The 57,671-nt window shown below is 40.7% G+C and carries 50 protein-coding genes, 1 tRNA gene and 1 pseudogene (1 of these 52 running past the window's edge); 44 read left to right on the forward strand and 8 right to left on the reverse strand.

The genetic code is table 11. The features are described from left to right. The 3 genes and pseudogenes from H7U01_RS08100 to H7U01_RS08110 all read left to right on the forward strand — a co-directional run bounded on the left by H7U01_RS08100 (nt 1) and on the right by H7U01_RS08110 (nt 1,512). Nucleotides 1–73: transfer RNA gene (locus tag H7U01_RS08100), tRNA-Asn, on the forward strand. 110 nt (nt 74–183) lie between these two features. After that, nucleotides 184–462: pseudogene (gene tnpA, locus H7U01_RS08105) on the forward strand (IS200/IS605 family transposase); the annotation flags it as partial. Nucleotides 463–1,014: 552 nt separating this feature from the next. After that, nucleotides 1,015–1,512 carry a sigma factor gene (locus H7U01_RS08110; RefSeq protein WP_021143466.1) on the forward strand — a complete coding sequence of 166 codons (498 nt, stop codon included), beginning with the start codon at nt 1,015–1,017 and terminating at the stop codon, nt 1,510–1,512. A gap of 112 nt (nt 1,513–1,624) precedes the next feature. Here the strand turns inward: H7U01_RS08110 and H7U01_RS08115 are convergent, their stop codons facing one another. Continuing rightward, the gene (locus H7U01_RS08115; protein ID WP_037598879.1) at nt 1,625–2,467 is read right to left on the reverse strand and encodes a mechanosensitive ion channel family protein; all 843 of its coding nucleotides are present in this window, start codon (nt 2,465–2,467) and stop codon (nt 1,625–1,627) included. Nucleotides 2,468–2,609: 142 nt separating this feature from the next. Between H7U01_RS08115 and tig the strand changes: the two genes are divergently transcribed. From tig to H7U01_RS08155, 8 genes are all read left to right on the forward strand, one after another. Continuing rightward, nucleotides 2,610–3,893 carry a trigger factor gene (gene tig / locus H7U01_RS08120; protein ID WP_037598880.1) on the forward strand — a complete coding sequence of 428 codons (1,284 nt, stop codon included), beginning with the start codon at nt 2,610–2,612 and terminating at the stop codon, nt 3,891–3,893. A 157-nt stretch (nt 3,894–4,050) separates the two neighbouring features. Continuing rightward, complete coding sequence (gene rpoE / locus H7U01_RS08125) at nt 4,051–4,626, forward strand: DNA-directed RNA polymerase subunit delta (protein WP_002885605.1); 576 nt, start codon at nt 4,051–4,053, stop codon at nt 4,624–4,626. Nucleotides 4,627–4,878: 252 nt separating this feature from the next. Continuing rightward, nucleotides 4,879–6,483 carry a CTP synthase gene (locus H7U01_RS08130; RefSeq protein WP_002889723.1) on the forward strand — a complete coding sequence of 535 codons (1,605 nt, stop codon included), beginning with the start codon at nt 4,879–4,881 and terminating at the stop codon, nt 6,481–6,483. 94 nt (nt 6,484–6,577) lie between these two features. After that, nucleotides 6,578–7,048: a DUF3013 family protein gene (locus tag H7U01_RS08135; RefSeq protein ID WP_037598883.1), complete on the forward strand. Its 471-nt coding sequence runs from the start codon at nt 6,578–6,580 to the stop codon at nt 7,046–7,048. A 15-nt stretch (nt 7,049–7,063) separates the two neighbouring features. After that, nucleotides 7,064–7,510, forward strand: coding sequence for an NUDIX hydrolase (locus tag H7U01_RS08140; RefSeq protein ID WP_037604207.1), 447 nt, complete (start codon nt 7,064–7,066; stop codon nt 7,508–7,510). Beyond that, the gene (prmA, locus tag H7U01_RS08145) at nt 7,511–8,464 is read left to right on the forward strand and encodes a 50S ribosomal protein L11 methyltransferase (protein WP_037598885.1); all 954 of its coding nucleotides are present in this window, start codon (nt 7,511–7,513) and stop codon (nt 8,462–8,464) included. Then, a complete protein-coding gene (locus tag H7U01_RS08150) occupies nt 8,465–9,208 on the forward strand; it encodes a 16S rRNA (uracil(1498)-N(3))-methyltransferase (protein ID WP_037598886.1) in 744 nt (247 codons plus the stop codon). Between the two features lie 165 nt (nt 9,209–9,373). Then, entirely contained in the window at nt 9,374–11,914 is a 2,541-nt protein-coding gene (locus H7U01_RS08155) for a bifunctional 2',3'-cyclic-nucleotide 2'-phosphodiesterase/3'-nucleotidase (protein ID WP_201041425.1), read from the forward strand. Between the two features lie 41 nt (nt 11,915–11,955). Here the strand turns inward: H7U01_RS08155 and nrdI are convergent, their stop codons facing one another. After that, nucleotides 11,956–12,414, reverse strand: coding sequence for a class Ib ribonucleoside-diphosphate reductase assembly flavoprotein NrdI (gene nrdI, locus H7U01_RS08160; RefSeq protein ID WP_073949410.1), 459 nt, complete (start codon nt 12,412–12,414; stop codon nt 11,956–11,958). 167 nt (nt 12,415–12,581) lie between these two features. On the opposite strand from nrdI, the gene H7U01_RS08165 reads away from it, so the two are divergent. The 4 genes from H7U01_RS08165 (at nt 12,582) to ilvA (ending at nt 20,760) form a co-directional block, all read left to right on the forward strand. Then, nucleotides 12,582–14,801 (forward strand): RelA/SpoT family protein, encoded by a 2,220-nt coding sequence (locus tag H7U01_RS08165; protein WP_045769199.1) that lies wholly within the window; start codon nt 12,582–12,584, stop codon nt 14,799–14,801. A 12-nt stretch (nt 14,802–14,813) separates the two neighbouring features. Then, nucleotides 14,814–15,257 (forward strand): D-aminoacyl-tRNA deacylase, encoded by a 444-nt coding sequence (gene dtd, locus H7U01_RS08170; RefSeq protein ID WP_073949396.1) that lies wholly within the window; start codon nt 14,814–14,816, stop codon nt 15,255–15,257. Between the two features lie 380 nt (nt 15,258–15,637). Beyond that, on the forward strand, nt 15,638–19,399 hold the full coding sequence (locus H7U01_RS08175) for a glycoside hydrolase family 66 protein (RefSeq protein WP_201041426.1): 3,762 nt from the start codon (nt 15,638–15,640) through the stop codon (nt 19,397–19,399). Between the two features lie 110 nt (nt 19,400–19,509). After that, nucleotides 19,510–20,760: a threonine ammonia-lyase IlvA gene (gene ilvA, locus H7U01_RS08180; RefSeq protein WP_201041427.1), complete on the forward strand. Its 1,251-nt coding sequence runs from the start codon at nt 19,510–19,512 to the stop codon at nt 20,758–20,760. Between the two features lie 125 nt (nt 20,761–20,885). On the opposite strand, the gene def is transcribed toward ilvA, so the two are convergent. Continuing rightward, nucleotides 20,886–21,500, reverse strand: a complete 615-nt coding sequence (gene def, locus H7U01_RS08185) for a peptide deformylase (RefSeq protein WP_002889744.1) — start codon at nt 21,498–21,500, stop codon at nt 20,886–20,888. 93 nt (nt 21,501–21,593) lie between these two features. After that, nucleotides 21,594–22,232 (reverse strand): Crp/Fnr family transcriptional regulator, encoded by a 639-nt coding sequence (locus H7U01_RS08190; RefSeq protein WP_002883647.1) that lies wholly within the window; start codon nt 22,230–22,232, stop codon nt 21,594–21,596. Between the two features lie 107 nt (nt 22,233–22,339). Here H7U01_RS08190 and H7U01_RS08195 point away from each other — a divergent pair, with 107 nt between their 5' ends. Further along, nucleotides 22,340–23,506 (forward strand): MFS transporter, encoded by a 1,167-nt coding sequence (locus tag H7U01_RS08195; RefSeq protein ID WP_064525450.1) that lies wholly within the window; start codon nt 22,340–22,342, stop codon nt 23,504–23,506. A gap of 149 nt (nt 23,507–23,655) precedes the next feature. Then, the gene (gene rpsO / locus H7U01_RS08200) at nt 23,656–23,925 is read left to right on the forward strand and encodes a 30S ribosomal protein S15 (RefSeq protein WP_002883618.1); all 270 of its coding nucleotides are present in this window, start codon (nt 23,656–23,658) and stop codon (nt 23,923–23,925) included. A 214-nt stretch (nt 23,926–24,139) separates the two neighbouring features. Here the strand turns inward: rpsO and H7U01_RS08205 are convergent, their stop codons facing one another. Continuing rightward, nucleotides 24,140–24,730, reverse strand: a complete 591-nt coding sequence (locus H7U01_RS08205) for a VanZ family protein (protein ID WP_049529346.1) — start codon at nt 24,728–24,730, stop codon at nt 24,140–24,142. Nucleotides 24,731–25,028: 298 nt separating this feature from the next. On the opposite strand from H7U01_RS08205, the gene H7U01_RS08210 reads away from it, so the two are divergent. Further along, nucleotides 25,029–27,596 (forward strand): SEC10/PgrA surface exclusion domain-containing protein, encoded by a 2,568-nt coding sequence (locus H7U01_RS08210; protein WP_002883576.1) that lies wholly within the window; start codon nt 25,029–25,031, stop codon nt 27,594–27,596. 89 nt (nt 27,597–27,685) lie between these two features. On the opposite strand, the gene H7U01_RS08215 is transcribed toward H7U01_RS08210, so the two are convergent. Continuing rightward, complete coding sequence (locus H7U01_RS08215; protein WP_002883694.1) at nt 27,686–28,426, reverse strand: amino acid ABC transporter ATP-binding protein; 741 nt, start codon at nt 28,424–28,426, stop codon at nt 27,686–27,688. Beyond that, nucleotides 28,426–29,973: an ABC transporter substrate-binding protein/permease gene (locus tag H7U01_RS08220; protein WP_002883657.1), complete on the reverse strand. Its 1,548-nt coding sequence runs from the start codon at nt 29,971–29,973 to the stop codon at nt 28,426–28,428. Before H7U01_RS08220 ends, H7U01_RS08215 begins: the two co-directional genes overlap by 1 nt. A gap of 205 nt (nt 29,974–30,178) precedes the next feature. On the opposite strand from H7U01_RS08220, the gene H7U01_RS08225 reads away from it, so the two are divergent. Next, a complete protein-coding gene (locus H7U01_RS08225) occupies nt 30,179–31,033 on the forward strand; it encodes an undecaprenyl-diphosphate phosphatase (protein ID WP_002883622.1) in 855 nt (284 codons plus the stop codon). 61 nt (nt 31,034–31,094) lie between these two features. Here the strand turns inward: H7U01_RS08225 and H7U01_RS08230 are convergent, their stop codons facing one another. Next, the gene (locus tag H7U01_RS08230; protein ID WP_201041428.1) at nt 31,095–31,466 is read right to left on the reverse strand and encodes a DUF3021 family protein; all 372 of its coding nucleotides are present in this window, start codon (nt 31,464–31,466) and stop codon (nt 31,095–31,097) included. A 206-nt stretch (nt 31,467–31,672) separates the two neighbouring features. Between H7U01_RS08230 and mecA the strand changes: the two genes are divergently transcribed. From mecA to H7U01_RS08355, 25 genes are all read left to right on the forward strand, one after another. Further along, a complete protein-coding gene (mecA, locus tag H7U01_RS08235) occupies nt 31,673–32,422 on the forward strand; it encodes an adaptor protein MecA (protein WP_014633817.1) in 750 nt (249 codons plus the stop codon). A 3-nt stretch (nt 32,423–32,425) separates the two neighbouring features. After that, nucleotides 32,426–33,583 carry a glycosyltransferase family 4 protein gene (locus H7U01_RS08240; RefSeq protein ID WP_014633818.1) on the forward strand — a complete coding sequence of 386 codons (1,158 nt, stop codon included), beginning with the start codon at nt 32,426–32,428 and terminating at the stop codon, nt 33,581–33,583. Nucleotides 33,584–33,745: 162 nt separating this feature from the next. Continuing rightward, the gene (gene sufC, locus H7U01_RS08245) at nt 33,746–34,516 is read left to right on the forward strand and encodes a Fe-S cluster assembly ATPase SufC (protein ID WP_002883600.1); all 771 of its coding nucleotides are present in this window, start codon (nt 33,746–33,748) and stop codon (nt 34,514–34,516) included. Between the two features lie 36 nt (nt 34,517–34,552). After that, complete coding sequence (gene sufD / locus H7U01_RS08250) at nt 34,553–35,815, forward strand: Fe-S cluster assembly protein SufD (RefSeq protein WP_060972350.1); 1,263 nt, start codon at nt 34,553–34,555, stop codon at nt 35,813–35,815. A 53-nt stretch (nt 35,816–35,868) separates the two neighbouring features. Beyond that, complete coding sequence (locus H7U01_RS08255) at nt 35,869–37,101, forward strand: cysteine desulfurase (RefSeq protein ID WP_201041429.1); 1,233 nt, start codon at nt 35,869–35,871, stop codon at nt 37,099–37,101. Next, nucleotides 37,088–37,519, forward strand: a complete 432-nt coding sequence (gene sufU / locus H7U01_RS08260; RefSeq protein WP_002883658.1) for a Fe-S cluster assembly sulfur transfer protein SufU — start codon at nt 37,088–37,090, stop codon at nt 37,517–37,519. The genes H7U01_RS08255 and sufU overlap by 14 nt, the downstream gene beginning before the upstream one ends. Nucleotides 37,520–37,594: 75 nt before the next feature. Then, nucleotides 37,595–39,013 carry a Fe-S cluster assembly protein SufB gene (gene sufB, locus H7U01_RS08265; RefSeq protein ID WP_002883666.1) on the forward strand — a complete coding sequence of 473 codons (1,419 nt, stop codon included), beginning with the start codon at nt 37,595–37,597 and terminating at the stop codon, nt 39,011–39,013. Nucleotides 39,014–39,186: 173 nt separating this feature from the next. After that, nucleotides 39,187–39,546: a hypothetical protein gene (locus H7U01_RS08270; protein WP_002883594.1), complete on the forward strand. Its 360-nt coding sequence runs from the start codon at nt 39,187–39,189 to the stop codon at nt 39,544–39,546. Between the two features lie 79 nt (nt 39,547–39,625). Then, complete coding sequence (hslO, locus tag H7U01_RS08275; RefSeq protein WP_070576224.1) at nt 39,626–40,492, forward strand: Hsp33 family molecular chaperone HslO; 867 nt, start codon at nt 39,626–39,628, stop codon at nt 40,490–40,492. Further along, on the forward strand, nt 40,485–41,462 hold the full coding sequence (gene dusB, locus H7U01_RS08280) for a tRNA dihydrouridine synthase DusB (protein WP_201041430.1): 978 nt from the start codon (nt 40,485–40,487) through the stop codon (nt 41,460–41,462). Before hslO ends, dusB begins: the two co-directional genes overlap by 8 nt. A 163-nt stretch (nt 41,463–41,625) precedes the next feature. Next, nucleotides 41,626–42,069, forward strand: coding sequence for a zinc-dependent MarR family transcriptional regulator (locus H7U01_RS08285; RefSeq protein ID WP_201041431.1), 444 nt, complete (start codon nt 41,626–41,628; stop codon nt 42,067–42,069). Between the two features lies 1 nt (nt 42,070). Further along, the gene (locus H7U01_RS08290; protein WP_037597367.1) at nt 42,071–42,778 is read left to right on the forward strand and encodes a metal ABC transporter ATP-binding protein; all 708 of its coding nucleotides are present in this window, start codon (nt 42,071–42,073) and stop codon (nt 42,776–42,778) included. Further along, on the forward strand, nt 42,771–43,583 hold the full coding sequence (locus H7U01_RS08295) for a metal ABC transporter permease (protein ID WP_045001971.1): 813 nt from the start codon (nt 42,771–42,773) through the stop codon (nt 43,581–43,583). The genes H7U01_RS08290 and H7U01_RS08295 overlap by 8 nt, the downstream gene beginning before the upstream one ends. Before the next feature lie 164 nt (nt 43,584–43,747). Beyond that, nucleotides 43,748–44,686 (forward strand): AEC family transporter, encoded by a 939-nt coding sequence (locus tag H7U01_RS08300; protein ID WP_201041432.1) that lies wholly within the window; start codon nt 43,748–43,750, stop codon nt 44,684–44,686. A gap of 154 nt (nt 44,687–44,840) precedes the next feature. Continuing rightward, complete coding sequence (locus tag H7U01_RS08305) at nt 44,841–47,027, forward strand: PTS transporter subunit IIBC (RefSeq protein ID WP_073949382.1); 2,187 nt, start codon at nt 44,841–44,843, stop codon at nt 47,025–47,027. 97 nt (nt 47,028–47,124) lie between these two features. After that, nucleotides 47,125–47,940 carry an endonuclease/exonuclease/phosphatase family protein gene (locus tag H7U01_RS08310; RefSeq protein ID WP_021143492.1) on the forward strand — a complete coding sequence of 272 codons (816 nt, stop codon included), beginning with the start codon at nt 47,125–47,127 and terminating at the stop codon, nt 47,938–47,940. A 102-nt stretch (nt 47,941–48,042) separates the two neighbouring features. Beyond that, nucleotides 48,043–49,392: a glucose-6-phosphate isomerase gene (locus tag H7U01_RS08315; protein ID WP_201041433.1), complete on the forward strand. Its 1,350-nt coding sequence runs from the start codon at nt 48,043–48,045 to the stop codon at nt 49,390–49,392. A 192-nt stretch (nt 49,393–49,584) separates the two neighbouring features. Then, the gene (locus H7U01_RS08320; RefSeq protein WP_201041434.1) at nt 49,585–50,457 is read left to right on the forward strand and encodes a helix-turn-helix domain-containing protein; all 873 of its coding nucleotides are present in this window, start codon (nt 49,585–49,587) and stop codon (nt 50,455–50,457) included. Nucleotides 50,458–50,610: 153 nt separating this feature from the next. Beyond that, nucleotides 50,611–52,188 carry an ATP-binding cassette domain-containing protein gene (locus tag H7U01_RS08325; protein WP_201041435.1) on the forward strand — a complete coding sequence of 526 codons (1,578 nt, stop codon included), beginning with the start codon at nt 50,611–50,613 and terminating at the stop codon, nt 52,186–52,188. A gap of 155 nt (nt 52,189–52,343) precedes the next feature. After that, nucleotides 52,344–53,060: a YebC/PmpR family DNA-binding transcriptional regulator gene (locus H7U01_RS08330; protein ID WP_002883635.1), complete on the forward strand. Its 717-nt coding sequence runs from the start codon at nt 52,344–52,346 to the stop codon at nt 53,058–53,060. A gap of 125 nt (nt 53,061–53,185) precedes the next feature. After that, on the forward strand, nt 53,186–53,524 hold the full coding sequence (locus H7U01_RS08335; RefSeq protein WP_002883701.1) for a preprotein translocase subunit YajC: 339 nt from the start codon (nt 53,186–53,188) through the stop codon (nt 53,522–53,524). A 128-nt stretch (nt 53,525–53,652) separates the two neighbouring features. Continuing rightward, the gene (locus H7U01_RS08340; protein ID WP_002886457.1) at nt 53,653–54,402 is read left to right on the forward strand and encodes an isoprenyl transferase; all 750 of its coding nucleotides are present in this window, start codon (nt 53,653–53,655) and stop codon (nt 54,400–54,402) included. Nucleotides 54,403–54,414: 12 nt separating this feature from the next. Further along, nucleotides 54,415–55,209 (forward strand): phosphatidate cytidylyltransferase, encoded by a 795-nt coding sequence (locus H7U01_RS08345; protein WP_037598929.1) that lies wholly within the window; start codon nt 54,415–54,417, stop codon nt 55,207–55,209. 16 nt (nt 55,210–55,225) lie between these two features. Next, entirely contained in the window at nt 55,226–56,488 is a 1,263-nt protein-coding gene (locus tag H7U01_RS08350; protein WP_014633828.1) for a M50 family metallopeptidase, read from the forward strand. Between the two features lie 70 nt (nt 56,489–56,558). Next, a protein-coding gene (locus H7U01_RS08355) for a proline--tRNA ligase (protein ID WP_141760060.1) crosses the window boundary here: on the forward strand, nt 56,559–57,671 show its 5' portion. It continues 750 nt past the right edge of the window; 1,113 of the gene's 1,863 nt are visible here — the first part of the coding sequence; its start codon is at nt 56,559–56,561; the stop codon falls past the right edge of the window.

A 57,671-nucleotide genomic window follows, 5' to 3' on the forward strand; every position in this document is an offset into this window, starting at 1 on the left:
CCGCCATAGCTCAGTTGGTAGTAGCGCATGACTGTTAATCATGATGTCGTAGGTTCGAGTCCTACTGGCGGAGTATAATTCTTATTGCTAGACCTAGGTCTAGTTTTTTTGTTTTACGAAAACCACTAGCTGTGCTAGTGGTTCCGAAAAGCTTTTAGCGATGTATCAAAAAAGTCCCCCTAATTGGTGAGTATACCACCGAAACTAAGTATTTCCTCATTTATGGGATATTTAAAGGGTAAAAGTAGCTTAATGATATTTGATCGACACGCTAATTTAAAGTATAAATCTGGAAATCGCAAATTTTGGTTTCGAGGGTTTTATGTTGATACGGTTGGGCGAAATCAGAAGTGACTTGAAGAATATATTCGTAATCAATTACAAGAAGACGTGATAGCAGATCGGCTCAGTCTTTTTGAGGAATATGATCTGTTTACAGGTGAGAAGAATAAAAGAAAGTAGTCTTAAAGAGACCCACTAGTCGGGTCAGCTAGCAAAGGTAGTGCTGAAGGGAAACCATTCGGTAGGCCTTTAGGCCTCGGCCGGTAGCAGAGGCTTTTAGCCGAAGAGCAAGCCACCGGTTCTCAAGGGTGGTTTTGACTAATCTGTTTATCAATTATAGTGAGTGGCGAAAAGCTAATATCTAGAGTGGATATAGTGGTATAGGGTAATCTAGTTTTGTTTAAATCTGGATATGAGTGACAGTTTCAAAAACAAGGGAAACCTTAATATTTTACTCTTTATTTCCGATTAATTCTGTGGTATTCTTAATAAGTCTTATAAGTTCTTCCTAATGATGGTTTGGTCGCTTTTCATTATAGTTCTTATGGGACTTTTTGTGTATACTCAAAAAGCTCTATAATCTCTACAGTGGTTTTTACCCACTACAGAAATTATAGAGTCTATCATTTTTATAGTGACATATATGTCTCTATTTTATTTCTTATGTATCTCTTATAATAGATTTCGTAATTATTTTAATTACAAATATTTTATCTATTTATAGGAGGTTTAATGGAACAAGAAGTTTTTGTTCACGCATATGAAGTTGTAAGGCCGATTGTACTTAAGGCTAGTAGACAATATTTCATCCAACTTTGGGACCAAGCTGATATGGAGCAAGAAGCTATGATGACGCTTTATCAGCTTTTAGAAAAGTTTCCTGAATTAAAGTCTGATGATGATAAGTTACGGCGATATTTTAAAACGAAATTTAGGAATAGACTTAATGATGAGGTTAGAAGGCAGGAGTCTGTAAAACGACAAGCTAATCGACAATGTTATATCGAAATTTCAGATATTGCTTTTTGTCTCCCGAATAAAGAGTTAGATGCGGTAGATAGGCTTGTTTATGATGAGCAGCTTAATGCTTTCCGTAATCAGTTGTCTTCGGAAGATGCTACTAAGTTAGACCGTCTGCTAGCTGGAGAATGTTTTAGAGGTCGAAAAAAGATGATCAGGGAGTTAAAATTTTGGATGGTAGATTTTGATCCTTATAATGAAGATGATTAATTTTGAATATAGATTCTAGTCTAGTATTATTGAGTAAAAGTCATAAAAAACACTTCGAAAGTAGATTTCTGTTATCTATCTTTTGAAGTGTTTTTAATGTAGTGTAAAGAATTTATTTTACTGCTATAGGGTTCCCAATGAATCTTGGAAGTTCAATATTTTCTTTGGTTAGGGCTTCTTGGTAAAGTTTTAAGAAATCAGCATAGATATGAATTTGTTGTCCATTTTTCGTAAAAATATCAATACGAAATACTAGTTGTCCAGAAGGAGTTGTGCTTAATCCAATGATATTTGGAGCTCCACAGATTTGAGGATAGTTTTCAATGTTTTCTCGATTTACTTCTTGTATGATGCTTGTCACTTTATTGATATCGGTTGACGGATAGACTGGGATATCAATTTGAGCTCTCATGTCCCCTCGAGATTTGTTGGATACAATTGTGATATTTCTGTTAGGTATAAAATGGAGGGTTCCATCAAATCCTCGAATTTGAGTAGTTCGAATACCTACGGTTGAAACAAGGCCTGTAACGGCTCCTACTTCAACTGCGTCACCGACTTCAAATTGGTTTTCTAACAATATGAAAAAACCATTAACGACATCAGATAGGAAGCCCTGAGCTCCTAGACCAAGAGCAACTCCAGCAAGTCCTGCCCCAGCAAGGAGGCTAGATACTGGGACCCCAAGGATACTAAGAAGACAGTAAATAAGGAAGAAGTATAGCACGTAGTTCATGCAATTGTGTAGTAATCGTTCAATGGTTTTTTGTCGAGCAGGTGTTTGAATTGTCCAAGCTAGAGAGCGTCCCACTGTATGTTTAAAAAGGAAGTTGATAATCTTCTTACTAAGAAGAAAGATGATGAGGAGAATAAGGAGTTTAATCCCTTTCGTAATGAGTACCATTAGGGTCTCTTCAAAATTAAATTGTTGGATGTATCTTTGTAAAATATTCATAGTTCTAGTTTATCAAAATTTTGATAAAGTAGCAGTTTCTAACGATTTTCTTGTGATTAAATTGGATAAAAAAACTTTTAAAAGGCTTTGAAATATGGTAAACTAAACTGTATCTATAAAAAATTTTAAGGAGAATGACTACATGTCTGTATCATTTGAAAACACAGCCACTAACCGTGGTGTGGTGACATTCACTATCGGTCAAGATAAAATTCAACCAGCTTTGGATCAAGCATTTAACAAGGTTAAAAAGAATTTGAACGCTCCAGGCTTCCGTAAAGGACACATGCCTCGTGCCGTATTTAACCAAAAATTTGGTGAAGAAGCTCTTTACGACGATGCTTTGAATGCAATTCTTCCAGCAGCTTATGAAGCAGCGATTGCTGAACTTGGTCTTGATGTTGTTGCACAACCAAAAATTGATGTAAAATCAATTGAAAAAGGTCAAGATTGGACACTTACTGCAGAAGTTGTTACAAAACCTGAAGTAAAACTTGGTGCATATAAAGATCTTGAAGTTTCAGTTGAAGCTTCTAAAGAAGTTACTGATGAAGAAGTTGATGCTAAGCTTGAAAGCGAACGCAAAAACTTGTCTGAATTGGTTGTTAAAGAAGGTGCAGCTGAAAATGGCGACACTGTTGTTATCGACTTTGTTGGTTCAGTAGACGGTGTTGAATTTGATGGTGGTAAAGGTGAAAACCACTCTCTTGAACTTGGTTCAGGTCAATTTATCCCAGGTTTCGAAGACCAATTGGTTGGAGCAAAAGCTGGTGATGAAGTAGAAGTTAAAGTAACTTTCCCAGAAGACTATCAAGCTGCTGACCTTGCAGGTAAAGCTGCTGTATTTGTTACTAAAGTTAACGAAGTTAAAGCTAAAGAAGTTCCAGCTCTTGATGATGAGTTGGCTAAAGATCTTGACGATGAAGTTGAAACTCTTGATGAGTTGAAAGCTAAATACCGTAAAGAACTTGAAGCAGCTAAAGAAATCGCATTTGATGACGCTGTTGAAGGTGCTGCACTTGATTTGGCTGTTGAAAACGCTGAAATCGTTGAATTGCCAGCAGAAATGGTTGAAGACGAAGTTCACCGTGCTATGAACGAATTCATGGGCAACATGCAACGTCAAGGTATCTCTCCTGAAATGTACTTCCAAATCACTGGTACAACTCAAGAAGATCTTCACAAACAATATGAAGCTGACGCTGACAAACGTGTGAAAACTAACCTTGTTATCGAAGCTGTTGCTGCTGCTGAAGGATTCGATGCTACAGAAGAAGAAATCCAAAAAGAAATTAATGATCTTGCAGCTGAGTACAACATGGAAGTATCACAAGTTTCTGCACTTCTTTCACCTGAAATGCTTAAACACGATATCACTATGAAGAAAGCTGTTGAAGTTATTACAAGCACAGCAAAAGTTAAATAATATGACTAAAATCAAGTTTCTGTTGAGACTTGATTTTTTCTTCTATAAATACTTTGACTATTGACTCTTTTTAGCGTAAAATAAAAGGTAGCGAAAAATTGATTGCTGAGCTATTTCTGATAGAAACTAGCTTGAGTAAGAATGAAGGAGAACCACTTTGGAACTAGACGTATTTGCTGGACAAGAAAAAAGTGAATTATCAATGATTGAAGTGGCCCGTGCTATCTTAGAAACACGTGGTCGTGATAATGAAATGTATTTCAATGATTTGGTCAATGAAATTCAAAATTACTTAGAAAAATCGGATGCTGATATCCGCAATGCTTTGCCATTCTTTTATTCAGATTTGAATACGGATGGAAGTTTCATTCCACTAGGTGATAACAAATGGGGCTTGCGTTCATGGTATGCAATTGATGAAATCGATGAAGAGGTCATCACATTGGAAGATACTGATGAAAATGCACCAAAACGTAAGAACAAGAAAGTTAATGCCTTCATGGATGGTGATGAAGATGCCATCGATTATAATGACGATGATCCAGAAGACGAGAACTTTACACCTGATTCTGATAGTCTTGAATATGACGACGATAGCGAAGATGATGAGAAAGCCGAAGTGGAATCTTATGACTCTGAGTTGAATGAAATTATTCCAGATGATGATTTGGATGATGTTGAGTTGTCAGAAGAAGATGATGACGATGACTATGAGGATGAGTCAAACGACTAAGTTTTCATTGACAAATGGTCTTGGATAGTTTAGACTATTTATCGGGCACCTCTTTTGAAGAGGTCATGATTAAGGCTCCCAGAGTAAAACTCTTGGGGGTCATTTTTGTTTTTAGTCATTTACTGGACTTGTCTAAGGTGAGGTACTTTGTACGGCACCCATCAGGTACTAGGAAAGGACTATCGTGATTATCTGAGTGGGTAACCAATCTGCTATCTGTAGTTGTTTTGAATTATATTATAAGGAGTTAACATGACAAAATATATTTTCGTCACTGGTGGTGTGGTATCTTCAATTGGTAAAGGGATTGTAGCTGCAAGTCTTGGGCGTTTGCTTAAGAACCGTGGTCTTAAGGTTACGATTCAAAAATTTGATCCTTACATCAATATTGACCCAGGAACAATGAGTCCTTACCAACACGGTGAAGTTTATGTCACTGATGATGGTACTGAAACTGACCTTGACCTTGGTCACTACGAACGTTTTATTGATATCAATCTTAATAAATACTCTAACGTGACTACTGGTAAGATTTATAGCGAAGTTTTGCGTAAGGAACGTAAAGGAGAGTATCTTGGTGCGACTGTTCAGGTGATTCCGCATATCACAGATGCTTTGAAAGACAAGATTAAGCGCGCAGCGACAACAACTGATTCAGATGTCATTATCACTGAAGTTGGTGGTACGGTTGGTGATATTGAAAGTCTTCCATTCCTTGAAGCTCTTCGTCAAATGAAGGCTGATGTGGGCTCTGACAACGTTATGTATATCCACACAACGCTTCTTCCTTATTTGAAGGCTGCTGGTGAAATGAAGACAAAGCCAACGCAACACTCTGTTAAGGAATTGCGTGGTTTGGGTATCCAACCAAATATGTTGGTTATTCGTACAGAACAACCTGCTGGTCAAGGAATCAAGAATAAATTAGCTCAGTTCTGTGATGTTGCACCTGAGGCTGTTATCGAATCACTCGACGTGGAACATATCTATCAAGTGCCACTTAATATGCAGGCTCAAGGTATGGATCAAATCGTTTGTGATCATTTGAAACTGGATGCTCCAGCTGCAGATATGACAGAGTGGTCTGCTATGGTTGATAAGGTGCTTAACCTTAAGAAAACAACTAAAATTGCTCTTGTTGGTAAGTATGTGGAGCTTCACGATGCTTACTTGTCAGTAGTTGAGGCACTAAAACACTCAGGTTTGGCAAATGATACTGCCATTGATATTGACTGGGTCAATGCTAATGATTTGACTGCTGAAAATGTTGCTTCTCGTTTGGCTGATGCTGATGGTATTATTGTTCCTGGTGGTTTCGGTCAACGTGGTACTGAAGGTAAGATTCAAGCTATTCGTTATGCACGTGAGAATGATGTGCCAATGTTGGGTGTCTGTCTCGGTATGCAATTGACATGTATTGAGTTTGCTCGCCACATTCTTCACTTGGATGGCGCTAATTCAGCTGAGCTTGATCCAAACACAAAATATCCAATTATCGATATTATGCGTGATCAAATTGACATTGAAGACATGGGTGGTACTCTTCGTCTTGGTCTTTACCCATGTAAGTTGAAACCAGGTTCTAAGGCAGCTGCAGCTTATGGCAACCAAGAAGTTGTTCAACGTCGTCACCGTCACCGTTATGAATTTAATACTAAGTTCCGTGAACAGTTTGAGGCTGAGGGCTTTGTATTCTCAGGTGTGTCACCAGATAATCGTTTGATGGAAGTTGTAGAACTCCCAGACAAGAAATTCTTTGTGGCAGCGCAATACCACCCAGAATATCATAGCCGTCCAAACCATGCGGAAGAACTTTACAGTGCCTTTGTGACAGCAGCAGTTGAAAATGCTAAATAATTATCTAAGACAGAGTGGGATAGCCTACTCTGTTTTTTATTAGTTCCTTTTATGCTAAAATAAAGGGAATAATAAGAAAGAACGAGGAAAACAAATGGCTAAATTTGGCTTTTTGTCAGTATTAGAAGAAGAACTGGATAAGCACTTGGACTATGATTTTGCTATGGACTGGGATAAAAAGAATCATGCTGTGGAAGTAACGTTTATCCTGGAAGCGCAAAACAGTAGCAATGTCGAGACTATTGATGATAAGGGTGAAGTGTCTGATGAAGATGTCATTTTTGAGGATTACGTGCTCTTTTACAATCCAGCAAAATCACGTTTTGATGAAGAGGACTACCTAGTGACAATTCCATATGAACCTAAGAAAGGTCTATCTCGTGAGTTTTTGTCCTATTTTGCGGAGACCTTGAATGAGGTGGCAACAGAAGGATTGAGTGACTTGATGGATTTTCTATCTGATGATGGACCTGAGGAATTCGGTTTGGTTTGGGACAAAGAAGCTTTCGAAAAAGGGAAAGCTCAACTTGAAGAGAAGGAATTTTTTGCTTATCCAAGGTATTAAAGGGAGCGAAAAGGGATGGATGCTTATTTAAAAGATCAGTTCGATTTTACAGGTGTTAAGGCTGCCTTACTCGTAGAGCAAAGTATTTTGGTCATTCTCAGAGATAATAAACCAGATATTCCTTGGCCAAATACATGGGAGTTGCCAGGTGGTGGAAGAGAAGGTCAAGAAACGCCTCTTGAATGTCTTCAACGTGAGGTCTGGGAGGAGCTGGGCTTGACTTTGAAAGAGGAATCGATTATTTGGTCGAAAATCTATCCTAGTATGTTGGATAAAGATAGGTCAGCTGTCTTTGTGGTTGGCCAAATTAGCCAAGAGCAGTATCGTGAGATTCGTTTTGGTGACGAGGGACAGGAATTTAAACTAATGCCTGTAGAGGATTTTATAAAAGCAGAAGGTGTCATTGCCCAGTTGCAGGAACGCTTTAAAGACTATTTAGTAGGAAAGGAAACAGAGAAATAAATGGACAAATGGCAAGAATTAACGATTGAAGTTAATCGTGAGGTCGAAGAAGCGGCTTCTAATATTTTAATTGAGTCTGGGAGCCAGGGTGTGGCTATTGATGATAGTGCAGATTATTTGGAAAATGCGGACCGTTTTGGGGAACTTTATCCTGAGGTTGAGCAGGTTGAAACGGTTAAAATTACGGCTTATTATCCAGAGTCAGCAGATATCGAGGCCATTACTAAGCAGGTCAATGAGCGTTTGGCTGAGTTGACAGATTTTGGTCTTGAAACTGGAGATATTCACTTAGCTACTCAAGAATTGGTTGAAGAAGATTGGGCTGAGAATTGGAAAAAATACTATGAACCAGCTCGCATTACCCATGACCTGACTATCGTACCGTCATGGACGGATTATGAGGCATCAGAGGGGGAAAAGATCATTAAGTTGGATCCTGGTATGGCCTTTGGGACAGGAACACATCCAACAACTAAGATGAGCCTCTTTGCCTTGGAGCAGGTGCTTCGTGGTGGTGAGACGGTGATTGATGTGGGGACTGGTTCAGGAGTCCTCTCGATTGCTAGCTCTCTGCTTGGTGCCAAGGAAATCTACGCTTATGACCTTGACGATGTAGCGGTTCGAGTGGCACAGGAAAACATTGATATGAATCCTGGTATGGAAAATATTCATGTTGCTGCGGGAGATCTTTTGAAGGGCGTGACGCAAGAAGCTGATGTTATCGTGGCTAATATTCTGGCGGATATTCTCATCCACCTGACAGAAGATGCCGACCGTTTGGTTAAGGATGAAGGTTATTTGATTATGTCAGGGATTATCTCTGAAAAATGGGATATGGTGCGTGAATCGGCTGAGAAAGCTGGTTTCTTCCTAGAAACTCACATGGTTCAGGGAGAGTGGAATGCCTGTGTCTTCAAGAAGACAGATGATATTTCAGGTGTGATTGGAGGCTAAATGCAACAGTATTTTATAAAGGGGCAGGTTGAAAATCCAGTAATTATCAAAGACAAGGATACTGTGAAGCATATGTTTAACGTTATGCGTTTAACAGAGGATGATCAGGTTGTCTTGGTTTTTGAAGATGGTATCAAGCGTCTTGCGCGTGTGACTGACCGTGAGAATCACGTCTTTGAAGTGATTGAAGATTTAACTGATAATGTCGAGATGCCTGTATCTGTAAGCATTGCCTCAGGTTTTCCCAAGGGAGATAAACTGGAGTTGGTGACACAAAAGGCAACAGAGCTTGGAGCTCAGGCTATTTGGGCCTTCCCTGCCGACTGGTCTGTGGTTAAGTGGGATGGTAAGAAGCTAGCCAAGAAGGAAGATAAGCTTGCCAAAATTGCTCTAGGAGCTGCAGAACAATCCAAGCGTAATCGTGTGCCAGAAGTCAGATTGTTCGAGAAAAAAGGGGAATTTCTATCAGAATTAGATAATTTTGATAAGATTTTTATCGCCTATGAGGAAACAGCCAAAGCAGGTGAGTTGGCTACTCTAGCTCGTGAGTTGGCTCAGGTAGAGAATGGTCAGAAAATTCTCTTTATCTTTGGACCAGAAGGTGGTATTTCTCCGTCTGAGATTGATGCATTTGAAGAAGCTGGTGGCGTTAAAATTGGCCTTGGACCGCGCATTATGCGGACGGAAACCGCTCCTCTCTACGCTTTGAGTAGTGTCAGTTATGCCTTGGAATTGAATAAGTAAGAGAAAGTTGGCCTTGTTCCAACTTTTTTTGTATTTGACACTTTTAAGCTAAGATTGCATCGAGCCATTAGTTTTGTATGACAAATCGAGCATTTCTAAAAAAGTTGATAATCTTATTTAGATTTAATATAATTGTACTATCTTTATAAAAGGGGAAGATTTTTAATGAAAACGAATCGTTATGTGACTCAATCTGCCGTGGTTTTGGGCCTTTTTGCTCTTTTGACTGTGCCACAAGTCCTAGGTCAAGCTGATGAGGCAACGGCACCAGTACCAACTACTTCTACAGAAACTGTGACAGATAGTGGAGCTGCTACCGTATCAGTACAAGGAACTGCGGGAACAGCTGTTCAAGGAGGAACAGAGACTGTATCTCCTACATCAACAACAGTAGCGACAAATGCATCTGCAGAGTCATCAGCTAATACCTCGACGGCCCAATCAAGTCAAGAAGCCAGTGCTGTTTTGACGAATGCCAATCAGGTGACACCAGCGGTGCCAGTACAGGCTGAAACTGTTACAGAGCCTGCTCATGAGGGGCAGACCGTTGATATGCAGATTTTGTCAACAACAGACCTTCATACCAACTTGGTTAACTATGATTATTATCAAGATAAGCCGTCTCAAACAGTTGGTTTGTCTAAAACTGCTGTCCTTATCAAAAAAGCCCGTGAAACTAATCCCAATACGGTCTTAGTGGACAGTGGGGATACGATTCAGGGAACTCCTTTTGGGACTTATAAGGCTTTGATTGACCCTGTTGCCCAAGGTGAGACTCACCCTATGTACAAAGCCTTTGAGATGCTGGGCTACGATGCCGAAACACTTGGAAACCACGAGTTTAACTATGGTCTAGAATTTTTGGATCGTATGGTTAAGGCTGCTAAGATTAACATTATCAATGCCAATGTGCGTAATGCTCAGACAGGTGACTACTATTACAACCCTTATAAGATTGTTAACAAGACCTTTACTGATACAGATGGCAAACAGGTAACGCTAAAAATCGGTATTACAGGTGTCCTTCCAACACAGATTTTGGTTTGGGATAAGGCCAATCTTGAAGGTAAGGTAACTGTTGACGATCCAATGGAGGCTGTTAAGGCTATCGTTCCTAAGATGAAGGCTGCAGGAGCTGACTTTATCCTTGTTGCTGCTCACTCTGGTATTGGTGACAATGAATACACTAAGAATGAGGAAAATGAAGGTTACCAAATTGCTGGTATCGAAGGTGTTGATGCTGTTGCGACAGGGCATTCTCATGCGGATTTCCCAAATGGGGATGGTACAAGTTTTTATGCGAAATACCCTGGTGTAGATGATGTCAATGGTCTCATCAATGGGAAACCTGTGGTTATGGCTGGTAAATTCGGAGATCATCTAGGCATCATGGATGTCAAATTGACTTACACGGATGGTAAATGGAAAGTTGTTAACAGTAAGGCCAAGCTTGAAAAGATTGATACTAAGTCAGATGTTGCGGACAAGGATTTAATTAATATGGCTGCTCATGACCATAATGGAACAATCAACTATGTTCGTAAGGAAGTTGGTGAGACTACTGCACCAATCACTAGCTACTTTGCTCAGGTTCAGGACGATCCATCTATTCAAATCGTTAATAATGCACAACTATGGTATGCTAAAAAACAAGTAGCTGGAACAGCAGATGCGAATCTTCCACTCCTCTCAGCTGCAGCACCTTTCAAGGCGGGGACTCGTGGGGATGCGACCTACTATACCGATATTCCAGCAGGACCATTAGCCATTAAGAATGTCGCGGACCTCTACCTCTACGACAATGTTACTGCCCTACTCAAGGTGACTGGTGCACAAATAAAAGAATGGTTGGAAATGTCTGCAGGACAGTTCAATCAAATTGATCCTAATAGCAAAGAGCCACAACAACTCATTAATAGTAGCTATCGCTCATACAATTACGATGTGATTGATGGGTTGACTTATAAGTTTGATTTGACACAACCTAACAAATACGATCGTGAAGGTAAGTTGGCTAACCCAGATGCTAGTCGTGTTCGTGACTTGACTTATCAAGGTAAACCCATTGATTTGAATCAGACTTTCCTTGTCGTGACTAACAACTATCGTGCGACTGGTAACTTCCCTGGTGTTAAGGATGCTGCAGAAAAACGTCTCCTCAATCTTGAGAATCGTCAGGCAATCATTGATTATATCGTTAGTGAGAAAACGATTAACCCAACTGCTGATGGAAATTGGAGTTTCGTTCCTAATATTACGAATGCAGATATCCGTTTTGCCTCATCTGACAATGCACGTGCCCACCTTGCTGGTCAGGATGCCATTAGTTATGTAGGACCATCAACACAAGCAGGATTTGCAGAGTACCGCTTTGTTGTTAAGGAAAAGGCAAATCAAGTTGAGGATACGACTAAGAAAGAATCTGAGAAGTCACCAAAAGGTGTTGAGATGGCAGACCAAACTAAGCATGTGAAACCAAATGCTACTGCAGTTGCTAGCATGGCTAAACCTGCTTCAGCTATCCAATTGTCAAACGCTCAAGTCGTTATCTTACCTCAAGCTCAAGTGCAAGAAACTCAACCTTCAAGCTCAGCCAAGAGCTTGCCAAACACTGGTTCAGACGAATCTATGTCAGCAACTTTAACTGGTATGGTTCTTATGACCTTGGCTGGATTCTTTGGAATCAAAAAATACGAAAAAAATTAAGCGAAGGAAAAAGCCCCTATTAGGGCTTTTTTGCTGTAGTTTTAGAGTTGGTTAAAGTTCTTTTGTGCTTCTAGAATAATAGGTGCCAGACGCTCGATATCAGACTGTGTACCGCGTAGCTCGAAGTCTCCCAACATTGGGAAGCCAAAACGTTGACTGTACTGTTTGGCGGTTAGGCAGTACTGGTTATTGAAGTTACGGTTACCAGAACCGATGATACCAAAGCAACGTTTGTGATTGTCATGGGCTGCGATAAAGTCTCCCAGTGGATTGGTTAGGATTTCAACATCTCCATTGTCAACGCCATTTCCTCCTTCAAGGTAGGTTGGCAAGAGTGCGACAAAGGGTTCATCTACTTGGAAGGTTTCATGATTAAGCTCTTTAATATTGATTTGGCGACATTCAATCCCGTGGTTGAGGGATAGATAGTCAGACATACGTTTGACAAAGCTTTGGGTATTACCGCTTAGACTAATATAAACGAGGGTAAGTTGAGACATAAGCATCCTCTTTCTATCTATATCTTGTGTTTGTTCAATCATTCTAACACAAGATATTGTGCTTTTCAAGTTAGCTCCTTGCGCTTAAGAATTGCCTATCTAGCTCTTTTTCTTTACTTGTAAAAGTGATAAAATAAAGGTTATTAAAAGAAGCGAAGGAAGAAATCATGGCTAAAGATAAAAATGTAACAGGAGAAGAAATTTTAGACATTTGCTCGGCCTACATGTCAGCAGATGATTTGAAATTAGTTGAAAAAGCCTGGCATTATGCGACAGATGCTCATAGTGGGCAATTTCGTCAGTCAGGAGAACCTTATATTATTCACCCTATTCAAGTGGCAGGTATCTTGGCAGATCTCCATCTTGATGCAGTGACAGTAGCCTGTGGTTTCTTACACGATGTCGTTGAAGACACCGAAAAAACGCTTGATGATTTGGAAGCGGATTTTGGCACAGATGTACGAAATATCGTGGACGGTGTTACTAAACTTGGTAAGGTTGAGTACAAGTCCCATGAGGAGCAGTTGGCTGAAAATCACCGTAAGATGCTTATGGCCATGTCTAAGGATATCCGTGTCATCTTGGTTAAATTGGCCGACCGTTTGCACAATATGCGTACCCTTAAGCATCTTCGTAAGGATAAGCAAGAGCGCATTTCTCGCGAAACTATGGAAATCTATGCTCCTTTGGCCCACCGTTTAGGTATTAGCCGTATCAAATGGGAACTGGAAGATATGGCCTTCCGTTACCTTAATGAGGTGGAATTCTACAAGATTTCTCACATGATGAAGGAAAAACGTCGTGAGCGTGAGGAACTTGTGGACGAGATTGTCGATAAAATTAAGACCTATACAGCTGAACAAGGACTTGTTGGTGATGTGTATGGTCGTCCAAAGCATATCTACTCTATTTACCGTAAGATGCGCGACAAGAAAAAGCGCTTTGATCAAATTTATGATTTGATTGCCATCCGTTGTGTCATGGAGACGCATAGTGATGTTTACGCCATGTTGGGATACATCCATGAACTCTGGCGTCCGATGCCTGGCCGTTTTAAAGACTATATTGCCAATCCTAAATCCAATGGTTACCAGTCTATCCATACAACGGTTTATGGGCCAAAAGGACCTATTGAAATCCAAATCCGTACCAAGGAAATGCACCAAGTTGCCGAATACGGGGTTGCAGCTCACTGGGCTTACAAGAAAGGTATCAAGGGCAAGGTAGATTCGAAAGAGTCTGCTTTAGGAATGAACTGGATTAAAGATCTTGTTGAACTTCAAGACGCCTCAAATGGTGATGCTATGGGGTTTGTTGACTCTGTTAAAGAGGATATCTTCTCAGAGCGTATTTATGTTTTTACGCCAAATGGTGCTGTTCAGGAATTGCCTAAAGATTCAGGACCTATTGACTTTGCCTATGCCATCCATACTCAAGTCGGTGAGAAGGCCACAGGTGCTAAGGTTAATGGTCGTATGGTGCCCTTGACTGCCAAACTTAAGACAGGGGATGTGGTTGAGATTGTCACCAATGCCAATTCCTTTGGCCCTAGCCGTGACTGGATTAAGATGGTTAAGACCACCAAGGCCAGAAATAAAATTCGTCAATTCTTTAAAAATCAGGACAAGGAAGCCTCTATCACCAAGGGTCGTGAGCTTTTGATTGCCTACTTCCAAGAGCATGGCTATGTTGCCAATAAGTACCTAGACAAGAAACATATTGAGGAAATTCTCCCTCGTATGAGTGTGCGTAGTGAAGAAGCTCTCTATGCCGCTGTTGGTTTTGGTGAAATTAGTGCTGCTGCTGTTTTCAACCGTTTGACAGAAAAAGAACGCCGTGAGGAAGAGCGTGCGAAGGCAAAAGCTGAAGCTGAAGAGCTAATGAACGGTGGCGAAGTTAAGACTGAGAAGAAAGAAGTTCTCAAGGTTAAGAGTGAAAATGGTGTCATCATTCAAGGTGCCTCAGGTCTTCTCATGCGTATCGCTAAGTGTTGTAACCCAGTTCCTGGAGACGAGATTGAAGGATACATCACCAAGGGTCGTGGAATCGCCATTCACCGTTCAGATTGTAATAATATCAAGAGTCAAGAAGGTTATGAGCAACGTTTAATCGAAGTGGAGTGGGATGAACGTAATGCCAATAAATCTTATTTGGCAGAGATTGACATCTATGGCCTTAACCGTTCTGGTCTGTTGAATGATGTTCTTCAAATCTTGTCAAATACGACCAAGAGCATTGCTACGGTCAATGCACAACCGACTAAGGACATGAAGTTTGCCAATATTCACGTTAGCTTTGAAATTGCAAACCTTATTGAATTGACTGGTCTTGTGGATAAGATTAAAATTATCCCTGACGTTTACAGTGTTAAACGTACGAATGGGTAAGGAGTTACTGCGATGAAGATTGTAATTCAGCGCGTGCAAAGTGCTTCTGTGGTTATTGAGGATTCTACGGTTGGTGCTATTAAACAGGGGCTCTTACTCTTGGTCGGAGTTGGTCCAGAGGATACCAAAGAGGACCTAGAGTATGCAGTTCGTAAGATTGTCAATATGCGTATTTTTTCAGATGAAGAGGGCAAGATGAATTTTTCTGTTAAGGATATTGATGGCCAGATTTTGTCGATTTCTCAGTTTACGCTTTTTGCAGATACGAAAAAAGGGAATAGACCAGCATTTACGGGAGCTGCAAAGCCTGACATGGCTAGCCAGTTCTATGACGATTTCAATCAATCCTTGTCAACACATGTTCCTGTAGAAAGAGGACGCTTTGGTGCAGATATGCAGGTTAGTCTGGTTAATGACGGCCCTGTGACCATTATTTTAGATACTAAAAATCGATAAACAAACCATTTCTCGCCTTGTATGAGAGGTGGTTTTTTACTCTCATCGTATGGGCAATTTAGGTGATCGATTTTCATTATTTGGGATTTATTTTTGTTATTTTAAGTAGGCTTAACCAAGTGAATATTTAATGAAATTAGAAAATGTTTTTCTCAAATTTCTGAAAAAATCTGACCATTCATGATGAAAAAATTACCGTTTACGAGGATTGCCGGAAATTCCCTTGTCTTACAAAAAAGATTAAGTTAACATTAGTTTCATAAGAAACACCAAGCGATTTTTATGAAACTAAAAAATAACTCGAGTTTACAGCATGCAAATACAAATAGTGATAATTTGAAACGCCGAGGTGATTTAAACTTTTTTAGAGGGATAGAGAGATGTCAAAGAAAGTAGCGTCAACTAAATTATTATCAGGTTTGTTTGTAGCTGGCGGTGTCCTAGGGATGAATCAGGTCGCCAAGGCAGATAGCATGGTCAGTTCAGAAGCAACAAAACCAGTCATTACAACTGAAGCAGATAACTTGGTGGTGGTACCAACGGAGGCAGTTGCTCCAGTTGCGACAACAGAAGTAGGTCCATCAACTGCCGCTGTTGCGACAGATACTGCAACAACAGCAACAGCTTCTACAATATTTTCACAAGCTGTGTCAGCAGAGAGTGCTAGCTCAGAAATGCTTGTAGTCAGTGAAGCACTAGCTCCTGAGTCAGCTGCTGTGGAAACCATCACATCATCATCTGATAATGCTACTGAAGTAGGACGCCATTCAACTGCTCAAGTGACACCAGTTACAGAAGTGACAGAGCAAAACTTAAATGGTGATGCTTACTTGACAGATCCAGAAACAACAAAAGCTGCTTATAGCAAGACAGATGGTGATATTAACTATTCTGTTGTTGTGTCTAATCCAACAGCAGAAACTAAGACGATGACTGTCAACTTGACACTTCAACATGCTTCAGAGATCATCGGTCAAGATAACGTTGACCTTACGCTAGCGGCAGGAACATCAGCTAAGGTTTCAAACTTGACAGTAGCGTCAGAGTGGTTGACAAACAATACAGGTTACTTGGTGACAATCAGTGTCAACGATAAATCAGGTAGTACTTTGTCAAGCAAGCGTGCTGGCCTGTCTGTTGAAGATGATTGGACAGTCTTCCCGCGTTACGGTATCGTAGCAGGTTCGCCAACGGATCAAAACAGTATTCTTGTTAAAAATCTTGAAGCCTACCGTAAAGAGCTTGAGCTCATGAAGTCTATGAATATCAACTCATATTTCTTCTATGATGCTTATAGTGAAGCTACAGATCCTTACCCAGAGGGTGTTGATAGCTTTGTTCAAAAATGGAATACCTGGAGTCATACTCAGGTTGACACTAAGGCTGTTAAAGAATTGGTGGACCAAGTTCATAAGTCAGGTGCTGTTGCCATGCTTTATAACATGATTTCAGCAGATTCAAATCCAAAGAATCCAGCCCTTCCACTTGTTGCTTTGGCTTATAACTTCTACGATAGCTTTGGTAAGAAGGGTGAGCCGATGACTTACACTATCGGTGATAACCCAACTCAAGTTTACTATGATCCAGCTAATCTAGATTGGCAAAAATACATTGCGGGTGTCATGAAATCAGCTATGGATCGTATGGGCTTCGATGGTTGGCAAGGTGATACAATTGGTGACAACCGTGTGACTGATTATGAGCACCGTAACAGCTCAGACGAGGCTGACTCATACATGATGTCTGATTCATATGCGTCATTTATTAATGCTATGAAAGACCTCATTGGTGAAAAGTACTACATCACAATCAATGATGTCAATGGTGGTAATGATGATAAATTAGCCAAGGCACGTCAAGATGTTGTTTATAATGAGCTCTGGACAAACGGTGGTTCAGTTATTCCAGGACGTATGCAGGTTGCCTATGGTGATTTGAAAGCACGTATCGATATGGTACGCAATAAAACTGGTAAATCACTTATCGTTGGTGCCTACATGGAAGAACCAGGTATTGATTATACTGTTCCTGGTGGAAAAGCAACTAACGGTGCTGGTAAAGATGCTCTTGCAGGTAAGTCATTGCAAGCTGACGCGACTCTTCTCGTAGATGCGACAGTAGCTGCAGCCGGTGGCTATCACATGTCCATTGCAGCCCTTGCCAATGCTAATGCAGCCCTAAACGTCCTTCAAAGTGCTTATTACCCAACTCAATACCTCAGTGTGGCTAAGGACACTATTCGTAAGCTTTACAATTACCAACAGTTTATCACTGCTTATGAAAATCTTCTTCGTGGTGAGGGGGTGACTAACAGCACTCAAGCTGTATCTACCAAGAATGCTTCTGGTGAAATCCTTTCTAAGGATGCTCTAGGTGTGACAGGAGATCAAGTTTGGACATTTGCTAAATCAGGAAAAGGTTTCTCAACTGTTCAAATGATTAACATGATGGGCATCAATGCGGGCTGGCATAATGAAGAGGGTTATGCGGATAATAAAACACCGGACGCTCAAGAAAATCTCACAGTTCGTCTTAGTCTAGCAGGTAAAACAGCCCAAGAAGCAGCTAAAATTGCTGATCAAGTCTATGTGACGTCGCCAGATGATTGGGCAACTTCAAGCATGAAGAAGGCACAAGCAAGCCTTGAAACAGATGAAAATGGTCAACCAGTACTTGTCATTTCAGTTCCTAAACTAACGCTTTGGAACATGCTCTATATCAAGGAAGACACAACAGCAACACCGGTAGAACCAGTTATCTTGAAACCAGTTACTAACCAAGCTGGTAAGAAAGCAGACAATACCGTAACATCTGAAGCAAGCTCAGAAACAGCTAAATCCGAAAATACAACAGTAAACAAAGGTACAGAGGCTCCAACTGATACGAAACCATCTGTTGAAGCTCCTAAACTAGATGAAATAACTAAACCAGCACCAACAGTTGACGAGATAGTAAACTCAGCAGCTGTTCCAGTGGCAATAGCTGTATCAGAGACCGCACATGATAAGAAAGATGACAACTCAGTATCTAATACGGATCAAGGTGCAGTAGCGTCAGATTCAATCACTACACCAGCTTCAGAGGCCACAAGCACAGCTGACTCAACAGCCTCATCAGAAGTATCAGAAAGTGCAACAGTATCATCGGAAGCATCAGAAACTGAAAATAGTTCAGTAGCATCAATTTCAGAGTCAGCAATTTCAACGACGACAGCAATTTCAGAATCACATGCAGTAGTTGAACCAGTGGCTTCTTTGACAGAATCAGAGAGTCAGGCAAGCACTAGCCTTGTTTCAGAAACTACAAGCACAATTGTCTCAGTTGCTCCGTCAGAAGTATCAGAAAGCACAACAGTATCATCGAAGGTCTCAGAAACTGATATTATCTCAGAAGCATCAACTTCAGAGACTTCAGCATCTGAATCAGAGAATTCAATCAGCACAGTCGTTTCAGAATCAGAAGTAGTTGAAGAACCAGCTGTTTCATTGACAGAATCAGAAAGTCAAGTGAGCACTTCAGAAGTGACTTCGGCGATTTCAGAAACAGTAAGCACATCAGAGGAAGTCATCCTTGATGGACTATCAGAAAACATCAATAGTTGGAATAGACTCTCTGTAGCTCCTCGCGTCTCAGAAACCTTACCAAGTACTTCTGAAACGATTACAGAAGCAGCATCACTCTTTAGCAACTATGCAAGATATTCAGAAACAGCAAGCTCAGAATCTCACTCTATGGTAGCAGCTTCTTCAGAAGTTTCTATTGAAAAATTAGCAGTATCTATCTTGAAAGATACTGAGGGTGGCTTGTACGATGCAACAACAATCAGAAATATTGTTGAGATGATTGATAGCATTACAACAAATGTCAGCTATACTCGCAGTAGCCGTCAAGACCTTGTCAATACAGCTTCGTCAGATAATACTTACAATGGTAGTCAAGATCTTAACCTTGCAAGTAAGACAACGACGCAAGCAGGTGAAAAAGGAACAACTGAAGATCTTAAGGCTACAATTGCTAAAACAGCAAAATCTCACAAGTGGGGAGAACATGCTGTAGCTATCCTTACAGCTATTGTCCTTGCAGGTGCGGCAACCCTTGCAGCTCTTCGTAACTTCTTGATGTCAAAAAAAGTTGATAAATAATAAGTAGAACTCTTTGTGTAAACAAGGAGTTTTCTTTATACTGGCTGCTATTTTTTCTGAAAATTGTGATACAATAGAAATAGTTTGAATATTGTGTCAAAGGAGAGCCAATGATTACTGCAAATGATATCGTAAAGGCTAATGAAGTCTTAAAAAACGTGGTGGAACGCACACCACTAGATTTTGATCGCTACTTATCTGAAAAATACGGGGCGACCATTTATATAAAAAAAGAAAATATGCAAAAGGTACGCTCTTTCAAATTGCGAGGAGCCTACTATGCTATTCATCAATTGAGTGATGAGGATAAGGCGCGTGGTGTGGTTTGTGCATCAGCCGGCAACCATGCTCAAGGGGTTGCCTACACTTGTAACGAGATGAAGATTCCGGCAACCATCTTTATGCCAGTAACGACGCCTCTCCAAAAAATTGGTCAAGTCCGTTTCTTTGGTGGCAAGTTTGTAACAATCAAATTGGTGGGAGATACCTTTGATGCTTCTGCTCAAGCAGCACAGGAATATACCAAGTCTGAAGGCATGACTTTCATTGATCCATTCGACGATTATAATGTCCAAGCGGGTCAAGGAACAGTTGCTTATGAAATTTATGAGCAGGCTCAAGAGGAGGGTGTTTCCTTCGATAGTATCTTGGTTCCAGTAGGTGGCGGAGGCCTTATCTCTGGTGTGGCTACTTATATCAAGGATGTGGCACCATCTATGGAAGTTATTGGTGTTGAGGCTAGTGGTGCTCGTAGTATGCGTGCTGCCTTTGACCGTGGTTATCCTATAAAACTCGAAGAAATTGATAAGTTTGCGGATGGGATTGCTGTTCAAAAGGTAGGTGTCAAGACCTATGAAGTTGCACGTAAATATGTTGACCGTCTCTTGGGAGTTGATGAAGGCTTGATTTCAGAAACCCTAATTGATATGTACTCTAAGGTTGGTACCATTGCAGAACCCGCAGGTGCAGCATCAGTAGCAGCTTTGGAAGTGATTAAAGATGAGATTAAAGGAAAAACCATCGTCTGCATCATTTCAGGTGGTAACAATGATATCAACCGTATGCCAGAGATGGAAGAACGTGCGCTTATCTACGATGGCATCAAGCATTACTTTGTGGTTAACTTCCCACAACGTCCTGGTGCCCTTCGTGAATTTGTAAATGATATCTTGGGACCAAATGATGATATCACTCGTTTTGAGTACATCAAACGTGCTAATAAAGGAAAAGGTCCAGTTCTCATTGGTATCGCTCTTAGTGACAAGAACGATTATGATGGACTTCTCGATCGTCTTTCAGCCTTTGACCCAAGTTATATCAACCTTCACGGTAACGAAACACTTTACAATATGCTTGTCTGAGGACAGGTTTACATAATGAAAAAAGAACTGACAAAGTCGGTTCTTTTCTACTTTAACCCAGCTATACGGAGGCACTAAGGCCTTATCTTCAACTTAAAACCTCAGTATTACTACTGAGGCTTTCTTTATTCGATAATCAAGAGTCCATCTTTAATGGCGAATGGATTGTCTTTATTGATGCGGTCGTAGAACATGATACCGTTAGTATGGTCGATTTCATGTTGAACAACAATTGAGTTGTACCCACGGAGCTTAACACGTTGCTTTTCGCCCTCTTTGTTGTAGTATTCAACAGTTACTCGAGCATGACGAACCACATAACCAGGAACGTCGCGGTCGACTGAGAGGCATCCTTCTCCATCACCCAAAGCAGCATCCTGAACAGAATGGGCAACTACTTTAGGGTTGTACATGATTTCTTGAAGGCTATATGCTTCTTTTGGTGGATTACCTTCAGCGTCTTCAGGGTTTGGAACGAGAACCGCGATAATGCGTTTTGAAATATCCAATTGTGGGGCTGCAAGACCGACTCCCCCACGAAGCCCCATTTTTTCAGCAATAACAGGATCTTGTGAATTACGAAGAAACTGCATCATTTTTTCACCTAGGATAACGTCTTCGTCTGATAGTGGGAAGGTTACATCTTCAGCGACAGCACGCAAGGTTGGGTTTCCTTCGCGAATGATATCATTCATATCAATCATATGGCTGGCGCGGATAATTTTGGTTTGAGCGTCCATTTGTTTACCTCTATTTTCTTTGATTTACTTGTTTATAACTATAGCACAAAAGGGTTGAAAATTAAACCATCAAGGATTAAAGTGAGGCTTTTTCTAATCGATAAAAGCCAGTTTTTCCAAGGTTTGTCTCTCTAAAATACGATAGGTTTTAAAGGCCTCTTTTTCGATAATTCCCTGGTCGATAAATTGTTTGATGACTCGCTGTACATGACGATAGCTAGTTCCAAAACGGGAAGCTAAAATAGATGGCGATAATTGAAAGATATTCTCTTCTTCACTATTCAAAATATGGGTGGCCAGACGCTCTTTGACAGAGTAGCTCGCATTCGTTGAAGCAGTGATACCTTGCTTATGCAGTGCCATAGCCAGGTTACGTCCAATTTGGTAGAGAAAAACAGGGTCTTTGAGGAGTTCTTCTTTATTATTTAATGGGAGCTGAACTGCTTGAACCTCTTCTAAAGCAATGACTGATGATCCTGCTGGTTGGTTGGTCATGAGTTCTACATCTCCCAATATCTGAGGCTGATTGAGCGTTTCTAGGATATGTTCTTTACCATTGAAGAGAGAACGAACAATTTTTACCTTTCCTGATAAAATGTAGGTCAGCTCAGTGATAGCTTGCCCTTGGGTACAAATATAATCGTTCTTTTGAAAGGTGACTTTCTGTAATTGGTTGAGGTAGGGGGGTGGAAAGACCTGGTCAAGTTGAGGTCTTATGGTATGATTACGCATACATCTCCTTTTTTAGGACCTAGGTCCTATTTTTTAAAGTCTCCTTAGATTATAATGAAAAAATAACTATTAGACAAGTAAGGAAAGGATGTTCTTATCCCTATATTATGACACGAATTTTAGAAAAAATGAGCCTGCTTGGGCTATCCTTGCTCTTGATTTCGGCCTTTTCGATTTCAACAGCGTTACCACCTATGTTGGACTACTATAGCCCAACCTTTTCTGCCGCGCAAGTGGAGCTTTTAGTATCTGTCCCTTCATTTTCCGTAGTCGCGATGCTCTTACTTAATTCATTTATTGACAAATGGCTAAGTGATAGACAGCTAATTGTGACTGGGCTGCTCTTACTTAGTAGTGCTGGGATTTTTCCTTTTTTTGTACAAGCCTATCCTCTTGTCTTACTGTCACGTATTGCTTTTGGAATGGGGATTGGTCTTATCAATGCTAAGGCGATTGCCATCATCAGTCAACGTTATCAAGGTAAAGAGCGAGTTCAGATGTTAGGTATTCGTGGCTCCATGGAGTTGATTGGTGGAGCTTCTTGTTCTCTTTTAGTTGGACAATTACTGAAAATTCATTGGACCTTTGCCTTTCTTATCTATGGTTTTGGTTTTGTGATTTTGATTATGTACCTCCTTTTTGTGCCATCGATGGAGCAGGTGGAGAAGAAGCAGATTACAAAAAGAAAACAAGTTCTGAACAAAAAAGACCTTGGTATGATTCTTGGCATGGCTCTTTTAGCAGGTTTTGTCATCTGTATCAATTCTTCGATTAGTTTGCGCGTGCCTCTGTTTCAAGTTGCTGGTAAGACTATTGAGAGTGGTCAATCAGCCTTAGTACTGAGTTTAGAGCAGGGAATTGGAATTGTAGCTGGACTGAGTTTCGCCTCGCTTATAGGACATTTTAAAAATCGTCTTTTGCTTATAGTGATGTTCTTGTTAGCGGTTTGTCTCTTTGGGATGTCAGTGGCTAGTAACTTACCGATTTTGATTTTATCTTCAGTTGGTGTTGGTTTCTTTTATAGTATTATTTTGACAATTATCTTTAACCGACTTTCTGAGTCTATTGCTAGAAGTCTGTTGAACAAGGCGACAGCCTATGTCCTCTTAGGCTGTAACCTAGGGTCAGCCATTTCCCCTTATGTTTTGAAATTGTTAGCACTCATATCTCCAAGTTTTAGTTGGATTTTTCTAGCTTATGCTATCGTAAGTTTCCTACTTTTCCTACTTTTCCTTGGATTCTTTCTGAATGCAAAAATGGCCAAAAAAGTCTAAGCTTCAAAAACTTAATCAGTGAAATCTTGCGATTGACAAAGATTAGTAGATGAGCTAAAATAGAGAGGTCGTAAAGACAAACCAACTCTTTCTTGGTTTTAGGAGAGCCAATCCTAAGACTCGGATGGAGCAAAAAAAGGAGAAAAAACATGGCAATCTCAAAAGAGAAAAAAAATGAAATCATTGCTCAATACGCACGTCACGAAGGTGACACTGGTTCAGTAGAGGTTCAAGTTGCTGTCCTTACTTGGGAAATCAACCACCTTAACGAACACATTAAACAACACAAAAAAGACCACGCTACTTACCGTGGTTTGATGAAAAAAATCGGTCACCGTCGTAACTTGTTGGCATACCTTCGCCGCACAGACGTTAACCGTTACCGTGAGTTGATCAGCTCACTCGGACTTCGTCGTTAATTCAAGATACAAGTGTCTAGGCCTTGTTCAATTGAATACACGAAAATGGAACTGCTCTATGATGGGGCAGTTTTTTTATTCGCTAGGATTTTAGCCTGAGTTCAAAACAGCTCTCTAGATGTAGAGGGCTGTTTTTCTGCATTCCTCTAAAAATTTCTTACGATGATTAATCTATAGAACAAAAAAAAACTCCAAAATTAATTCTGGAAGTTTTTTAACTTAAAATCTTTTTGATAACTGTTTGAAATTGAGGGAGTTGATGGATAGCAGTTCCGACAAGGATACCTAACATATTTAAGGTGATATCTCCCAAATCAAAGACTCCCAAATGTCCGAAGTACTGAATGGATTCGACGGAGAAAAGGGTAAGGAGACAAAGTAGGAGATTACTCAATCGTGAAGAAAAGAGGAGTCCCAGAGGAATGAACATTAAGAGGTTCATGATGGGAACGAAGTGGCTACCCCAGTATAATTCCCGAGCAAAGGAAAGGGGGTTAAGTGAGAGACCTTGGGTACCAATGTTTTTCAAGAAAAGTAGGTAGAAGAGAGCAAGAAAGTAAATGAAGTAGAGTAGGAGTAGTGTCTGTTTTTTCAGCTTTCTAGTAAGAAGTAGTTTCAAAAAAGCGTAGACAAAGTAACTCAGTAGGACAATAATGACTAGGTTGAGTAAGACTTGAAAGTAGGAGCCATAATGGGCGATGTAATGAACGTACTGTTCGAGATGCCCCCTATAAAACCAATAAGACAAGGCCAGTGAGAGGATTCCTAGTAAGATGTTACTCAATGTTTTTAATGTTTTTGCCACTTTGCTCCTCCATTTGCATATGATGAGTACACATTATATCAAAAAAACGTTTAAAGAAAGTTAAGAAACTGTAACGAAGTTTTGATAGAATAAAAGGATAAGGCAGAATCAAAGACTAAAAAAGGACTTTGAAACAGCAACTCTACTTTTGACTAACAATTTAATGATTTTTGTAAACAGGCTATGAAAGCTTATAAAATAATTAAATTTTAAAAATTAGGAGTCAGCACCTTGTTTCGAGATTATTAAAATGTTATTATATAGTAGTGAATTTTTAACATAAAAAGGAGTTCGTCTTATGAATAAAAAGGTTTTGGCGACAGCTGGAATTGCAGCACTTGCAGTTTCTGCTACAGTTGCTAAAGCTGATGAGGTAACGACAAACGATCAAGCCTCAACAACAGCATCAGTATCATCGACAGCTACACAAGCTGTCCCAACTCAAGCCCAAGTCGAAGCGGCTAGAGAACAAGCCAGCGCTGCGAATCAAGCAGTATCGCAACAAGAGTCAGTTGTTGCTAATCATGAAGCAGCTGCCAAACAGGCTCAAGCAAACCTAGCGACAGCAGATGCTAACTTGCAAAAGGCACAAACAGCAGCCGATGAAGCAAGTCCAGAAACTATTGCTGCCGCTCAAGGTCAAGTAACTACTGCTGAAAATGCAGCTAAGGAAGCTAAGTCAGCAGTCGAAACAGCTCAATCAGCAGAAAAAACTGCTAAAGATGCAGCAGACAAACAGCAAGCTGTCGTTAATACAGATCAAGCTAATGTCAATGCTAAAGCTACTGAAGTGGCTAATGCTCAAAAATCAGTAGATGCCGCTAAAGCAGCTCTTAATGGTTCTAGCGCTTCTGAGGCAGCTTCGAATCAAGCTAAAGCACAATCAGCTTTTGATGCTGCAACAGCAGCTGAGAAAAAAGCTCAAGAAGAATTGGCAGCCGCTCAGGCAGCTGATAAAGAAAAAGCTACTGCTATTTCAGCTAAAGAAGGGCAATTGACTGCAGATCAAAATGCAGCAAACCAAGCTAAAGCAGCTTATGAGACTGCTCAAACAGTAGCTAATGAAAAGGCAGCTGCTCTTGCAGCCGCTGAAGCAGCTAAGAAAAAAGCAGAATCTTCAACAAGTTCAACAGCTAATGTTCGTCAAAAATTCTCAGTGTCACAAGAGTATGTCCATGCTCTTAAGATTCATGAGTCTAAAATAGCGACAGCAGCAGAAAAAGCTCAAGCTGAACAAGTCTTGAAGAACGTTAATAAACGTGATCGTGGTAACAATAGTTATCAAGATAATGAAGCGGATAAAAATGTTAAAATTAGTGATTTGAACAACCTTAGTGAAGCTCAAATTACAGATTTGTCATTGTATGCTTCAAGTTTGATTAACCAAATTCGTACAGCCTTTGGTACAACTCAAACATCTGTTTCAAAAGGTAGTGTTCTTGCGGCTGACCGTGTTTCAGACGGTTATGTAGCAGATAACTGGGGTTGGGAAGCTATTACCCATAAACGACATGATAGTGCCGCCCTTGACCGTGCTGGTAAGTCATTTAATAGTGTAAGTATTGGTGAAAACCTTAATACATGGCAAGGTTTGACAGGACCATTTACTCTTAACGACATTAAGAAATATGTCTATGAAGCTATGCTTGACTTCATGTTTAACGGTAATGAGTGGAACCATGCTCGTTCTATCTCTGGACTTACAGCAGATGGTGGGGAGTCTTACATTGGAACAGACATCAGTGTTGTTGCCGGTGCCTTTAACGTTCACGTAAACAATGTCAATAAAAATTCTATCGCTTCTGATAGTAGCTTTGACACAACTAAGATTGCTAACCCATATGAAGGTAACCAATCTCAATCATCTTCAAATGCAAATCTTGCTGCTGCAAAAGCAGCTTATGAAGCTGCTAAGCAAGCTAACGATCAAGCTCAAAGTGACTTGGCTAGCAAGAAAGCGGCTTCTGAGTCAGCAACTCTTAAGCTTAAGAATACTCAGTCAGAACTTGCAGCTCTTAAAGCGACTGCAAGCAAGTTGGCAGCTGCTCAGAATAACCTTTCTGAAAAACAAGCAGCCCTTGCAACTGCTAAATCAGAATTGGAAAAAGCTAACGCTGCAGTTGAAAACCTTAATGCTAACGCACAAGAAAAAGCAGCAGCCCTTAGCAAAGCTCAAGCAACTCTTGATGAAAAACAAGCAGAGCTTCAAACAGCTAAAGATAAACTTGCGACAAGTTCTGCAACCTTGCAACGTTTGACAAATGCATACAACGCTGCTAAGCAAGATACTGCTAAGAAACAAGTAGCATTGACACAAGCTAACCAAGCTTTGACTGATGCTAAGAACCGTGTAGCAGCTCTTACAAATGCTTCAGGTAACCTAGCTAAGGCTAAAGCAGAACGTGCGACAGCCTTTGCCAAATTTACTGCGGCGAAAGCAGCTCTTTCAACTGAACGTGCGAAACTTGTTGAATTGTCAGCTAAACGTGATAAATTAACGAGCGAGTACACGACTGTTCAAACAGCCTTCGATAACTACATGAAAGCTAAGGCAGACAAAGAGCTTCAAACACAATTGGCTAAAGAGTTTGCTAACATTACATCTAAAGGTCTTACACCAGTACCTGTTTACGATGTAGATGGTAAAGTTGTTGCTTTCACAACACAAGAAAAAGCAGCTCAACCTGCAACTCAAATTTCTGTAAATTATGGTCAAACCAAAGCTGAGAAACAAGCTCCTTTACAAGAAACAGACAGCTTGCCAGAAACAGGTGAGTCAACTGCAGCAGGATTCAGCCTTGTAGGTCTCTTTATGACCCTATTGGCCTTCCTTGGATTTGTTGACAGACGTACACGTCGTAACTAATCATTATAGACAAAAAAACGGCAACTGCCGTTTTTTTATATATCAGAGAATCTAAAAAAGTTAAGGTCGAAACCTTAACTTTTTCGTTTTTAACCCAAGAAACGTTTGAGGAATTCCTTGGTACGTTCTTCTTTAGGATTTTCAAAGATTTGTTCTGGACTACCTTGTTCAGCGATTACCCCTTTATCCATGAAGATGACACGGTCTGAAACGTCACGTGCAAACTCCATTTCATGGGTAACGATAATCATGGTCAAACCAGTTTCAGATAGCTCCTGCATAGTCTTGAGTACTTCCCCTACCATTTCTGGGTCAAGGGCTGAAGTTGGCTCGTCAAAGAGGATGGCTTCTGGATCAACAGAGAGGGCACGAGCAATCGCCACACGTTGTTTTTGTCCCCCTGAAAGTTGTTTTGGCTTAGCTTTCCAGTATTGTTCTCCCATACCAACTTTCTCCAAGTTAGCTTTGGCAATGCTTTCAGCTTCTTTACGATCACGTTTGAGAACGGTTGTTTGAGCTACGATAGCATTTTCCAAGACATTAAGGTTTTCAAAGAGGTTGAAAGATTGGAAAACCATACCGAGTCTTTCACGATAGGTCGTGAGGTCGTAACCTTTTTCAAGGACGTTGTCCCCGTGATAAAGGATTTCACCGCCGGAAGGTGATTCAAGAAGGTTAATAGAGCGAAGGAAAGTTGATTTCCCTGAACCTGAAGAACCGATAATTGAGATAACCTCACCTTTTTTGACGCTGAGGGAGATATCTTTGAGGACTTCATTTTTTCCATATGATTTTTTGAGGTTTTTGATTTCTAAAATCGTATCAGTCATTAGTGAACCCCTCCTTGTGTGTAAGTATCTTGATCCAAACGGCGTTCTACATAACGCAAGATGCGTGTCACTGTGAAGGTAAGGACAAAGTAGATTGCTGCGATAACAAAGAATGTTTGGAAGTATTGATAAGTTTGGCTTGCGACAGTGTTACCTGCGAAGTAAAGTTCCACAACAGAGATAACGTTCAAAACAGAGGTATCCTTGATATTGATAACGAACTCATTACCAGTAGCTGGCAAGATGTTACGGATAACCTGTGGAAGAACAATCTTACGCATGGTTTGACCGTGGGTAAATCCAAGAGCAGTTGCAGCTTCAAATTGTCCTTTATCTACGGCGAAGATACCACCACGAACGATTTCACTCATGTAGGCTCCGGTGTTGATAGAAACGATGAAGACAGCTGCTAGGGTACGATCAATATTGATACCAAAGGCTTGGGCAGTACCGTAGTAGATAACCATAGATTGTACAATCATTGGCGTACCACGGAAAACTTCGATATAGACATTAAGCACCCAACCGAAGAGTTTTTGGAGCAAGGCTACAAATTTATTAGCAGCCTTAGGAGCTGTGCGGTAAACACCAATCATAAGACCGATGAAAGTACCTACAACTGTACCGATAATTGAGATAAGAAGGGTAATTCCTGTACCACGTAAGAATTGTGGCCAGTTCTTAGCGATGATAGTGCTCATCTGACTAAAGAAGTTTCCTTTTTTAGCCTCATCAGTCTTATCTGCAGGTTGGATGTTAATGATGTGATCCATCAGTTTGACACGTTCCTCTTGGCTGATTCCAGCAAGGACCTTATTGACTTGCTCCATTTGTTGGCTGTCTCCTTTGCGAAGACCGACGGCCAAGGACACGTCATCGTCTGAAACCTGGAAACCACCATCTTTAAGCGTAATCATCTTATATTTTGAGCTAGCTTCTTCGGCAGTTTTTGCTTCAGGACGCTCTGAAACATAACCATCGATGATACCAGATGCGAGGGCTTGGCGCATAGCCCCGAAATCACCCATAGCGGTTTGTTTGCTGACACCTGGGATTTGATCAATCAAATTATAGAGATAAACCCCTTGTTGAGCTGTGATTTTAGCATCCTTGAAGTCTTTGAGACTCTTAGCGTTGGCATAATCACCGTCTGAGCTGACAACCATGACAGGTTCGCTTCGGTAATAGCTGTCTGAAAAGTCGATTTCTTGACGACGTTCAGCTGTTGGGCTCATACCTGCGATGATCATATCGATTTTGCCGGAAGTGAGGGCAGGAATCAAACCTGTCCAAGCTGTTTTGACTACCAAGGGTTTCTTGCCTTGAGCTTCAGCGATTTTTTTAGCGATTTGCACGTCATAACCGTTGGCATACTGTTTGGTACCTTCGATTGGAACGGCTCCGTTTGAGTTATCGTCCTGCGTCCAGTTGAAAGGTGCATAGGCAGCCTCCATACCCACACGGAGATACTCGTCTGCTTGAGCGCTTGATACCCCACCAAAAACGAGGAGGAGCGCTGCAAAGCAGGCTATAATAATTTTTTTCATTGAAACAATGTCTCCTATAAAAATGTCATACCTTACTATTTTACAGGAAATTAGGATTAATGACAATAAGTTGGGATTAGAAAAACAATCTCTATATCAAGATTGTCTTCAAATACAAGTTGTAATTTGATATAATGGGAAGGACGATTTGGAGCCTTGATCATTTTTGCTGTGATGAGGCTAGCATTTTAAAACGGAGATAATTATGCAAACGGCACAATTTATTATTGAATTACTAAAAGCAGTCTTTCTTGGGATTGTCGAAGGTATCACTGAGTGGCTACCGATTTCATCTACGGGTCACTTGATTTTGGTGAATGAATTCTTGAACTTGAGACAAAGTAAAGACTTCATCGATATGTTTAATATCGTTATCCAACTTGGTGCTATTCTTGCGGTTATGGTTATTTACTTTAAACGTTTGAATCCCTTCCAACCTGGTAAGACAGCACGTGAAGTGCAATTGACTTGGCAGCTTTGGCTCAAGGTGGTCATTGCTTGTATTCCTTCAGCCTTCTTTGGTCTTCTTTTAGACGACTGGATGGAGGCCCATCTCAGTAATTTCTTTGTAGTAGCTATCATGTTGGTGGTCTACGGGATTGCCTTTATTTGGATTGAGGACCGCAATCGACGTGTAGAGCCTAAGGTAACGGATTTGGCACGTATGTCTTACAAGACGGCTTTCTATATTGGTCTTTTCCAAGTCTTGAGTATTATTCCAGGGACAAGCCGTTCAGGTGCTACTATTCTTGGGGGTATCATCGTTGGTACTAGTCGTAGCGTAGCTGCTGACTTTACCTTCTTCCTTGGTATTCCAACCATGTTTGGTTATAGTGGACTTAAGGCGGTTAAGTATTTCATTGACGGGAATACCTTGACAGGTGGACAAGTGGCTATTCTCTTGGTAGCTAGTGTGACAGCCTTTGTTGTCAGCTTGTTCGTGATTCGCTTCTTGATGAATTACATTAAGAAACATGATTTCACAGTTTTCGGAAAATACCGTATCGTGCTTGGTATTATTGTGCTTCTTTATGGAGCTGTCAAACTTATTTTCGGATAATTACGTTCAAGTAAACTGAAAAAGGACTTCAATTGAAGTCCTTTTTTATCTGGTTTAGAGATTATTTGTGGAGAAGTTTTCCAAAGATAAGGTAAGCTAGCAACCATAGGACCAGTCCACAAGTTAAGAAGCTAGCTAGGATTTTCAAGAAGTCCACGATATTATGCAAGGGATACCATCCGGATAAACAGAGAATTGGAAGGATGGTAACACACATGATAGAGAAGTGCAGAAGTGATTGCTGTTTGAGCGATAGACGGTTATCGTCGTAAATGGGTGCAGTTGCTAGTATGATGGCGACGATTATCCCTGTAAGAAAGGTAGATTTGTTTACTTGATAAGGTTGCCCCGATAAGTAGAGAAAGAGCGTCAATAAACTCGTTATTCCTCCAGCAATGCTAGCTCGTAGCCACCCTTTTTTATAGGCAGTCATGGTCATCACCTCCATGTATATCTTCACTTTTATTATACTCCAATCTAGGATAGATGACAGGTATAAATGGGGAAATACAAGGTTTTGTTAGTATTAAGAAGTTTTTAGAAATCCTTTCCAAAATAAGACTCAAACTTGCTCAGAAATTGCTATCTCTTGGCTTTTCTAGTATAATGAAATAACTACTCGTGCGAGGTTTTTTACATATGGAAATGAAACAAATAAGCGAGACAACTCTAAAAATCATGATTACCATGGAAGATCTTGAAGAACATGGTATGGAATTGAAGGATTTCTTGATTCCCCAGGAAAAAACAGAGGAATTTTTCTATACTGTCATGGATGAGTTGGACTTGCCTGATAACTTTAAAAATAGTGGAATGCTGAGCTTCCGTGTCACGCCACGCAAGGATCGTGTGGATGTCTTTGTGACTAAATCAGATCTTAAGGAAGACCTTGATTTCAACGATTTGTCAGATATGGATGACTATTCAGGGCTTTCTCCAGAAGAGTTTCTAAAGGCCCTTGAGGGTAACTTTATGGACAAGGGTGACATCGAAGCACACCATAAGCTCGAAGAGCTTGAAAAGACCTTGGAAGAGGTTGATAAGGCTATGACAGAGCCTACCAAGGAAGTGGCTGAAGAAAATATTCGTGAAGACTATACCCACTATGTCTTGGCCTTCTCTGACTTTGATCAAGTGGTGACTTTTACGCAAGGTTTGAAGGATATACCTGTTGAAGGTTCTGAGCTTTATAAACTTGGGGATGTCTACTACATGACGATCCTTCTTTACTTGGCTGATGAGCCTGATTATTACGCGAACAATATGTATGCGCGTTTTCTTGAATATGCGAATGTAGCAGACCGAACACGTGCCTACCTACAAGAGCATGCAACAATCTTGATGGAAGAGGACGCCTTACCGGTACTACAAGCAACGAAATGGAGCTAAGACATGCCTTGGACCATTAACTATATATTCGTTTTGATTGGGACCTTTTTGATTGCCATTGTGACGACCCCATTGGTACGCTCTTTGGCCTTACGTGTCGGAGCTGTTGACAATCCCAATGCAAGACGTATCAATAAAAAGCCCATGCCTAGTGCTGGCGGTCTAGCTATTTTGTTGGCCTTTGTACTAGCGACCTTGGTCTTTATGCCTATGATTATCCATAAGGATATCTGGCATGTTTCTTACATTAGGTACATCTTGCCGGTTGTTGTGGGGGGATCTGTCGTAGCTCTGACGGGCTTCATTGATGATATCTTGGAATTAAAGCCTCTACCTAAGATGCTTGGTATTGTTATTGGAGCTGTTATCGTTTGGGCTTTTACAGACTTCCGATTTGATAGCTTTAAGATTCCATTTGGTGGTCCCATGATTCATTTTGGGCCAGTCCTGACCTTGATTTTAACGGTGTTATGGATTGCGGCCATCACCAATGCCATTAATCTGATTGATGGTTTGGATGGCTTGGTTGGAGGAGTTTCTATCATTTCCCTTATGACTATGGGGGTGATTTCTTATTTCTTCCTCTATGATACTGATATTTTCTTGACCATGACCATCTTTGTCTTGGTGGCTGCCATTATGGGCTTCTTCCCTTACAATTATCATCCAGCGATTATCTATCTAGGTGATACGGGGGCGCTTTTTATTGGCTTTATGATTGGTGTCTTGTCATTGCAAGGATTGAAAAATGCAACCGCAGTAGCTATTTTGTCACCTGTTATTATCCTTGGAGTGCCTATTGTCGACACAGTGGTAGCCATTGTCCGACGTAAATTGTCAGGGCGACCAGCCATGGAGGCTGACAAGATGCACTTGCATCATCGTCTCCTAGCCATGGGCTTCACTCATCGAGGAGCGGTTCTGGTGGTTTATGCCATCGCTATCCTCTTTTCATTGATTGCCCTCTTGTTAAACGTTTCCAGTCGTCTCGGTGGTATTCTCTTACTCTTGAGTTTGATTTTGGGAATGGAAATTCTGATTGAAGGGCTTGAGATTTGGGGCGTTGGTCGAACACCTCTCTTCAATTTCCTAAAATTTATCGGGAATAGCGATTATCGTCAAGCAACCATGTTAAAATGGAAGCAAGGGCGAAAAAATTAAACATTTGAAAAGCCAAGTAATGGCTTTTTTGTTATAATGATTCTAATTAAGGAAAATGGAAGTTCTCTTTTTATTTTCCAGAAAATAGTAAGACTATTTTCAAAAAAATAATGCAAATTAGCGAGCAAGTGCTCGCTGTATATATGAAAAAAGGAGTATACAATGTCTGTACTTGAAATCAAAAATCTTCATGTTTCTGTTGAAGATAAAGAAATCTTGAAGGGTCTTAATTTGACTCTTAAAACTGGTGAAATTGCTGCTATCATGGGGCCTAACGGAACTGGTAAATCTACCCTTTCAGCTGCTATCATGGGTAACCCAAACTATGAAATCACAGAAGGGGACATCCTTTTTGATGGCGAAAGCATCCTTGATTTGGAAGTTGACGAACGTGCACGCCTAGGTCTTTTCCTTGCTATGCAATACCCAGCTGAAATCCCAGGAATCACAAATGCTGAGTTCATCCGTGCGGCTATGAACGCTGGAAAAGAAGATGACGAAAAGATTTCTGTTCTTGATTTCATCACTAAGTTGGATGAAAAGATGGAATTGCTTGGTATGCGTGAAGAAATGGCTGAGCGTTACCTTAATGAAGGTTTCTCAGGTGGTGAGAAAAAACGTAACGAAATCCTTCAATTGCTCATGTTGGAACCTAAGTTTGCTCTTCTCGATGAGATTGACTCAGGTCTTGATATTGATGCCCTTAAAGTGGTTTCAAAAGGGGTTAACGCTATGCGTGGCGAAGGCTTCGGTGCTATGATTATCACTCACTACCAACGTCTCTTGAACTACATCACTCCAGATGTCGTACACGTAATGATGGAAGGTAAAGTGGTTCTTTCAGGCGGTCCTGAATTGGCTGCTCGTCTTGAGCAAGAAGGTTATGCGAAAATCGCTGAAGAGCTCGGTTACGAGTACCACGAAGAAGCGTAAGTCTGTTACTCGAAATAACTAGAAAAGGAGTAACCTATGTCAAAAGAATCTATTATCGCTTTTTCACAAGCAAAGGCAGAGCCACTTTGGTTGCAAGACCTTCGTCAAGCAGCCTTTGATAAGCTTGAAAGTTTGGCTCTTCCAAAAATTGAGCGTGTTAAATTCCACCGTTGGAATCTCGGTGATGGAACGATTACTGAAAATGAACCATCAGCAAATGTGCCTGATTTTACAGCGCTTGGAAACAACCCTAAATTGGTCCAAGTAGGAACAAATACTGTACTTGAACAATTGCCAGCTGACTTGATTAGTCAAGGTGTGGTCTTCACAGACCTTACGACTGCTCTTGAGGAAATCCCAGAAGTCGTTGAAGCCTTCTTTGGTAAGGCTGTAGCCTATGACGAGGACAAATTGGCAGCTTATAACTATGCCTATTTCAATAGTGCAGCAGTCCTTTATGTACCAGATAATGTTGAAGTTGACTTGCCAGTTGAAAGCTATTTTTACCAAGATGGAACTTCAAATGTTCCATTTAACAAACACGTTTTGATCGTGGCTGGTAAAAACAGTAAATTGACTTACCTTGAGCGCTTTGAAACGCTAGGTGAAGCGACTGAAAAAGCTAGTGCCAATATTTCAGTTGAAGTCATTGCTCAAGACGGTGCACAAGTCAAGTTTGCGGCTATTGACCGTTTGGGTGAAAACGTCACAACTTATATTAGTCGTCGAGGTCGTATCGGTCGTGATGCCAGCATTGACTGGGCTCTCGGGATCATGAACGAGGGCAATGTTATTGCTGACTTTGATAGTGACTTGATTGGCAATGGAAGTCATGCCAACCTTAAAGTTATTGGTCTTTCATCAGGTCGTCAGGTTCAAGGGATTGATACTCGTGTGACGAACTATGGTAACAACTCTGTGGGACATATCCTCCAACATGGTGTTATTTTGGAACGTGGTACTTTGACTTTCAATGGTATTGGTCACATTGTCAAAGGTGCTAAGGGTGCTGATGCACAACAAGAAAGCCGTGTGCTTATGCTTTCTGACAAGGCACGTTCAGACGCCAACCCAATCCTCTTGATTGACGAAAACGAAGTTACAGCAGGACATGCTGCTTCAATCGGTCAGGTAGATCCAGAGGATATGTATTACCTTATGAGTCGTGGACTTGATCAAGACACTGCAGAACGTTTGGTTATTCGCGGTTTCTTAGGAGCAGTTATTACTGAAATCCCAGTTAAAGAAGTGCGCGATGAAATGATTTCTGTAACTGATACAAAACTAAACAAACGTTAGGAACTATCGACACAGATAGTCTAACCTATGATATATCTAGATAGGGAGATAAGATGTCAGCTTTAGATGCCTATAAGATTCGACAAGATTTTGCCATTTTAGATCAGGTAGTTAATGATGAACCTTTGGTATACTTGGATAATGCAGCAACGACTCAGAAGCCTCAAGTAGTTTTGGATACTCTCATGGCCTACTATCATGAGGACAATGCCAATGTTCACCGTGGTGTGCACACTTTGGCTGAGCGTGCAACAGCTGCTTACGAAGCTAGTCGTGAAAAGCTTCGTCAGTTTATCAATGCTAAATCAACCAAAGAGGTCCTCTTTACACGTGGAACGACAACTGGTCTTAACTGGGTTGGTCGTTTTGCAGAGCAGGTTCTTGAGCCAGGAGATGAGGTGGTTATTTCAATTATGGAACACCACTCGAATATCATTCCTTGGCAGGAAGCTTGTAAGAAGACGGGGGCTAAACTTGTTTATGCCTACTTGAAAGATGGCCAATTGGATATGGAAGATTTGGCTAACAAGATTACTGAAAAGACAAAATTTGTCAGTCTAGCTCAGGTCTCTAACGTTTTAGGCTGCATCAATCCTGTCAAAGAAATTGCCAAGCTCGCCCACCAAGTTGGTGCCTATATGGTGGTGGATGGTGCCCAATCGGCGCCCCACATGGCCATTGATGTTCAGGATTTGGATTGTGATTTCTTCACCCTTTCTGGACATAAGATGTTAGGTCCAACAGGGATTGGGGTTCTTTATGGCAAGGAAGAGATTCTTAACCAGATGAATCCTATTGAATTCGGTGGTGAGATGATTGATTTTGTTTACGAACAGGAAGCCACTTGGAAGGAATTGCCTTGGAAATTTGAGGCTGGTACACCTAACATTGCGGGGGCTATTGCTCTTGGTGCTGCTGTGGACTACCTCTCTGCTTTAGGTATGGAAAATATTCATGCTTACGAGCAAGAATTAGTAGACTATGTTTTGCCTAAGCTTCAGGCGATTGATGGTCTGACAGTCTACGGTCCAGAAGATCCTAGCCAGCATGCAGGTGTTGTTGCCTTTAATATTGATGGGCTTCACCCTCATGATGTGGCGACCGCTCTTGACTATGAAGGAGTGGCAGTGCGTGCGGGTCACCACTGTGCTCAGCCTTTAATTAATCATTTAGGAATCTCATCAGCTGCCCGAGCTAGCTTCTATATTTATAATACTAAAGAGGATTGCGACAAACTTGTAGAGGCAATTCTTGCGACGAAGGAGTTTTTCAATGGCACTCTCTAGACTAGATAGTTTATATATGGCTGTTGTGGCCGATCACTCTAAGAGCCCTCACCATCATGGTGTCCTACCTGATGTGGAGCAACTTCAACTGAATAATCCGACTTGTGGAGATGTTATCAATCTGTCAGTTAAATTTGATGGTGACGTGATTGAAGACATTGCCTTTGCTGGTGATGGTTGTACCATTTCTACAGCTTCATCAAGTATGATGACGGATGCAGTTATTGGAAAAACCAAGGCAGAGGCTTTGGAACTAGCGGAGATTTTCTCTCTTATGATTCAAGGAGATCATAAAGATGAAGATAAGCTGGGCGAAGCCAAGCTCTTGGCGGGGGTTTCTAAATTTCCACAACGTATCAAATGTGCAACACTCTCTTGGAATGCCCTTAAAAAAGCCATAGAGAGAAGCGAGCTTTAGGAAGTCAGGGAGCAGTTAGTCTCCTTGCCCAAGCAAAAAAGAAAATGAATCAAACCTTTAATAAAGGAAAATACTATGACTGAAACAAATGAAAAAGTAGAACCAAAACCCATTGATTTGGGAGAATATAAATATGGTTTCCATGACGATGTGACACCAGTCTTTTCAACAGGAAAAGGAATCAGTGAAGACGTGGTCCGTGCCATGTCTGCTGAAAAGGGGGAACCTGAGTGGATGCTTGAATTCCGCTTAAAATCATTGGAAACCTTTAACAAAATGGCTATGCAAGAGTGGGGACCAGACCTTTCTGGTATTAACTTTGATGACCTGACTTATTTCCAAAAGGCATCAGACAAACCTGCTCGTGACTGGGAAGATGTTCCTGAGAAAATTAAGGAAACTTTTGAACGTATTGGTATCCCAGAAGCAGAGCGTGCTTATCTTGCTGGAGCCTCAGCTCAGTATGAATCAGAAGTGGTTTACCACAATATGAAAGAAGAGTACGACAAGTTGGGGATTATCTTTACAGATACGGATTCAGCTCTTAAAGAGCATCCAGAACTCTTCAAGAAGTACTTCTCAAAACTAGTTCCGCCAACAGATAATAAATTTGCAGCCCTTAACTCAGCCTTCTGGTCAGGTGGTACCTTTATCTATGTACCTAAAGGCGTTAAGGTGGATATTCCGCTTCAAACCTACTTCCGTATCAATAACGAAGCAACTGCTCAGTTTGAACGTACTCTTATCATCGTTGATGAAGGTGCCAGCGTTCACTATGTTGAAGGATGTACAGCGCCAACTTACACAACTGCCAGCCTTCATGCGGCTATCGTTGAAATCTTTGCACTTGATGGTGCCTACATGCGCTACTCAACTATCCAAAACTGGTCAGATAGCGTCTACAACTTGGTAACTAAACGTGCTACGGCTAAGAAAAACGCAACTGTTGAGTGGATTGATGGTAACCTGGGTGCTGAAGTAACCATGAAGTACCCTTCTGTTTACCTTGATGGCGAAGGTGCACGTGGTACTATGCTTTCAATTGCCTTTGCCAATGCTGGTCAACACCAAGATACAGGGGCTAAGATGATTCACAATGCACCGCATACATCATCATCTATTGTTTCTAAATCAATCGCTCGTAATGGTGGTAAGGTTGACTATCGTGGACAAGTAACCTTCAACAAGGATTCTAAGAAATCGGTATCTCACATCGAATGTGATACCATCTTGATGGATGACTTGTCTAAATCAGACACTATCCCATTCAACGAAATCCACAATTCACAAGTTGCGCTTGAACATGAAGCTAAAGTTTCTAAGATTTCTGAAGAACAGCTCTACTACCTCATGAGCCGCGGACTTTCAGAACAAGAAGCAACTGAAATGATTGTCATGGGATTTGTGGAACCATTTACCAAAGAACTTCCAATGGAATATGCTGTTGAACTTAACCGCTTAATTAGTTATGAAATGGAAGGATCAGTTGGGTAAGAACTCTGATAATCTAAAGGGACCGGATGGTCCTTTTTGTTTTGGTTGAAAAATGAGGAAATGAGCTCTAGCTTAATGTTAGTGAAGCGCAATTGCAATGTTTGGAAAGCGTTTACAACTGATATTTAAAAAGATATAATAGATTTGAATAGCAAGTAATGGAGGGGACTAATATGGGAGTGTATAACAGTGACTGGCTACTCAATCAAATTCGTGGGACAGCTAATGTGGTCAGTAAGGCTTTTAAATTTGAGACTCTGGATATTGATTTAGGTCAGGTGGAGGACGAGCAAGGTCACACGATTGATGGTAATGACTATATTGACGACTTGTTAATCCATGAACAGTATGATCAGGCAACTACCTTCATTCATAGTCAACTCAAACGTTTGACAACTAATGACTATAATCTCCTTGTCAGCGTCTATATTGAGTATTTGGAGAATTTGCCACCTGTAATAAGGCAAAAACACCATTTTGATGATAGAAAAATAGCAAGTTTGAGGGAAAAACTGTCCGAATTTTCATGGTAATTTGGTAGAGAGTGTGGAAGCGAAACACCGAGCGTTTACGATTTTTCCACCCTCTTTTTTGTGTTATAATAGAATCACTATGGATAAATTAATTAAAACAATTTCAGAATCAGGTTCTTTCCGTGCTTACGTTCTTGATAGCACAGAAACTGTTAGAACCGCACAAGAAAAACACAATACGCTATCATCATCGACAGTTGCTTTGGGGCGTACCCTTATTGCCAACCAAATCTTGGCTGCTAACCAAAAAGGTGAAAGCAAAATTACGGTTAAGGTTATCGGAAACAGCTCTTTTGGGCATATCATCTCTGTAGCTGATACCAAAGGACATGTTAAGGGCTACATCCAAAATCCAGGTGTGGACATCAAGAAAACAGCAACTGGTGAAGTCTTGGTGGGTCCTTTCATGGGACAAGGGCAGTTTGTTTCTATCATCGATTATGGAACTGGTAATCCTTACACGTCGTCAACACCACTTATTTCTGGTGAAATTGGTGAAGATTTTGCCTATTATTTAACAGAGTCTGAGCAAACGCCATCTGCTGTAGGTCTTAATGTGCTTCTTGACGAAGAGGACAAGGTCAAGGTTGCTGGTGGCTTCATGCTTCAGGTCTTGCCAGGAGCTAGCGAGGAAGAAATCGCTCGTTATGAAAAACGCATCCAAGAGATGCCAGCCATTTCAACGCTTTTGGAGTCTGATGACCATATCGAAGCTCTCTTGAATGCCATTTATGGGGATGAACCTTTCAAACGTTTGTCTGAAGAGGAGCTTAGTTTTGAGTGTGATTGCTCACGTGAACGTTTTGAAAATGCCCTCTTGACACTTGGTAAGGATGAACTTCAAGCCATGAAAGACGAGGACCATGGGGCTGAAATCGTCTGCCAATTCTGCCAAAACAAGTATGAATTTTCAGAAGCTGACTTGGAGGAACTCATCAATGACTAAACTTAATTCGTCCTTCATGATTGGAAACGTAGAGATTCCTCATCGTACAGTACTAGCTCCTATGGCAGGTGTGACCAACTCGGCCTTCCGTACCATTGCCAAGGAATTTGGTGCTGGTCTTGTGGTTATGGAGATGATCTCTGAAAAAGGTCTCCTCTACAATAATGAGAAGACCCTCCACATGCTTCATATTGATGAAAATGAGCATCCAATGTCTATCCAACTTTTCGGTGGTGATGCTGAGGGTTTGAAGCGTGCGGCTGACTTTATCCAGACCAATACCAAGGCTGATATCGTTGATATCAACATGGGTTGTCCGGTCAATAAGGTAGTCAAAAATGAAGCTGGTGCCAAGTGGCTCAAGGATCCAGATAAGATTTACCACATCGTCAAGGAAGTAACGTCAGTACTTGATATTCCTCTGACCGTTAAGATGCGTACGGGTTGGTCAGACAGTGATTTGGCTGTGGAAAATGCTCTTGCAGCTGAGTCTGCAGGTGTTTCTGCCCTTGCCATGCATGGTCGTACCCGTGAGCAGATGTACACAGGTCGCTGTGATCATGAGACTCTGGCTCGTGTTGCTAAGGCTATCACTAAGATTCCATTTATCGGAAATGGTGATGTTCGTAGCGTTCAAGACGCTAAACTCATGATTGAAGAACTTGGTGTCGATGCCGTTATGGTGGGGCGTGCAGCTATGAACAATCCATACATCTTCACGCAAATCAATCACTTCTTCGAAACAGGAGAGGAATTGCCAGAGCTTCCATTTGATAAAAAATTGGACATCGCTGAAGACCACCTCAAACGTTTGGTGGACCTTAAAGGTGAAAAGATTGCTGTCCGTGAATTCCGTGGTCTTGCACCACACTATCTTCGTGGAACAGCAGGAGCAGCTAAGGTTCGTGGTGAAGTCTCACGTGCCGAGTCTGTCGCTCAGGTCGAAGAAATCTTTGCGACTTTGCGATAACTCTATATCTTATAAAAACTTAACCAGCTTGGTTAGGTTTTTATTTTACTCTTATTCTTCCTTGATCTTGATGACAACACACTGCCAATCTTTTTCTTTGTCCTCCCTTGCAAAATCTCTGTGTTTTCGATATAATTAACTGGTTAAGTAAATGGAGAAAGCAATGCTAGAACTAGAAGAACAAGTCAATCAATTGATTAATCAAATCGTGCTCAAGTCTGAAAATCAGCATGAGCTCCTTATTGGGCAGTGCCGTAGTCAAGTCAAATTGACTAATACTCAGGAACATATTCTCATGCTTTTGGCTGAGGGTCGCAAGACCAATTCGGAGTTGGCAAAGACCTTAAATGTCAGTCAGGCTGCTGTTACCAAGGCTGTTAAAACCTTGGTCAAAGAGGGTATGTTGGAGGCTAAGAAAGACAAGGATGATGGGCGCGTGACCTACTTTGTCTTGACACAAGAGGCTCAACCCATAGCTCAAGAGCATGAGGAACACCACCAAGAGACCTTGGGGGTTTATCGGTCTGTATTGGATCAGTTTGATAATCAAGAGCGTCAGGTTATTGGACGTTTCTTGACAACATTAGCAGAAAAAATCGAGGAATAAGATGCGCTATATTACAGTTGAAGGACTGAGCTTCCAGTATGATGCGGAGCCCGTTCTGGACAATATTCACTATCATTTGGATTCTGGGGAGTTTGTAACCCTGACTGGGGAAAATGGAGCTGCCAAGTCAACGCTTATCAAGGCTACCCTCGGAATTCTCAAGCCTAAGAAGGGAACTGTAACCATCTCTGAAACCAATAAAGATGGTAAAAAGCTTCGTATGGCCTATCTTCCCCAGCAAATTGCCAGCTTTAATGCAGGTTTTCCGAGCACGGTCTACGAGTTTGTGAAGTCTGGCCGTTATCCTCGTCAGGGGTGGTTTCGTCGTTTGACGAAGCACGACTTGGAACACGTTCAACGTGCCCTTGAGTCTGTAGGTATGTGGGAAAATCGTCACAAGCAAATTGGGCGTCTCTCAGGTGGCCAGAAGCAACGTGCTGTTATTGCTCGTATTTTTGCCTCAGATCCAGATATTTTTGTCTTGGATGAGCCAACGACGGGTATGGATGCAGGGACAGCTAATACTTTCTATGAACTCATGCACCACTCGGCTCACAAGCATGGCAAGTCGGTCTTGATGATTACCCACGACCCAGAGGAAGTCAAAGAGTACACAGACCGTAATATTCATCTGGTTCGTAATCAGAAATTGCCTTGGCGTTGTTTCAATGTTCATGAAAAGGATGGAGAGGAGCACAGACATGATTAGTGAATTATTAGCCTATGATTTTATGCAACGTGCTATTCTCGCCGTGATTGCTATCAGCATCTTTTCGCCGATTTTAGGGCTCTTCTTAATTCTTCGTCGTCAGAGTCTGATGAGCGATACCTTGAGTCACGTGTCCCTAGCTGGGGTGGCTGTTGGGATTTTCTTGGGACAATCAACCACTTGGATGACCCTTGTGGTTGTGGTTATTGCCGCTTTGGTTTTGGAATATCTCAGGGTCAGTTACAAGCATTATATGGAGATTTCAACGGCTATCCTCATGTCAATGGGATTGGCAGTGGCTCTTATTCTTAGTAACAAGGCAGGTAGCAGTAGCATGAGTCTAGATAGCTATCTTTTCGGTTCTATCATCACGATTAGCCCAGAGCAGGTGCGTGCTCTCTTTGTTATTGCGGCTATTGTACTGGTCTTGACCTTACTCTTTATTCGTCCTATGTATCTTTTAACCTTTGACGAGGACACCGCTCATGTGGATGGCTTGCCAGTTCGTCTCATGTCTCTCCTCTTCAATATTGTGACAGGGATAGCGATTGCCCTGATGATTCCAGCAGCAGGGTCACTTTTGGTTTCCACCATCATGATTCTTCCAGCAGCTATTGGTATGAAAATAGGTCAAACCTTTAAATCTGTCATTTTCTGGGCTATTGGTATTGGTTTGGTTGGCATGCTCTCTGGTATTTTTATTTCCTATTATTGGGAAACACCAGCTAGTGCCACTATTACCCTTATCTTTATCGCCTTCTTTGGTCTGGTATCAATCTTTGAACCTCTCTTAAAAGCAGAGTAGATAATATAGAAGAAAAGAGCTTGAGAAATCGAGCTCTTTTTGTGATATACTAAAGTGGTTTTTGAGAGAAGTTAAAATAAGAATGGTAGATTTCTAGGCAGAAATGATGATTATATTTCTCTGGTATCCACTATCATTTGTAATAGTAACAAAAAGGAGAAAACATGGAAATCTTTCTAACGAGTATATCGGGAATCCTAGTCATTTTGGGTATGATTTTAGTGGGATTCGTAATGGGTGAAAAAGGCTGGTTTGACGACAAGTCACGTGGTCTTATAGCTAAGCTAGTCACTCAAATTGCCCTTCCTTGTTATATGCTCTATACGATTACACAGCGTTTCACAGCGGCAGACCTACTTAAAATATTGCCGGAATTGCGTTTTCCTACACTTTCTATGGTGATTTTACTCGGGATTGCGACAGCAGTGGCTAGAATTTTTGCAGTGAAAAAGGAGCGTCGTGGTCTCTTTATTTCCATGTTTTTTAATTCGAATACCATTTTTGTGGGGCTCCCTATCAATCAAGCCCTCTTTGGCGACGCTAGTATCCCCTATGTTCTTATCTATTATATGTGCAATACGACCTTTTTCTGGACCTTGGGGACCTACCTCATCCAACGTGATGGGGAAGGAGAGGCTGAATTTGATTTAAGAACAAGTCTGAAAAAAATCTTCTCCCCCCCTCTAATGGGCTTCATGTTAGGCCTTCTTATTGTTATCCTCCATATTAAATTACCAAGCTTTTTAGCCAGTGACTTGCAGTATTTAGGTAGTTTGACGACTCCTTTATCTATGATTTTCATCGGTTTGTCAGTATCCAATGCAGGTGTCAAGCAGTTGGTTCTTAAAAAGGACCAGTTACTGATTTTGCTGGGACGCTTTGTGGTTGCTCCTATCTTAATGGCTACCATCGTATATTGGGCGCCCCTCCCAACTTTGATGAAGCAAGTTTTTATCATCCAGTCGGCTATGCCTGTCATGACCAATGCTCCAGTCGTTGCTAAACTATATGGGGCTGATAGTGATTACGCTGCTGTCATGGTTACTGAGACTACCCTTGCTACCATGATTGTAATTCCAATTTTGCTGGTCCTTATGGCTTAAAAATAATCAAGTAACCCCGGTTTTTCTGGGGTTTTTTAAATTTGTAAAAAAATTCAAAAAAAGTTTACGAAAACGCTTTACAAATCGTAAAAAGATGCTATAATAATTACATAAGTTATGCAAACGTTTGCATCAAAACGTAGGAGGAAATGAAATGAATAAGCTAAAAGAAAAATTTGGCTTTGAGTTCTGGCAAAAATTCGGTAAAGCCCTCATGGTTGTTATCGCGGTTATGCCAGCAGCAGGTCTCATGATTTCTATCGGTAAAACGATTGCCATGATTAATCCAAACATGGCACCACTCGTTATTACTGGTGGATTTCTTGAGCAGATTGGTTGGGGGGTTATCGGTAACCTTCACATCTTGTTCGCCCTTGCCATTGGTGGTAGCTGGGCTAAGGAACGTGCAGGCGGTGCCTTTGCGGCAGGTCTTGCCTTTATCTTGATTAACCGTTTGACTGGTTCAATCTTTGGTGTTACTTCAGATATTCTTGCTGATAAGGCTGCTACAGTCCACACCATTTTTGGTCAATCAATCAAGGTATCTGATTACTTTATCAGCGTTATGGAAGCTCCAGCCCTTAACATGGGTGTGTTCGTAGGTATCATCTCTGGTTTCATCGGAGCTACTGCCTTCAACAAATACTATAACTTCCGTAAATTGCCAGAAGCTTTGTCTTTCTTCAATGGTAAACGTTTCGTACCATTCGTAGTTATTCTTCGTTCAGCTATCGCAGCTATCGTTCTTGCTATCGTATGGCCAGTTATCCAATCAGGAATCAACGGCTTTGGTATGTGGATTGCCAACTCAAAAGAAACTGCTCCAATCTTGGCACCATTCTTGTTCGGTACTTTGGAACGTCTTCTCTTGCCATTTGGTCTCCACCACATGTTGACTATCCCAATTAACTATACTCAATTGGGTGGTACTTACCACGTATTGACTGGTGCCGCTAAAGGTACTGAAGTATTGGGTCAAGACCCACTCTGGCTTGCTTGGGTTACTGACCTTGCAAACCTTAAAGGTGCACACCCAGAACAATACAAACACCTTCTTGAATCCGTTACACCAGCCCGCTTTAAAGTTGGTCAAATGATTGGTTCATTTGGTATCTTGATGGGTATGGTGGTAGCTATCTACCGTAACGTTGATGATGATAAGAAACATCAGTACAAAGGTATGTTGACTGCAACTGCGCTTGCAACATTCTTGACAGGGGTAACAGAGCCTATCGAGTATATGTTCATGTTCGTAGCTACTCCACTTTACATTATTTACGCATTTGTACAAGGTGCTGCCTTTGCAATGGCTGATATCGTTCACCTTCGTGTTCACTCATTCGGTTCTATCGAATTCTTGACACGTACACCACTCGCTATTAACGCTGGTTTGGCGATGGATATCGTTAACTTCATTTGGGTAACTGTACTCTTTGGTGTTATCATGTTCTTCATCGCAAACTTCATGATTAAGAAATTTGATTATGCTACACCAGGACGTAACGGTAACTATGAACAAAACGATGATGCTCCTGCAGAATCTGCTGGATCAGCAGGTGCTGGAACAAGTTCAGCAAGTTCACAAGTTATCAACATTATCAACCTTCTTGGTGGACGTGCTAACATCGTCGATGTTGACGCATGTATGACTCGTCTCCGTGTTACTGTTAAAGACGCTGAAAAAGTCGGAACTGAAGAACAATGGAAAGCTGAAGGAGCTATGGGTCTTGTCATGAAAGGACAAGGGGTTCAAGCTATCTATGGTCCTAAAGCAGACGTATTGAAATCTGATATCCAAGACGTTCTTGATTCAGGTGAAGTTATTCCTGAAACACTTCCAAGTCAAATGACTGCTGTTCAAAAAGCAGAAGCTAACTTCAAAGGTGTGACTGATGAAGTGCATTCAGTTGCTGATGGTCAAGTTATCAACATCGAAGATGTTAAAGACCCAGTATTCTCACAAAAAATGATGGGTGACGGCTTCGCTGTAGAACCAGAAAACGGTAAAATCGTTTCACCAGTAGCTGGTAAAGTGACAAGCATCTTCCCAACTAAACACGCTCTTGGTTTGGTAACAGATAATGGTCTTGAAGTTTTGGTTCACATCGGACTTGACACTGTTAGCCTTGAAGGTAAACCATTCGACGTTAAAGTTACTGAAGGTCAAACAGTTGCTGCAGGTGATCTCTTGGTTGAAGCAAACCTTGATGCTATCCGTGAAGCAGGTCGTGAAACATCTACAGTTGTTGTCTTTACAAATGCAGATGCAATCAAATCAGTTAAAGTAGAACATACAGGTAAATTGGCTGCTAACGCTCCAGTTGCAGAAGTAGAACTTTAATTTGCTAAACGATAAACAAGCAGACAGCCCTTGGGCTGTTTTGTTTGTAAATGACCCTATGTCATTTCTAGATGCAAGTCAGAAGAGGGATAAACTTATGAAATTTCTAACTTTAAATACCCACAGTTGGATGGAAGAAGATGCTGAAGGAAAATTCCAAACCTTAAAGGAACAGATCCTAAAGGCTAAGTATGATATTATTTGCTTCCAGGAAGTTAACCAAGAAATAGAGACTTCTGTTGTAGACACGGATGCTTACTATCATGCACTTCCATCAGCAACACCAATCCACCAAGATCACTTTGTCCGTCTTCTTGTGGAAAAGTTAGCTGAAGAAGGGCTTCAATACCATTGGACTTGGGCCTATAATCACATTGGTTATGATCACCTTAATGAAGGGGTTGCCGTCTTGTCACGTCAACCATTGACAGCGAGTGAAATCTTGGTTTCAGATGTTGATGATCCAACTGACTACCATACACGCCGTGTAGCAGTTGCTGAAACTACTGTAGATGGGCGAGAAGTTGCTGTTGCTAGTGTTCACCTTTCATGGTGGGACAAAGGTTTCCAAGAAGAGTGGGCACGTATTGAGGAACGTTTCAAAGCTATTGGGAAACCGCTCATCCTAGCAGGTGACTTTAATAACCCAGCAGGTCGCGAAGGGCATCAAGCCATCTTGGCTAGCTCGCTCAATCTTCAAGATAGTTTTGAAGTAGCTAAAGAAACAACTGGTAGCTATACAGTTGGACCAGGTATCGATGGCTGGAAGGGCAATGAAGAGCCTTTACGTATCGATTATGTCTTTGCAAGCCAAGATTGGACAGTAGAGCGCCTTAGTGTGATTTTTGACGGCAATAATCAACCTTTGGTAAGTGACCACTACGGTCTTGAAGCAGAATTAACATTTAAGTAGAACTGTATCCTATTATGACCTAATAAGGGTAAAAAACATTGTCAAAAGACAAATAAAAGAGTAAACTAGAAGCTATAATTGAATTTTTATAAGGAGAGACTAATGGCTCATATTACATTTGATTATTCAAAAGTTTTGGATAAATTTGTAGCACCACACGAAGTGGACAACCTTCAAGCACAAGTAACAGTAGCAGACGAAATGATTCGCAAAGGAACTGGCCCAGGGGCAGACTTCCTTGGATGGCGTGACCTTCCAGAAAACTACGATCGTGAAGAATTTGATCGTATCTTGAAAGCTGCTGAAAAAATCAAAGAAGAAAGCGATGTTTTGGTTGTTATCGGTATCGGTGGTTCTTACCTTGGTGCCAAAGCAGCCATTGACTTCTTGAATCATCACTTTGCTAACCTTCAAACAAAAGAAGAACGCAAAGCACCACAAATTGTTTACGCTGGTAACTCAATTTCATCAACTTATCTTGCAGACTTGCTTGAGTATGTTGAAGATAAAGACTTCTCAGTTAACGTTATCTCTAAATCAGGTACAACAACTGAACCAGCTATCGCTTTCCGTGTTTTCAAGGAACTCCTTGTTAAGAAATACGGTCAAGAAGAAGCAAACAAACGTATCTACGCAACAACTGACCGCCAAAAAGGTGCAGTTAAAGTTGAAGCAGATGCTAACGGTTGGGAAACTTTCGTTGTTCCAGATGACATCGGTGGACGTTTCTCAGTATTGACAGCTGTAGGTCTCTTGCCAATCGCAGCTTCAGGTGCTGATATCAAAGCCCTTATGGAAGGTGCTAACGCTGCACGTAAAGAGTATTCTTCATCTAAAATCTCTGAAAACGAAGCTTACCAATACGCTGCACTTCGTAACATCCTTTACCGTAAAGGTTACACAACTGAAATCTTAGCTAACTACGAACCATCACTTCAATACTTCTCAGAATGGTGGAAACAATTGGCTGGTGAATCTGAAGGTAAAGACCAAAGAGGTATCTACCCAACATCAGCAAACTTCTCAACAGACTTGCACTCTCTTGGACAATTTATCCAAGAAGGTACACGTAACCTCTTTGAGACAGTTGTTCGTGTGGAAAAACCACGTAAGAACGTGATTATCCCTGAATTGGAAGAAGATCTTGATGGACTTGGTTACCTCCAAGGTAAAGATGTTGACTTTGTTAACAAAAAAGCAACAGACGGTGTTCTTCTTGCACACACAGATGGTGATGTGCCAAACATGTTCATCACTCTTCCTAAACAAGATGCCTTTACATTGGGTTACATCATCTACTTCTTTGAAATTGCTATCGCCCTTTCAGGTTACTTGAATGCTATCAACCCATTCGATCAACCAGGTGTAGAAGCATACAAGAAAAACATGTTCGCCCTTCTTGGTAAACCAGGATTTGAAGAACTTGGAGCAGAACTTAACGCTCGCTTGTAATTCTCAGATAAGATCAGCTTTGGCTGGTCTTTTTTTATCCATTTGTAAGCTAAAACTTTCCATTGATTATTTCTTGTAGGTTAATTTACGAATTTTTATTTTAAACGTTTTGGACTGGCTAGTTGGGCTTTGTGGCTCTTTAATTTAGAAATGATTGCTGTTATAATTAGTTCAAGCATAGGAGGATGGATCATGATTGGACCTGTTGAAATGGGTGCTTTGTTGAAAAAAATTCGTTTATCAAAGAATTTGACATTGAAAGAACTTGCTAGTGATTATTTATCAGTATCTTTCCTATCAAAATTTGAACGTGGAGAATCTGATATCTCATTATCTAGATTTTTTCTTTTGTTAGATAAATTGGATGTCAGTATTGAAGAGTTCTATGGTATTTTATCTCAAGATAATCCAACTCATACTGAAAAGTTATTAGCAAGTGCTAGTAAGGCTTATTATCAAAACGATAGTTTATTGTTACAGAAGTACGCTGGAGAAGAGCGTCATAAATTTGAGCTCACACAAGACAAAACATTTCTCTATAACAGTATTATGCTAGAATCTTTTTTGGTAAGTGTTTCAAATAAAGAAGTTGATGAAAATAAGGTAAGGGAATTAACAGACTATCTTTTTAGCATTGAACAATGGGGAAAAAGAGAGTTAATCATATTAGGAAATAGTATGTCGTTTATTTCCACCCAGACACTTAATGTTTTGACCAAGGAGATCGTGTATAGAACTAGCCTTTTTGGAAAGAGCGACTCAAATCAAAGAATTCGACTTAGTCTTCTTATTAATGCAGCTTATGAGTTTTTACGGCGTGATGAACTAGATTCTGCGAAATACTACTTAGATTTAGTCAATGATAGTGGAATTCCTGAGGTTTTATTATATGAAAGACATGAGTTGATATTTGTAATGGGAACCTACTTGATAAAGTCAGGTGAAGTTACTGAAGGGAGAAATCTAATTGAGGGGTGTTTAGAAACTCTTAGGACTTTAGGTGCGGAAAATTTATTGCTTACTAAGGAATCAGAGTATCAAGAGTTACTAAATTCCACTATATGATAATTTTATAGAGTGAGTTAAAAAATAGAATAAACTAAAACCATAGTACAATATCACTATGGTTTTTAATTTTCAATGGATATATGGAGTTCCAATGTCTTCAATTTATCCAACTGACTAAATACCAAGGTGATTTAGATTGTGAGGAAATCTATGAGAACCTATATTCTTAAATACAAATATGAAAATTTAGTTCATATCCTACTGTTAGCGTTGAATGCTGCTATTTTCGTGAGTGCTTCGGTAACCTTGGCTTTAATGACTAATCAGCTGGTATCGAAGCGAATCCAATCCTTTTTAGCTTTATTAGGTTTAGAGGTAGGGCTTTACGTTATTTATTTAGTTTTGAATTATATTATTGCTGTAAATCAAACAAAACTAATCCAGAAAATGACTTTGTCTATTCGTCAGTCTTATCTTAGTAAAATTATTCACCATTCTTTTAGTGAATTCAGAAAGAGTGATATTGGAGAGCATCTCTCAGTATTAAATAATGATATCCAATTGATTGAATCAAATGGCTTTACAAGTATTTATACCCTTTGTTTAACAGTATTCACAACTTTGTTTTCAATTATTGCCTTATTAAGTTATGATGTAAGGATTGTTCTGTTAGCCATTTTTTTAACTTTGTGTCTGACCTATCTTCCCAAACCATTTACCAATAAAATGCAGAAATCAATGGAGAAATTTTCCCAAGCGAATGAGGAACTTGTCTCAGGAATAAGTGACCAGTTATATGGATATGCAGATGTTTATTACGCCAGTCGTAAACAGATATTTCTTAGACAAGTGAGGTCCATTGTTGAGGAATATATTGTACAAAAAATTATTTTTACAAAAAGAAATACTAGCACAGAGACGCTGATGGCTTTATTTTCAGTTGCCGCCCAGATGTTGATACTTCTTCTAACTGGCTTGTTAATTATTTTTGGAAATATTGCCGTAGGTACCATTGCTTCTGTGGGTCAGATCTCAGGTAATATTTTTAACTCTCTATCTACCATTAATCAGCTGCAAGTGACAATTAAGTCTGTCGATCCTATCTTAAAAAAATTTCACGATTTTCCAGAGGAACCAAAGACTTGCATAGCGACTATTCAGGATGTTCGTTTTGAGAATGTAAGTTATCATTTTGGAGAAAATGCTATTATTAAGGGATTCACTCAAACCTTTAAAAAAGGAGGAAAGTACGCTATTACTGGATGCTCAGGTAGTGGGAAGTCCACCCTGCTTAATATGGTCCTAGGAAATCTTAAAGATTATGAGGGAAAAATCTTGTTTGAGAAATTGGAGTTAAAAGAGATTGATGAGAACTCAATTGTATCTAATTGTGCCTATGTTGGGAGTCAAACTCATATCTATAATGATACCTTGAGGAACAATCTAACTCTTTGGAATGAAGCCGTTACTGATACGCACATCAAGGAAGTTCTTGAAAGGGTTAATCTTTTATCTTTCTTAAGCCGTATAGATGAGCAAGTAAGTGACGGTAGCTTTTCGGAGGGTCAAAAACAAAGAATAGGCCTGATAAGAGCGTTTTTAAAAGGAAGTTCTGTTGTGATTTTTGATGAAGCCACTGCAAATCTTGACCATAAAAATGCTACTCGTATTGAGCACCTATTATTAAGTGATCCTAATATCACTTATATCACGGTTACCCACCATCTAATAAAGGAAAATGAACCATATTTTGATGAGATTATTCGTTTGGGAGAGGGCACTGAGTAAATGTTTCATATGATAAATGCTTAGGATTTATTTCAATTTTACTAACGGCAGTCAAAGTGCTATAATGTAAGGGATTGTGAATTTAGCAAGCTTTGCTATTTTCAAAAAAGAAAAAACAAATCAGAGATACAAATCTCTTAGAAGAGGTGAATCCCATGGGACGTAAATGGGCTAATATCGTTGCTAAGAAAACTGCAAAAGATGGTGCAAACTCTAAGGTTTACGCTAAGTTTGGTGTCGAAATTTATGTGGCTGCTAAACAAGGTGAACCAGATCCAGAATCAAACTCAGCTTTGAAATTTGTTTTGGAGCGTGCTAAACAAGCGCAAGTGCCAAAACACGTTATTGATAAGGCCATTGATAAGGCTAAAGGTAACACTGATGAAACTTTCGTTGAAGGACGTTATGAAGGGTTTGGACCAAATGGTTCTATGATTATCGTAGATACTTTGACTTCAAACGTTAACCGTACAGCTGCTAACGTACGTACTGCCTTTGGTAAAAACGGTGGTAACATGGGTGCTTCAGGTTCTGTTTCATACATGTTTGATAAAAAAGGTGTTATCGTATTTGCAGGTGAAGATGCAGATGCTATCTTTGAACAATTGCTTGAAGCAGATGTAGAAGTTGAAGATGTGGAAGCAGAAGATGGTACTATCACTGTTTATACTGAGCCAACAGATCTTCACAAAGCTTTGGAAGCTCTCCGTGCTAACGGACAAGAAGAGTTCCAAGTAACTGAACTTGAAATGATTCCACAAACTGAGGTTACTCTTGAAGGTGAAGACCTTGAAGTTTTCGAAGGACTTATTGATGCGCTTGAAGCAGACGATGATGTTCAAAAGGTATATCACAACGTAGCAGATATGTAATCTTATTCAACACTTTCCGTCTCATGGAAAGTGTTTTTATGTGGTCTGTCTAAGGATTTGTCTTGCTTGTCCTGACTTAATCTGATATAGTAGTAGCCAAGTGAATTATTGGAGGAATACGAAATATGAATATGATGCTAGTTTTGGCCATTTATGTGGTCGCAATTGTTGCTTATGTAGCTTTCAGCCGTCGTCGCCAAGCAAAGGCACAGGAAGATCGTTTTGCAGGTCTTGCTAAGGGTGCTGAGGTTGAAACAATCGGTGGTTTGATTGCTATTGTCGATGAGATTGACAAAGAAAATAACCGTATTGTTTTGGATGCAGAAGGTGTCTTCTTGACCTTTGATTTGAGTCGTTCAATCATGAAAGTAATCACACCAGCACCAACTACAGAAACAGCAGAAACAACTAAAAAGACAATTATAGAAGAAGATTCAGCAATTGAGTCTGCTGATGAAAACTAAGATGTGTATTTAAGACTAGGTTAAATCCTGGTCTTTTTGCGTTTTCTAATCTTATCGGTATTAAAAGCTGTTCAGAACCCCTGAAAATGTGGTAAAATAAAGGGTAAACTATATTTAGAGGATATTCCATGTTTAAATTTAGAAAAAAATCTCATCAAGAGGTTCTAGATAATATTCCCAACCATATCGGTATTATTATGGATGGAAATGGCCGTTGGGCTAAAAAGCGTCTACAACCACGTGTGATGGGGCATAAGGCTGGGATGGATGCCTTGCAAAAGGTAACTATCGAAGCGTCACAACTTGGAGTTAAGGTATTGACAGTATATGCCTTCTCAACTGAAAACTGGTCACGCCCACAAGATGAAGTGAAATTCATCATGAATTTACCAGTTGAATTTTTTAACAAGTATGTACCAGAATTAGACAAAAACAATGTTCGTATTTTGACAATCGGAGATAACAGTCGTCTGCCTAAGGAAACCTTAGATGCTCTTGAAAAGGCAGTTGAGCAGACAAAACATAATTCCGGTTTGGTTCTCAACTTTGCACTGAACTATGGTGGTCGTGCGGAGATTGTATCTGCAGTTCAAGCGATTGCTAAAGAGGTTGAAGCAGGCAAACTCAGTCCTGAAGCTATTGATGAAGATCTCATTGCTAAGCATTTGATGACAGATAAATTGCCTTACCTCTACCGTGATCCAGATTTGATTATCCGTACGAGTGGCGAGCTTCGTCTTAGTAATTTCTTGCCTTGGCAATCTGCCTATAGTGAGTTTTACTTCACAGATGTTTTCTGGCCAGACTTTGACCAGCAGGGGCTACGTCAAGCCATCTCTGACTACAATAAACGTCACCGTCGCTTCGGTGGTGTCTAGAAAGGACCTCTCATGCAAGAACGTTTAATTGGTGGGGGTGTGGCAGCAGCCATTTTCCTCCCATTGCTCTTTATCGGCGGTCTTCCTTTCCAACTTTTAGTTGGGGCTATGGCCATGGTTGCGGTGTCTGAGATGCTTCGCATGAAGCACTTGGAGATTTTCTCTATCGAGGGTATTTTATCAATGGTGGCAGCCTTTATCTTGGCTGTACCGATTGATCGGTATTTTATCAGTCTTCCAACAAATGCTAGTGTGACAGGTTTCGCTGTTATTTCATTTTTGATTCTAGCAGGGACTGTCCTTAATAGCGACCACTATTCTTTTGATGATGCAGCTTATCCAATCGCATCTGCCTTTTATGTTGGTTTTGGTTTACAAAATCTCATTGCAGCACGTTTGGATAGTTGGGAAAAGGTTCTTTTTGCCCTTTTTATTGTTTGGGCAACGGATATTGGGGCTTACCTCTTTGGTCGTCAATTTGGTCAGAATAAGTTATTGCCAAAAGTATCACCAAATAAGACTATTGAAGGTAGTGTCGGTGGTATCTTATCAGCAATCATTGTGGCTCTTATCTTTGGGTTGATTAACCACGGAGTTTATGCCCCTCATAACTTCTTCTGGTTGCTTATCTGTACGATTCTCTTTAGTATTTTTGGTCAATTTGGTGATTTGGTTGAATCAGCTATTAAACGTCACTTTGGCGTTAAAGACTCAGGCAATCTCATTCCTGGGCATGGTGGTATTTTGGACCGTTGTGACAGCTGGATTTTCGTTTTCCCAATCATGCACTTCCTAGGACTTTTTTAAGAGTGGGGGTGTCTAGATGAAAGCTATTATTACCTTTTTACTGATTTTCTGTGTGATTGTCGTTTTCCATGAGTTTGGTCATTTCTTTTTCGCCAAACGTTCAGGAATTTTGGTTCGTGAATTTGCCATTGGTATGGGACCGAAAATTTTTGCACACACTGGTAAGGATGGTACCGTTTATACTATCCGTATCCTCCCTTTAGGTGGTTATGTCCGTATGGCTGGTTGGGGTGAAGATACAACTGAGATTAAAACAGGTAGCCCTGCCAGTCTAACGATTGGATCAGATGGTAAGGTAAGACGTATCAACCTTTCGGATCGCCAGATTGATCAGACGGCTTTGCCTATGAACGTCACTGCCTATGATTTGGAGGATAAGTTAACCATTACAGGTCTAGTCCTAGATGAGACCAAGACCTATGAGGTTGATCATGATGCCACTATCGTTGAGGAGGATGGTACAGAACTTCGTATCGCTCCTAAGGATGTCCAATATCAAAATGCAAGCATTTGGGGACGTTTAATTACCAACTTTGCTGGTCCTATGAATAACTTCATTCTTGGGGTGCTTGTCTTTATTATCTTAGCCTTTGTTCAAGGTGGTGTTCAAGATACATCGACCAACCGTATCCAGGTAGCCGATGGAGGCGCTGCTCAGGTGGCAGGCTTGAAAAATGGTGATGCTATCGAGGCTATCAATAAGGACAAGGTTACTGATTGGGACAGCTTGAAGGAAGCATTGACAGAGAATACCCAAAAATTCTCCAAAGGTGACAGCCTTTCTGTGACAGTTAAGAGAAGTAACGGTCAGGAAGAAACAATCTCTGTTAAACCTCAGGAGAACCAAGGTAGCTATTTTTTGGGTGTTTCTCCTGCTTTAAAAACAAGTCTTAAAGATAAGATTTTTGGTGGTTTCCAAATGGCTTGGGAAGGGGCCTTCAAAATTCTCGTAGCACTTAAGGGGCTTATCACCAACTTTAGTTTGAATAAACTTGGTGGACCGGTTGCTATGTTCCAGATGTCTGCCCAGGCTTCAGAAAATGGCTTGATTTCCATTCTTAACCTTATGGGGATGCTCTCAATTAACTTGGGAATTTTCAATCTTATCCCAATTCCAGCCCTTGACGGTGGAAAAATTGTTATGAATATTATTGAAGCCATTCGTCGTAAACCACTTAATCAAGAAATTGAAAGCTATATTACACTTGCAGGTGTTGCTATCATGGTTGTTCTTATGATTGCAGTTACTTGGAATGATATTATGCGTGCTTTCTTTTAATTAGAAACAAAGAAACGAAAGGAAGTCTAAGGGACTTGAGCCAAGGGCCAGCCTCCTTAGTATGTAAATGATGAAACAAAGTAAAATGTTGATTCCAACACTTCGTGAAATGCCAAGTGATGCTCAAGTTATCAGTCATGCCCTTATGGTACGTGCGGGTTACGTGCGTCAGGTTTCTGCTGGTATTTATGCTTATATGCCATTGGCAAATCGTGCTATCGAGAAATTCAAAACCATCATGCGTGAGGAGTTTGAAAAAATTGGTGCGGTTGAAATGTTGGCGCCAGCGCTTTTGACAGCAGATTTGTGGCGTGAGTCAGGCCGTTATGAAACTTACGGTGAAGACCTTTATAAACTTAAAAACCGTGATAAATCTGACTTTATCCTCGGTCCAACTCACGAAGAAACGTTTACAGCCTTGGTTCGTGATGCGGTTAAATCATACAAACAATTGCCACTTAATCTCTACCAAATCCAATCAAAATACCGTGATGAAAAACGTCCTCGTAACGGTCTTCTTCGTACACGTGAATTTATCATGAAGGATGCTTATAGTTTCCACCAAAACTATGAAGATTTGGATGTAACCTATGAAGACTACCGTAAAGCTTATGAGGCTATCTTTACACGTGCTGGCCTTGAATTTAAGGGTATCATCGGTGATGGTGGTGCCATGGGTGGTAAGGATTCTCAAGAATTCATGGCGGTCACTCCTGAGCGTACAGATCTCAACCGTTGGGTAGTTCTTGACAAGTCAATTGCTTCATTGGATGAGATTCCAGAAGATGTCATGGAAGAAATCAAGAAAGAATTGACATCATGGTTGGTATCTGGTGAAGACACAATTGCTTACTCTACAGAGTCAAGCTATGCAGCTAACCTTGAGATGGCAACAAACGCCTACACACCAGCGACCAAGGTTGTGACTCAAGAAGAAGTGACTCGAGTTGAAACGCCAAATTGCAAGTCAATTGATGAAGTTGCTGCTTTCTTGAATGTTCCAGAAGAACAAACCATCAAGACTTTGCTTTTCATTGCTGATGATGAACCAGTGGTGGCCCTTCTTGTCGGTAATGATCAGGTTAACGATGTGAAGTTGAAAAACTACCTTGCTGCTGATTTCCTTGAACCAGCTACAGAAGATGAAGCACGTCAAGTCTTTGGCGCTAACTTCGGTTCTCTT

The sequence above is a fragment of the Streptococcus sp. 21.1 genome, from assembly GCF_016648635.1.
Classification (GTDB): domain Bacteria; phylum Bacillota; class Bacilli; order Lactobacillales; family Streptococcaceae; genus Streptococcus.

What these genes read in the sequence shown, in the direction of transcription:
- H7U01_RS08110 (WP_021143466.1), top strand. Translation starts at nt 1,015, where the DNA reads ATGGAACAAGAAGTTTTTGTTCACGCATATGAAGTTGTAAGGCCGATT.
- H7U01_RS08115 (WP_037598879.1), bottom strand. Translation starts at nt 2,467, where the DNA reads ATGAATATTTTACAAAGATACATCCAACAATTTAATTTTGAAGAGACC.
- tig (WP_037598880.1), top strand. Translation starts at nt 2,610, where the DNA reads ATGTCTGTATCATTTGAAAACACAGCCACTAACCGTGGTGTGGTGACA.
- H7U01_RS08130 (WP_002889723.1), top strand. Translation starts at nt 4,879, where the DNA reads ATGACAAAATATATTTTCGTCACTGGTGGTGTGGTATCTTCAATTGGT.
- H7U01_RS08135 (WP_037598883.1), top strand. Translation starts at nt 6,578, where the DNA reads ATGGCTAAATTTGGCTTTTTGTCAGTATTAGAAGAAGAACTGGATAAG.
- H7U01_RS08140 (WP_037604207.1), top strand. Translation starts at nt 7,064, where the DNA reads ATGGATGCTTATTTAAAAGATCAGTTCGATTTTACAGGTGTTAAGGCT.
- prmA (WP_037598885.1), top strand. Translation starts at nt 7,511, where the DNA reads ATGGACAAATGGCAAGAATTAACGATTGAAGTTAATCGTGAGGTCGAA.
- H7U01_RS08150 (WP_037598886.1), top strand. Translation starts at nt 8,465, where the DNA reads ATGCAACAGTATTTTATAAAGGGGCAGGTTGAAAATCCAGTAATTATC.
- H7U01_RS08155 (WP_201041425.1), top strand. Translation starts at nt 9,374, where the DNA reads ATGAAAACGAATCGTTATGTGACTCAATCTGCCGTGGTTTTGGGCCTT.
- nrdI (WP_073949410.1), bottom strand. Translation starts at nt 12,414, where the DNA reads ATGTCTCAACTTACCCTCGTTTATATTAGTCTAAGCGGTAATACCCAA.
- H7U01_RS08165 (WP_045769199.1), top strand. Translation starts at nt 12,582, where the DNA reads ATGGCTAAAGATAAAAATGTAACAGGAGAAGAAATTTTAGACATTTGC.
- dtd (WP_073949396.1), top strand. Translation starts at nt 14,814, where the DNA reads ATGAAGATTGTAATTCAGCGCGTGCAAAGTGCTTCTGTGGTTATTGAG.
- H7U01_RS08175 (WP_201041426.1), top strand. Translation starts at nt 15,638, where the DNA reads ATGTCAAAGAAAGTAGCGTCAACTAAATTATTATCAGGTTTGTTTGTA.
- ilvA (WP_201041427.1), top strand. Translation starts at nt 19,510, where the DNA reads ATGATTACTGCAAATGATATCGTAAAGGCTAATGAAGTCTTAAAAAAC.
- def (WP_002889744.1), bottom strand. Translation starts at nt 21,500, where the DNA reads ATGGACGCTCAAACCAAAATTATCCGCGCCAGCCATATGATTGATATG.
- H7U01_RS08190 (WP_002883647.1), bottom strand. Translation starts at nt 22,232, where the DNA reads ATGCGTAATCATACCATAAGACCTCAACTTGACCAGGTCTTTCCACCC.
- H7U01_RS08195 (WP_064525450.1), top strand. Translation starts at nt 22,340, where the DNA reads ATGACACGAATTTTAGAAAAAATGAGCCTGCTTGGGCTATCCTTGCTC.
- rpsO (WP_002883618.1), top strand. Translation starts at nt 23,656, where the DNA reads ATGGCAATCTCAAAAGAGAAAAAAAATGAAATCATTGCTCAATACGCA.
- H7U01_RS08210 (WP_002883576.1), top strand. Translation starts at nt 25,029, where the DNA reads ATGAATAAAAAGGTTTTGGCGACAGCTGGAATTGCAGCACTTGCAGTT.
- H7U01_RS08215 (WP_002883694.1), bottom strand. Translation starts at nt 28,426, where the DNA reads ATGACTGATACGATTTTAGAAATCAAAAACCTCAAAAAATCATATGGA.
- H7U01_RS08220 (WP_002883657.1), bottom strand. Translation starts at nt 29,973, where the DNA reads ATGAAAAAAATTATTATAGCCTGCTTTGCAGCGCTCCTCCTCGTTTTT.
- H7U01_RS08225 (WP_002883622.1), top strand. Translation starts at nt 30,179, where the DNA reads ATGCAAACGGCACAATTTATTATTGAATTACTAAAAGCAGTCTTTCTT.
- H7U01_RS08230 (WP_201041428.1), bottom strand. Translation starts at nt 31,466, where the DNA reads ATGACTGCCTATAAAAAAGGGTGGCTACGAGCTAGCATTGCTGGAGGA.
- mecA (WP_014633817.1), top strand. Translation starts at nt 31,673, where the DNA reads ATGGAAATGAAACAAATAAGCGAGACAACTCTAAAAATCATGATTACC.
- H7U01_RS08240 (WP_014633818.1), top strand. Translation starts at nt 32,426, where the DNA reads ATGCCTTGGACCATTAACTATATATTCGTTTTGATTGGGACCTTTTTG.
- sufC (WP_002883600.1), top strand. Translation starts at nt 33,746, where the DNA reads ATGTCTGTACTTGAAATCAAAAATCTTCATGTTTCTGTTGAAGATAAA.
- sufD (WP_060972350.1), top strand. Translation starts at nt 34,553, where the DNA reads ATGTCAAAAGAATCTATTATCGCTTTTTCACAAGCAAAGGCAGAGCCA.
- H7U01_RS08255 (WP_201041429.1), top strand. Translation starts at nt 35,869, where the DNA reads ATGTCAGCTTTAGATGCCTATAAGATTCGACAAGATTTTGCCATTTTA.
- sufU (WP_002883658.1), top strand. Translation starts at nt 37,088, where the DNA reads ATGGCACTCTCTAGACTAGATAGTTTATATATGGCTGTTGTGGCCGAT.
- sufB (WP_002883666.1), top strand. Translation starts at nt 37,595, where the DNA reads ATGACTGAAACAAATGAAAAAGTAGAACCAAAACCCATTGATTTGGGA.
- H7U01_RS08270 (WP_002883594.1), top strand. Translation starts at nt 39,187, where the DNA reads ATGGGAGTGTATAACAGTGACTGGCTACTCAATCAAATTCGTGGGACA.
- hslO (WP_070576224.1), top strand. Translation starts at nt 39,626, where the DNA reads ATGGATAAATTAATTAAAACAATTTCAGAATCAGGTTCTTTCCGTGCT.
- dusB (WP_201041430.1), top strand. Translation starts at nt 40,485, where the DNA reads ATGACTAAACTTAATTCGTCCTTCATGATTGGAAACGTAGAGATTCCT.
- H7U01_RS08285 (WP_201041431.1), top strand. Translation starts at nt 41,626, where the DNA reads ATGCTAGAACTAGAAGAACAAGTCAATCAATTGATTAATCAAATCGTG.
- H7U01_RS08290 (WP_037597367.1), top strand. Translation starts at nt 42,071, where the DNA reads ATGCGCTATATTACAGTTGAAGGACTGAGCTTCCAGTATGATGCGGAG.
- H7U01_RS08295 (WP_045001971.1), top strand. Translation starts at nt 42,771, where the DNA reads ATGATTAGTGAATTATTAGCCTATGATTTTATGCAACGTGCTATTCTC.
- H7U01_RS08300 (WP_201041432.1), top strand. Translation starts at nt 43,748, where the DNA reads ATGGAAATCTTTCTAACGAGTATATCGGGAATCCTAGTCATTTTGGGT.
- H7U01_RS08305 (WP_073949382.1), top strand. Translation starts at nt 44,841, where the DNA reads ATGAATAAGCTAAAAGAAAAATTTGGCTTTGAGTTCTGGCAAAAATTC.
- H7U01_RS08310 (WP_021143492.1), top strand. Translation starts at nt 47,125, where the DNA reads ATGAAATTTCTAACTTTAAATACCCACAGTTGGATGGAAGAAGATGCT.
- H7U01_RS08315 (WP_201041433.1), top strand. Translation starts at nt 48,043, where the DNA reads ATGGCTCATATTACATTTGATTATTCAAAAGTTTTGGATAAATTTGTA.
- H7U01_RS08320 (WP_201041434.1), top strand. Translation starts at nt 49,585, where the DNA reads ATGATTGGACCTGTTGAAATGGGTGCTTTGTTGAAAAAAATTCGTTTA.
- H7U01_RS08325 (WP_201041435.1), top strand. Translation starts at nt 50,611, where the DNA reads ATGAGAACCTATATTCTTAAATACAAATATGAAAATTTAGTTCATATC.
- H7U01_RS08330 (WP_002883635.1), top strand. Translation starts at nt 52,344, where the DNA reads ATGGGACGTAAATGGGCTAATATCGTTGCTAAGAAAACTGCAAAAGAT.
- H7U01_RS08335 (WP_002883701.1), top strand. Translation starts at nt 53,186, where the DNA reads ATGAATATGATGCTAGTTTTGGCCATTTATGTGGTCGCAATTGTTGCT.
- H7U01_RS08340 (WP_002886457.1), top strand. Translation starts at nt 53,653, where the DNA reads ATGTTTAAATTTAGAAAAAAATCTCATCAAGAGGTTCTAGATAATATT.
- H7U01_RS08345 (WP_037598929.1), top strand. Translation starts at nt 54,415, where the DNA reads ATGCAAGAACGTTTAATTGGTGGGGGTGTGGCAGCAGCCATTTTCCTC.
- H7U01_RS08350 (WP_014633828.1), top strand. Translation starts at nt 55,226, where the DNA reads ATGAAAGCTATTATTACCTTTTTACTGATTTTCTGTGTGATTGTCGTT.